The sequence below is a fragment of the Wolbachia endosymbiont (group B) of Limnophora tigrina genome (assembly GCF_964263235.1).
GTDB lineage: Bacteria > Pseudomonadota > Alphaproteobacteria > Rickettsiales > Anaplasmataceae > Wolbachia.
Map to the genome: position 1 here is coordinate 921,150 of NZ_OZ181655.1, position 57,671 is coordinate 978,820.

Below are 57,671 nucleotides of genomic sequence, written 5' to 3' on the forward strand. Positions count from 1 at the left end.
ACAAGCCTCGCCAGCCCTCTTATCATGGTACTGAAGGTATTCAGTTATCTTCATCTGTGCAGATTAAACAGCAAAAAAAACAACGTAGTTGGCGTCTTATTTTTAATTTTTTGCACTATGTGCACCTTATGTCTTCACAACATTTCTAGGTTTTTACCTATATAAGCTGAAACGCGCTTATAAGTCGTTTAAGACAGTATAGTACGCCAATTTGCAGGATTAGAGAGTGACAACTAGCTAACACGGGGTTTCTTTTGCCTTTTTTTCTGCTTGGTAAATTTCTTAAACATTTGAACTAAGGTGAGTTGCACTTAAAAGCAGCTAAATTGCAGTGTTTAAGACTTTAAAAAACGCCAATACTGAAAATAGACAATGACTAGGGTTTCTTTGCCTTTTTTTTTCATTTGGTAAATTTCTTAATGTTTGTAGCTAAAGCAATTTAAGAGACCGAAAATGGTGTCATTCCAGCGCTCCTTTTTTTGTCATCCGAGTAGCCTCCTATGATGTCATTCCAGTGCTCCTTTCTCGTCATCCCAGTGCCCAGACACTGGGATCTAGCTAAGTTAGTGAGTGTAAAAGTAGCCAACCTTACGTTAAAACACAACGTTCTTGATGAGATTGCATAAAAACTGGATTCCTTACATCATAGAGGCACTGCCATTATAGAGTGAAATGAGATCCCAGTGTCTGGGCACTGGGATGACAAAAAAGGGGCACTGGGATGACACCTTGACGATTTGAAGAATCGTCATTCCGCTATGTGTTAGCGGCTAAGAGATACCGCGGCGGTATGACGGTTAAGTAGGGTATCATTCCAGTGCTTGACACAGTTGTCTAAGTGAGGAAAGTCACCAGTGATTATATTATCGCTATATTTCTCACTTACCCAACAAACTTAGATTTTATGCTAAACTGTGCTGCCACTAACTTTGCAACCGGTACTCTATAGGGTGAGCATGAAACATAATCCACCCCTGACTTGATGAGAAACTCTATAGATTTTGGATCTGCTCCATGCTCTCCACATATACCTAGTTTTATTTCTTTTCGGGTTTTTTTGCCTCTTTCAATGGCTATCTTGATTAACTCCCCTACCCCTTCGATGTCCAGCACTTCAAATGGATCATTGTCAAATATATTGCTTTCCTTATAAGAATCGAGGAAATTAACTGAATCATCTCTTGAAAGTCCCATGGTTGTTTGCGTTAAATCATTAGTGCCAAAACTAAAAAACTCTGCATGTTTTGCTAACTTATCAGCAATCAGTGCTGCTCTTGGTAGTTCTATCATCGTTCCAATTGAATAAGCCTTGTCTGATGTCATTCCAGCGCGTGACGCTGGAATCTGCGTCTGGATCCCAGCTGAGATGACAGAGGATTCTTTCTTTGCTAGCTCGCATATCAGAATAAATTCTTTCTCATTCATTATAAAAGGGATCATGATCTCAGGCTTGATTTCTACACTTTTTTCCTTTTTTAGCTCATTTGCAGCACTAAGTATTGCCCTAATCTGCATGCTATATATTTCAGGATGAGAAATGGCAAGTCTACAACCTCGATGGCCAAGCATTGGGTTCTTTTCTGACAACTGTGCTATTTTATTTTTTACTGATTCAACTGACTTATTGAGCGATTTAGCAATTTTTTCTATAGTAGACTGATTATCGGGTAAAAATTCATGCAAAGGCGGATCAAGCAACCGTATAGTGACTTTCCTGCCCTCCATAATAGAAAATATTTCTTTGAAATCAGACTTTTGCATTTCTTCCAGTTTAATGAGCGCATTTGCCCTTTCATTTTCATCGTCAGCTATTATCAACTTTTGAATGAATTCGATTCTATCACTAGCGAAAAACATATGTTCTGTGCGACATAAGCCTATACCTTCTGCACCGAATTCTTTTGCAATTTTTGCATCTTTTGGAGTATCAGCGTTCGCTCTCACTTTGACCGTTTTGATTTCATCTATCCAGTTGATTATCGTTTTGAATTCTTGCGATAATTCAGGTGAAATTGTAGGAAGAATGCCAAGCATAACCTCCCCTGTTCCTCCGTTGATGGTAATTGGTTCACCTTTATTTACTTTTATATCCCCCACAGAAAAGAAAGTTCCATCTTTATCGATATAAAGTCCACTTACACTGCAAATGCATGGCTTACCCATTCCACGGGTTACAACAGCAGCATGCGAGGTCATCCCTCCCCGTGCTGTTACTATGCCACTTGCAGCATTCATTCCATTAATATCTTCAGGACTCGTTTCTGACCTTACTAAAATCACTTTTTTACCCTGCTCTGCAGCTTTTTCAGCATCACTTGCACTAAACACTACATATCCAGAAGCAACCCCTGGAGAAGCCGGCAGTCCCTTCCCTATTACTTTTTGGTCACTCTTAACGTCAAGAACTGGATGCAATAAATTGTCAAAAGTTTTTGGATCAATTCTCAATATTCCTTCTTCTTTTGTAATCGTTCCTTCGTTTACCATATCAACTATTATGCGAATAGCAGCTTCAGCCGTGCGCTTGCCAGACCTAGTCTGCAAAATCCATAACTTACCGTCCTGCACAGTAAATTCGATATCCTGCATGTCTTTATAATGCCTTTCAAGTTTTTCACATACCACACATAATTCTCGGTAGACACTTGGCAGCAACTTCTCCATGGTGTTTTCTTGCTCTCCGTCAATTGGCATAGGAGTATAAACACCAGAAACCACATCCTCACCCTGAGCATTAACCAAAAACTCACCAAAAAGCTTTTTTTCTCCAGTTGAAGGATTTCGTGTAAATATCACACCAGTTGCAGAATTATCATTTAAATTACCGAAAACCATTGCTTGCACGTTGACCGCTGTTCCAAGGTTTTCAGGAATGTTATGTATTCTTCTATAGGAAACAGCCCTATCATTTTTCCAAGAGGTAAATACTGCATTAACTGAGTTTAACAATTGCTCTTCAACGTTCTGCGGAAAATGTTTTCCTGTTTTTTCATGTACTATCCTTTTGAAATTGTTAACAATTCTCTTTAAAACATCAACATCAAGATCAGCTAAGCTTTTTGCTCCACTCTTTTGCTGTTCATTATCAACAACATCTTGAAATAGGTGATGGTCAAGCTGTAGTACAACATTGGAGTACATCATGATGAAACGGCAGTAGCTATCATAGGCAAAACGTTCTCCACTTTTTTTTGCAAGCCCAATAACTGTTTCATCATTTAAACCAACATTTAAAATAGTATCAAGCATGCCCGGCATTGAACTAACACTACCAGAGCGTATTGAAACTAATAAGGGGTTATTTAAATCCCCGAATTTACAACCGATGTCATTTTCGAGCATCGCCATGTAGTTTTTAATCTCGTTACGTAGGTCGTTAGACAATTCATTATCCTGACAGTAGGCCTGACAAACAGAGGTGGAAATTGTGAAACCAGGTGGAACAGGAATGCCAACATTGCACATTTCTGCCAAATTTGCTCCCTTTCCTCCCAGCAGATTTTTCATTTCTGCATTGCCTTCGCATTTACCCTGGCCAAAGTAATGTATTAACTTTTCCCCCATCATTTTCTCCGGATTTTCACTGATAAACACATTGTACATATAGTTCCAATAAACCTGTGAGGACTTGAAACCTTAGGATAATAAATTTTACAAAATTTGGCAACAACGTTCCTTCTGGCAACATCAGTAAAGTTAACAAAAAAGATGACAAATTATTATCAATAAGAATATATAATATAAAGATATATTTAAAAATTTTTTTATGGCTCTTTCTAAGTTTTTCAACTCTAAGAATAATGGTGTGCTGCAGTAACAAATAAAGTAATGTTTGTTTTATTGAAGATGAAGGAAGGCCCTTCGAAATCGGGTTTCAGGAGCAGCCACCTTAAGTGGCTCTATTTAAGAGATAGGGTTAATTTTTCTATGAGCAGCTACAATTTAAAGACCTTGCTTCATCAATGTAATGGAACAAAACCTTTTTAGTGAGTTCAAAATCCTCTAAGGTATCTCCTTCGCATCTTGCTGTAATGCAGTTTTGTGTATTTGATACTCTAAGAAGCCACCAACCTTTATTATCGTTATCGGTTACCTTAACACCATCAAGATCTGAAAATACAATATTTTGCTGCTCTAGTGTTTTCTTTATTGATTCAATTATTTGAAATTTTTTCTCATCTTTAACTACAATCTTCACTTCATGAGTGATATATAACTTTGGTAAATCCTTAATCACCTGAGATAGGCTTTGGTTTTTCTTAAGCAAAATGTCAACGGCTTTAACAGCAGAATACATCCCATCATCAAAACCTAGCTCAGAAAAGAAGAAGTGCCCGCTTAACTCACCAGCAAACTTTGCCTCTTCCTCTACCATCTTTTTCTTAACTAGTGAGTGCCCAGTAGCGCAGGTAATAACTTGCCCTCCTAACTTACTAACAAAATCATGCACCTTCATACTCATTTTTACGTTGGCAATAACTTTGCTTTCTGGATATTCCTCCAGCACTTCACGTGCAAAAATCATAAATAAATGGTCATTGGAAACAACGTTGCCTTTATCATCAATTAAGCGCACCCTATCGCTATCGCCATCTAGCGCAATGCCAAGATCACATTCATATTTCTTCACAATGTCAATTAATTGAGCGAGGTTTTTTTCCTCTATGGGATCTGGATCATGTAGTGGAAATGCCCCATCTATAGAGTTATTGGTTACGATATGCGTATGACCAGGTAAGATCTTTTCAATATACCTTATGATTCCACTTGCTGGGCTATTTCCACAATCCCAGGCTATTTTTAATTTCTGTGTATTATTGTTCTTCACTGCACTTTTTAATATGCGAATGTACTCACTATATATATTTATGTTAATTAAGCTTCCAATTCTTGTACTGTTTTTAATTGGACTGTTTATAATTTCCTTCATTTCTTGATCTGAGAAGACTTTTTTATTACTAAAAAATTTAAAGCCATTGTATTCGCTTGGGTTATGAGAAGCGGTTATTACAATACCAAGATCCGCCTGCGTGATTTGCGTTGCAGCGTAGAGCATAGGTGAAGAGCATAATCCAACACGTATAACATTTGCTCCAGATAAAGTTAAGCCCCTAATTAATTCTCTTTCTATACTTGGCGAATCTATTCTACTATCGTAGCCAACACAAACATTAGCTAAGGTTTGGCCAAACTTTCTGCCTATCTCATATCCATCATTGATCTGCAAATCTTTGCCTATTATACCTCTAATGTCGTATTTTCTTATAATGGTATTGTCCATACTGCACTTCTTAAGGAGTAACTACTATACAATATAGTGGATAAGTGCTCAAGTTTATTTATTCAACAATTAGTTGATTTTTTAAAAAAATCTATTAATATTATAGTATAATTTTTAAAAATGTAAAATTATGCCACAGAAAAACGAAAATGTATTTATAGCTGAGAGTCAAAGTCTCAACGTAGATGAACAACAGACAAAGGATATTTTAGATGTGATTGAGTCTTGCACCAGCTTGCGGGAGACTATAAAACAATTGGAGAAAAAAAACTTAATCTGGTATTTCATTGGTCCTTTACGCAAAGATGAGGAGGTTAGGAAGCAGATAAGCTCAAAATGGGAAAAAGATCTCCAAGAATTTGAGCAATCAGTGGATACAGCATATGCAATACTTAGATCATCTCTACCGGATCAAAATTTTTTAGTGTATCCAGCAAAGGATAATGCCCTTAATATCAGATTTGAAAGTGAAGAAAAATCAATAGAAGTCGGTAATATTTTAAAGGCCAGCAGTGAAGGTAAGGTTTATAACATATCTTTAGGGAAAGATAGTCAAATAACTGCAACCAAAAAAGGCAGCGAAAGGCACTATGATTTTACTGGCTCAACCTCATGTGAAATGACCATTAACTGGCAGGCTAACGATTCTAAAGGCAATAGCATAAGTTGTAGCATGACTGTGGAAGTAGATTCCAGTGGCATAAAAAGGGTAGTTAATGAACCAAAATTTGGAGGAATAACGAGCTCAGAAGAGGTATCAAAGTTAGTTGAACAAAACAAAGAAGTTTTTATCAATGGAAAAACTCTATATCAAGCTTTTACTGACATGGGTAAGAGCGTGGACGATCAGCAAGTACCAGCAGAGGAAATATTTACAAAAGATCCACAACAGTCACCTACACCAAGCAGCAGTGGGTATTCCTCTCCTGGTTCGCGTAGAAGTTCTCTTTCTGTTGAGAGCGAGGTTGGTGATGAAGAGTTTGAAATCACTAATGGATACATTGACGACGACTACGATAAACAAAAAATGCACAAAGATTATGAGAGAAAGTATGAACAAGAAGGATTAAAAGAAGTAGATAAGACTATAAATGAAATTAACAAACTTGCAGAGCAGCGTGACTTCTTGAGAGATGAAGTTAATGAACAACGGCAAGTTATATCTGAAAAAAATCAAAGAATAAAGGAACAAGGTACTTTAATTGAGTCGCTTATGAGTAAAGAGCAATTAAAGAATCAAGAGTTAGTTAAGGAATTAAATCAACTGTACAAAGAAAAAGAAGATTTAGAAATGGCAATTCAGCAATCTGGTATAGGTGTAAAAGACAAGATTTAATGTGACAGACAAGAATTAACTGACAGAAGAATTGAGGTAGGGAGTGTTAAATAAACTGTGTCAAACCGCATTTTTAGTTCAACTCAATTTTCAATCTGCCAGGAAAGAAAACATCAAGTTGAGAGATAGTTAATGCCCAATCATGTACAGGCATCGTCCACTTTTCCTCTGCCTTCTTTATAGCACAATATACCTGCTTATACAAGGCATTTATGCTGGTAAATGAGCCTTTGGTCTTAGTGAATTTCCTAATTTGCCTATGTAGCCCCTCTATGGGATTGGTGGTGTAGATTATCCTCCTAACTGGACCAGAATACTTAAAATAACCAGACAAGTTTTCCCAATTATTCTGCCAAGATTTTATAACCATAGGGTACTTTGTGCCCCATTTTTCATCCAATTCCAACAGATAATTCTCGGTAATTTCCTTGCTTGAAGCTTGATATACCTTCTTTAAATCGCTCAAAAAACTCTTCGCATCTTTACTGGCCACATACTTCAGTGAGTTGCGTATCTGATGCACTATACACATCTGCACTTCCGCATTAGGAAAGACACTGTTTATAGCTGCAGGAAAGCTTTTCAGCCCATCAACGCAGGCAATAAGGATATCTTCTACTCCTCTTTCTTTGAGGTCATTTAGCACTCCCAACCAGAAGTTAGCTCCTTCACTTTCAGCCAAATAAAAACCTAATACTTCTTTTTTGCCATTTTGATCTATGCCTAATATGTTATACATGCATTTACTTACGCAATGCCCGTCCTCTTTGACTTTAAAAAACATGCCATCCATGAAAACTATCGGATATACAGACTGCAGCGGGCGACTACGCCATTCGTTGATTACTGGTAGCAATTTGTCAGTAATACTTGATATCTCTGCCGCCGATATTTTGTGATCATAAATTTCCTCAACATGTGACACTATATCTCTATAGCCCATACCACTGGCAAATGTGCTCAAAATCTTCGTTTCAAGCTCTGGATGTAAGTTTGTTTGCCTTTTTTTGACTATTTGTGGTTCGAAACTTCCTTCCCTATCTCTTGGCGTCAAAAGCTCAAATGACCCTGCGCTTGTACGTAAAGTCTTTGCATTCCTCCCATTTCTTCGATTATTCTCTTCGCTTTCAGCCGACAAGTGGTTTTCTATTTCACCTTCCAGGCTTACCTCCAGCAACTTTTTTATAAACGGTGTTAATGCTCCATCTCTTCCTGTCAACGGTCTTCCTTCTCGTATAGACGACAGGATATTTGTTTCTAATTCTTTATAATCTACCAAACCGGTAGTTCTGTTTACTACTTTCTGACTCATTGTCAAACCTCCATTTTTTTATATCAATTTATTACTTTTTTTTCGGTTTGACACAGTTTATTTAACACTCCCTTGAGGTAGTCAAAACTAATATCAGGCTCTTGTTTAATGCTACTAATGTTTTTCTGAAAAGCAATATATTTACTATCAAAAAACGTTTGCATAGGTGTTTTGCCATAGCAATACTTACCCGAGTGAGGCCTTGTCTCATTATAAGAACGCAACCAATAATCAACATCAATCTGTAGATCTTCCAAAGAATTGTAGATTTTCTTTCTAAAGATAATATTGTAACACTCATCTTGCATGGTTCTATGAAATCTTTCACATATGCCATTGGTTTGTGGAGAGTTGGCTTTGGTTCTAGAATGATCGATATTTTCGATTCCCAAATATAACTGATAAGCGTGATTTTCTGGCTTGCCACAATACTCTGTACCCCTATCAGTTAGAATGTGTAATAATGGAATTTTCTGCTCATCAAAAAATGGAATAACTCTATCGTTGAGGAGGTCTGCAGCTGTAATAGCTGTTCTGTCCGTGTAAAGTTTAACCATTGCAACTCTCGAATAAGTATCAACAAAAGTCTGCTGATAAATTAGCCCTATACCTTTGATATTGCCCACATAATAGGTATCTTGAGAACCCAAATAACCTGGATGTTGTGTCTCAATTTCACCATGAGCTTCCCTTTGTTCTTTAACTTTTTCTAAAGCTGTAAGTTGTTCTTCAGTTAAAATGATTCCTTCTTAAGCTACTTTTGTCTCTAGCGCTTTAAGTCTCTTTTTGAGAGTTTCAAGGTCATTTCTTAGCCATACAGACCTTACTCCTCCCTGAGAAATTATTATACCTCTTTTTCTCAGTTCATTTGCAGCTCTTTCTTGCCCATATGCTGGAAATTCTGTTGCTATACCAATCACTGCTCTTTCTATATCGTCGGAAACTCTGTTCGCTAATAGCGGTTTTTTCTTACTTATTTCATGTAATGCTTCCTCTCCTCCATTTTCATATAACTCCTTAAACCGATAAAATGTATCTCTTGAGTATCCCATCACTTTGCATGCTTGAGATACATTTCCTAGTTGTTTTGCTAGCTCTAATAACCCTAGCTTTGGTTTTAGTATTTTTGTTTGTATTGTACTCATTTCTAACACTCCTTTCTTTTATTATTTTATAACTTACTTATTTTAAGTGTCAGATCAAGTCCTATTTAATACACATATAGTGTTTCGATTTCAAGAACTTGCCCTGGCGGAAATGCAGAAAAAAAATGTTCAACATTATATCAGGAGTCCAGTATTACGTAATTGGCGTCTTATTTTTAATTTTTTGCACTATGCGCATCTTACGTCTTCACAACATTTCTGGGTTTTTACCTATATAAGCTGAAACGCGCTTATAAAGCGTTTAAGACAGTATAGCACGCCAATTTGCAGGATTAGAGAGTGACAACTAGCTAATACGGGATATCTTTTGCCTTTTTTTCTGCTTAGTAAATTTCTTAAACATTCAAACTAAGGTGAGTTGCATTTAAAAGCAGCTAAATTGCAGTGTTTAAGACTTAAAAAACGCCAATGTTCTAAAATAGATATTAGCTGGGGTTTCTTTTGCCTTTTTTTTTATTTGGTAAATTTCTTAATGTTTGTAGCTAAAGTAACTTAGGTTCACCGACAATCGTCATCCCGCTACTTGTTAGCGGGATCTATGCTAAGATACCGCGCACAACTGTACGAACGTTGTAGTTTGGGCCACCAGTGGGGTGTCATCCCAGTGCCCTGACTACTTGGATCCAGCTTCTATGCAACTTAATTAAAAACATTTGTTTTAGCGTAAGACAACTACCTTTAGCTCATCAGCCCAGTATAAGCAAAATTTCTGGATTCCAGACTGGAATGACGTCATCTGTTGTGCAATTTACCTTCAAAAATGAATGTTCGTACAGCTGTGGAGTGAATCGCGGTATGACGTGTTAGCTATACCTTTTTTCTACTTAGCTTGGGTTATACAAGAAGTCTAATGAAGTGAAAGTAAATTTATTTACCAAAATAGAGTTGCCTTGGTCTACAGATCTTAGTTTCTTTATCATTTACCATTTCATACCACTGAGTAACCCAACCAGTGGTTCTTGCAAGTGCAAAAATAGGCGTGAACATATTTGAGGGAATATCGATAGCATTCATTATTATACCTGAGTAAAAATCAACATTTGGATATAACTTACGCACGATAAAATATTCATCCTTTAAAGCTATTTCTTCAAGTTTTTTTGCAATTTTGAGCAATTCATTATTTTGTTCTAGTTTACTTAGAACCTCATGACAAGCGTCTTTCAATATCCGCGCGCGCGGATCATAATTTTTATAAACACGATGTCCAAATCCCATCAATTTAAATGGATCTTTATCATCTTTAGCTTTTTCGATGAATTTATCTATATCTTCACTTTGCTCTATCTCTTTTAGCATATTTATAACTGCTTCATTAGCTCCACCATGTGCTGGTCCCCAAAGTGTAGCAACTCCTGCAGAGAGGCTTGCAAACAGATTAGAACCAGCCGATCCCACCAATCTGACAGCCGCCGTAGAAGCATTCTGTTCATGATCAGCATGGAGAGTAAATATTTTATCCAGAGCTTTTGCAAAAAGGGCGCTTTTATCATTATCAACAGCATCGCCAAATATCATCTTTAAGAAATTTTCACTGTAACTTAATTCATTGTTAGCATTTATGAATTCCTGATTGTTGATATGCCTATAAATCATTGCAACAATTGCAGGAACTTGTGCTATTGCAGAAATTCCAAAATCTAAATCTTCACCGTTGACATTGTTGCCATGTGTTTCATGGTAAGATGCTGACAAATTTGCAAAACATGCAACTAAAATCGACATAGGGTGAGCAGTCTTTGGAAATGCTTTGATTACATTTGTAACTTGCTCTGATACTTTGGATGATTCTTGTATTTTGAGAAGAAATTTTTTGTGTTGCTCTGAACTGGGTAGTTCACCATAGAGTAATAAATAAATCACAGCAGTAAAACTATTATTCTCTGCCAAATCAGCTATATCATGTCCCCTATATTTAAGAACTCCTTCATCTCCATCAATAAATGTAATCGAAGAAGAACATGAAGCTGTGGAAACAAACCCCGGATCATAAGTGAATAATCCTGTCGTCTTATATAAATCCTTGATATTTAACACGTCAGGACCTATTGTTCCACTTAATATGGGTAGCTCAATTTTTAATCCATTACTTAGTTCTAATAGCACTTTTTTATCCATCACTTAAGCTACTTAAATTTTATAAAGAATATACAAACTGAAGAGTATATATTAATACAGTTAACTTTACATTAACCGTATTAAGCGGTCATCAATGCTTTTACTTGTGCATTTAAGCGACTTATTTTACGCGCAGCAGTATTCCTATGAATAACACCTTTATTCACACACTTGTGTAAATTAGATTCAGCATTCCGAAATGCCAGAACAACATTTTCTTTGTCGCCAGACTTGATGATATCAACCAATTTTCTAATAGCGGTGCGAGTTTTACTTTTCCGCATCTTATTTATTAAAGTGCGCTTTGCTATTACCTTTATCATTTTTTTAGCACTCTTATGATTTGCCATATATTAATACCTAAAATACTGTACTTTTTTTTTAATTATAAAGTTTTTTTGTTAATTTGCAATATCAGTTTTTTCTATGGTTAATCTACTGCTTCTCTCTTCAATAATTTTTTCTAAACTTTGCAAGAATTCATTTTTGTTTAACCCAGGATATATTGGGGGCAATATTTCTATTACTGCCTTTCCGGGATTCTTTCTCAGAGAAAGTATGCTTTTTGGCCAAAACAAACCAGTGTTTAAAGCAACCGGTAACACAGGAACAGATAATACGCTATATAAAGCAGCAATACCTGGTTGATATTTTATATTTTGGTTTATAGTCGTTCTTGTACCTTCAGGAAATATTATTATGCTTCTATTTTCTTTTATACGCATTTTTGCTAGTTTAATTATATGGCGTATAGAACTGATACCATCTGAACGGTTAATAAAAATCATTTTCAGCGCTATAAGATGTAAACCAATGAATGGAATCCATTTCAATTCACGTTTTAAAATAAAAACCGCTTTTCTAAATAGTAGTATAAAAATAAATGTTTCAAATGGAGATTGGTGTTTAGATGCAATGATAAAAGGCTGCTTAGGAATGTTTTCCATTCCCCTCACTTCATATTTAATGCCACATAATAAACGCAGCATGAATAATACAACTCTCACCGAACAGACGAGGAAAATGGTTATTACATACTCAGGAAAGAAAATTACAGGGAGAGCAATTAAAGTATAGAATACTTCCCATAATATAAGGAAGAAATTAAACAATAAACTTGAAATCACAAACTCACATAAACTTATTTGAATTTAACTTTACTGCAAATTAAAAGCAATAAGTTTAATTATTGATCATCTGAGTAATAGGATGCGAATCAGCTAATTTGTCCTTTAACTTTTCGTTAGCAATATGAGTATATATTTGTGTTGTAGAAAGGTTAGTATGGCCAAGAACTTTCTGTATCAACACAATATTTGCTCCGCTATCCAGTAGATGGGTAGCAAAAGAATGCCTAATCACGTGTGGAGAGATCTTATTTTCATCAATATTGCATTTTCTTGCTAACTCCTTCATTAATTGACCGACCCTCTGCCTTGTAATTGGTTTATTAGGTTTATCACCTGGGAATAGCCAATCGGATTCCTTTTCGTTAGGGATCAGATTGTCACGAACTGATAAATAATTTCTAAGGCTCTGCAATGCTTGTTCATTAAAAAGAATTTGCCTCTCTCTACCACTTTTTCCTTTTATTATTATATAGCATTCTTTGTTATTACTGTTTATTAAATGTGACACTTCACATAACTTCATATCAATTAGTTCAGAAACACGCATTCCAGAAGAGTAAAGGATATCTAAAATCGCACATAGCCTTTTACTGCCTATCTCTTTATTCGATTCGCTTGCTGATTTTCTCACTGTGTCCATTAGCAAAAATATTTCTTCGACACTTAAATACTTAGGCAAAGGACGAGAAACTTTTGGATTCTTTAATTCAGCATCATTAGCCGGTGCTGGATTAAAATCTATTACTCCGTCATTAAATAGACACTTATAGAAATTTTTCATAGCGGATATTTTTCTTGCTATAGAGCTACTTTTATATTTTTTTTGTGTACATAGATATTTTACATAATCTTTAATATTGGTTTTGTTTACGCCAACCAAGGTAGTGCCGCTTTCTAATAAAAATTCTTCAAACTGGTGTAAATCCGAACGATAACTTTCCAGAGTATTTTTTGTAGCGGACCTCTCTGAAGCCAAAGCATCTATGTAATATGTTATGTAAAGATTTTCTTTTTTATTTTGCGACTGTTTATTTTTCATTATCAGCTCCTATATTTACTTCTTTGGCTATAATTTGATTGGAAGTGTTTCCTATGTGTCTTATGAGAAAATATGAGACAAATAAGGCATTTATCAATAGAGTGAACATCACAAACCTTTGCTTGAACCTTTTTTTTAAATTTAATCTTACTCTTATCATAGTTAAATTATAACGTCAAATCTATAAAAAACACCTTATAAAGTGAGCTCTACTATAAATATAGAATACTTCTTAGCTGTATTAAATAGTACTTGATCTGACACTTAAAATAAGTAAGTTATAAAATAATAAAAGAAAGGAGTGTTAGAAATGAGTACAATACAAACAAAAATACTAAAACCAAAGCTAGGGTTATTAGAGCTAGCAAAACAACTAGGAAATGTATCTCAAGCATGCAAAGTGATGGGATACTCAAGAGATACATTTTATCGGTTTAAGGAGTTATATGAAAATGGAGGAGAGGAAGCATTACATGAAATAAGTAAGAAAAAACCGCTATTAGCGAACAGAGTTTCCGACGATATAGAAAGAGCAGTGATTGGTATAGCAACAGAATTTCCAGCATATGGGCAAGAAAGAGCTGCAAATGAACTGAGAAAAAGAGGTATAATAATTTCTCAGGGAGGAGTAAGGTCTGTATGGCTAAGAAATGACCTTGAAACTCTCAAAAAGAGACTTAAAGCGCTAGAGACAAAAGTAGCTTAAGAAGGAATCATTTTAACTGAAGAACAACTTACAGCTTTAGAAAAAGTTAAAGAACAAAGGGAAGCTCATGGTGAAATTGAGACACAACATCCAGGTTATTTGGGTTCTCAAGATACCTATTATGTGGGCAATATCAAAGGTATAGGGCTAATTTATCAGCAGACTTTTGTTGATACTTATTCGAGAGTTGCAATGGTTAAACTTTACACGGACAGAACAGCTATTACAGCTGCAGACCTCCTCAACGATAGAGTTATTCCATTTTTTGATGAGCAGAAAATTCCATTATTACGCATTCTAACTGATAGGGGTACAGAGTATTGTGGCAAGCCAGAAAATCACGCTTATCAGTTATATTTGGGAATCGAAAATATCGATCATTCTAGAACCAAAGCCAACTCTCCACAAACCAATGGCATATGTGAAAGATTTCATAGAACCATGCAAGATGAGTGTTACAATATTATCTTTAGAAAGAAAATCTACAATTCTTTGGAAGATCTACAGATTGATGTTGATTATTGGTTGCGTTCTTATAATGAGACAAGGCCTCACTCGGGTAAGTATTGCTATGGCAAAACACCTATGCAAACGTTTTTTGATAGTAAATATATTGCTTTTCAGAAAAACATTAGTAGCATTAAACAAGAGCCTGATATTAGTTTTGACTACCTCAATTCTTCTGTCAATTAATTCTTGTCTGTCAGATTAAATCTTGTCTTTTACATCTTAGCTGTATCTATCTATATTTATTATAACATAACATTTATTATAATTCTAACATGGACAGATAGAGATTTCAATTACGTTAGTGTTATGGGTGTTAATAAATTTTTAATATATACCTTTACAAAAGAAGAAATCAAATGGCATCTTTTTTAAATAAAGTGCTAATAAAAGGAACGGTCACATTTGACCCTATAGATTCATTATCTATCTTCTCTATAATTTTATCAATGCTATAGAAAGAACGTTCTATTCTTGCTAAAATATAATTAATCACTTTTAAATCAATTTTTAACTGTTTATCTGAAAATCGTTTTATTAGCATGATTCTTAATAATTCTTCGCTTGCAGGCAAAATTTTTACGCTGATAGTTGATAATATTCGAGAACTTAAATCTCTTAGTTTGAAGTTAAGTTTTTTTGGTGAAATTGAAGAAGTGATTAGCAGCTTCTTATCATTTTCTTTCATGTAATTGTAACAATGTAATAACATTCCTTCATCTTTAATGTTTTGTACGTCTTCTAAAATAAAAGCATCGCTATACCTAATCTCGCTTACAAAGTTATTCACATTGATAAAAATTGCATCGTTTATTGACTGCCAAATATGAGCAAGATGAGTTTTACCAGAGCTTTTAGGTCCAAAAAGAATGAGACATTTCCAAGATAAATCCTCAATTACTGAATTATATATGTGCTTATTTTCATCTAAGATGATGTAATTTTGCCGACTATAATCAGCTTGATTGTTGTTAAATAAATTTAATTGCACATTAAACCTCTTACGTAACCTCTTTCTGGTAGTAATTTTTGCGCAGAAATTTACTTACGCTCCTCAAATATCTCAGGTATTCTGGGCTCATTTCTCCTCTTACCATAAATTGATTATGCAAAAGGTCTGTTAGCCGTTTTTATAAAGCTCACTTTTAAAATATTTATTGATTGCATATTCTACTGATACATTGAACATTGCTATTATTGGAATAAAAAGTAATATACCTGTAAATCCAAAATATGAAGCACATATAGTAATTCCCAGAATAATTACAGCTGGATGTATATGAACTTTTTTTCCTATTAATAAAGGAACTAATATGTTTGAGTCTATTAATTGTCCAATACCAAATAATAGCAAAACAGCAGCGCTTTCAAACCATCCACTAAATTGGGTGATAGCGCTCAAAAACCCAATAATGGTATATAATAATGGCCCTATGTAAGGTATGAATGTTAACATTCCTGATAAAATTCCAATAACAATAGAGTGTTTCAATCCGATCATGCTCAGACTCACAGAGTAAAAGACCATCATGACAATACATACATTTACCTGGCCCTTTAGATAATTGGATATAATGAAATCCACTTTGGAAAAATAATCTGCAACTTTTCCTCTGTAAGGAACAGGGATTAGTTTACTAGCTTTTTCTATAATTAAAGGCCAATCACGTAATATGTAGAAAAACACTACAGGAGTGATCACCATTAATGATACCATGTAAATCAAGCTAAAGCTTGAACTTAACACTTGGATTATAAAGTTACTAGCAATACCAAGAGCATTTATGAAATAAGATACATAGTCGCTGTAATTTTCTGCTAGATTTTTAGATAAGTGATCAAATAAGCTATCCTCGATTTTTATATTAAGAAATTCTAATACAGAGGGGATTACTTTAAGTTTTAATGAAGGCACTTTACTCACTAAGAAATTTAATATTGAAGTAATTTGAACATATATAATAGGTAAAACAAATGTTATAACTAGTATAAAAGCTATTAATAAAACAAGTATTATAAAAATTACAGAACATGAACGCGGTATTCTATACTTTTCAAACTTGACTACTAGCGGATTAAACAAATATGCAATAACAATAGACATTAAACATGGAAAAATCATAGGACGCATCAGGAATAACATCCCTATTATAAAAAGCAGTATAAAACAAATAGTTATATGACGTTTTTGCATGGGTTTAGCATAGCTAATTTACTGAAAAATATGCAATTTATTTTTCCTATGTTGAAAGTATTTTACGATTTGATGCTATCTATTCATTACTTCATCAATATCAATTTTCTTAAGTGCCACTTCAGTTAATCCTTCACCAAGTTCTTGACTGGATAAAACTCCGTTATGTGGGTCATATTCAAATCCTTTCAAATTAACAGTCTTGATCAAATCCCTACGCAACAACCCATCATTTTCTATTGCATGTGCCAATTGTGCAGGCTGTGGTATTAATTTGTCTTTAGCATGATTTATAATTGTTATTGGCGTGTTTAATTTTCCCTCATCTCGCAACTTTCGTATATCGTTCACTAGATCAAAATCTAGATCTAAAGCCTTTAGCAATTTTTTTAAGAGAAATGGAGGCAATATACTTAAAATTTTTGTTTGAGGGATTGGAAAATGCCTTATTGCTGTATGAAAAGAGCTGAAAGTGCTAGTAAAAACAACATCTCTGAGTTTAATGTTTTTATCTGCAAAATGCTTCAAAACTGCTGACGCAATTGCTCCTCCAAAGGAATGGCCGACAAGTACAATGTTTTCCAATTTTATACCTTCATTTATTAATTGATTGATTTGTTCTATTGAAGATTTAGACAAGTTTTGATTTCTATTGGCAAATGGAATAATAAAAAGTGATACAGATAAAAAAATACAAGTTAAAGCTGCTAAGCTTGCTAAACCAACTGCTCCAGTTGTTATTGGATTCATAAGTAATATTGCAATGGGCGCTAATACGGATGCTCCAAGGAATAAAAAGCTAGCTGCGGCATAAATTATGTAGTTCTGAAATGCATTCGGATATTTATGTGCGTGAGGGACAGCTTTTATCCTGTTTTCTATACATAAAGACTGTGAGAATTGTTGAGCGTTTTTATAATTGTCTCCTATTCCATGGAAAAATATAAGGTGTATCTCATCTTTTTTATTATACTGAGTAATATGCATTATTTCCCTCTTAATAGTGTATTATACTTAGTAAGATAATATACTATTTTTAAAGTTTTTTCAACCTTTCTAACCTTATTAAAACTTTAGATAGCCTGCTATCATACACTTACGCTAAAAGTAATAAATATGTGCGCTAACAAATTTGAGAAATACAAGATAGCAGCATTAATAGTTGCAGCAGGAGTAGGCAGTAGATGCAATTCTACGATTCCTAAGCAATATATAAAACTGGCAGGTAAATCTGTTTTATTTCATACAATTAGAAAATTTCTGGCTAACCAATATATAGATTACATAAGAGTAGCAATTAATAGAAACCATGAAAATTTCTATGAGAAAGCTATATCACTAATTACAGACACTAAATTACTAAGTCCAATATACGGAGGAGAAAGTAGGCAAAGTTCAGTTAAACTAGGGCTTGAAAGCTTACAAAAAATTAACCCAGATTTTGTAGTTATACACGATGCTTGTAGGCCTTTTGTGTCAAATGTTTTGATAGATAACTTAGCTCAGTCTATGATTAATGACCAACATGCAGGAGTAGTTCCAGCAATAGAAGTCGAAGATACTATGTCATTGGTGAATGATGATTTCATTGAATCCACGATTTCAAGAGGAAAACTTAGAGCCATACAAACTCCTCAAATTTTTAATTTCAAAGAATTATTATCATGCCATCAATCAGTCAAAGAATTTACTGATGATTCATCGTTAATGGTAGAGCACAAAAAACATGTTACGATTATTAAAGGTGAAAAAAGCAATTTTAAGTTAACCACAAAGGAGGATATCAATATGGCAAAGCTTCTCTTTGAAGAGCCAAAATTCCTTGTAGGAGCTGGTTATGACATACACAAGTTCGTTAAAGCTCAAGATAAGGTTAAGAGCTCTATAAAAGTTTGCGGTGTAGAAATTGAGCACAATATGGCAATAGAAGCACATTCAGATGGTGATGTTGCAATACATGCAATCGTTGATGCAATACTCGGAGCACTAGGGTGTGGCGACATAGGAGAGCACTTTCCTCCTGTTTCCTCTGAATGGAAAGATTGCAATTCATCTCACTTTCTTGATTTTGCTGCTAAAAAAGCAAAGGAAAAAGGGTACAGTATATCTAATTTAGATATTACTATAGTTTGTGAGGAGCCTAAAATATCGCCTTACAAAGTAGAAATGAGGAAATTCATATCAAAAGTATTAGAAATTAATGATGAATTCGTAAATGTCAAAGCAACCACTGCAGAAAAATTAGGTTCTCTTGGAAGAAACGAAGGAATAGCAGCATATGCTTCTGTGTTATTGCATAACCACATAACGAACTCTTGACAGAGCATTGGGAATAGAAACGAAAAACTTGCTTGACACCCTTCGCCAGCCCCCTTATCATAAAACTGAAGGTATTCAGTTATCTTCATCTGTGCAGATTAAACAGCAAGAAAACAACGTAGTTGGCGTCTTATTTTTAATTTTTTGCACTATGTGCACCTTATGTCTTCACAACATTTCTGGGTTTTTACCTATATAAGCTGAAACGCGCTTATAAGTCGTTTAAGACAGTATAGTACGCCAATTTGCAGGATTAGAGAGTGACAACTAGCTAACACGGGATTTCTTTTGCCTTTTTTTCTGCTTAGTAAATTTCTTAAACATTTGAACTAAGGTGAGTTGCACTTAAAAGCAGCTAAATTGCAGTGTTTAAGACTTAAAAAAACGCCAATACTGAAAATAGACAATGACTAGGGCTTCTTTTGCCTTTTTTCTTCATTTGGTAAATTTCTTAATGTTTGTAGCTAAACGACAACCGTCATTCTGCTACTTGTTAGCGTTAGAGATACCGCGAATGAATCGCGGTATGACGTAGGATTGCTGTCATCCCGCTGCTTGTTAGCGGATGAGATACCGCGGCGGTATGACGGTTCGTGGCGGATGACGGTTCGTGGTAGTATGACGATAACCTCGTCATCCTGCTACGTGTTAGCGGCTAAGAGATACCGCGGCGGTATGACGGTTAAGTATCCCAGTGCTTGACGCTGGGATCTGATGCAGTTATTCTAGGCTAAGGTAATCCGCATAGCAAATGGTGTCATGCAAGTAGCTGACACTGGAATCTAGAATTTTTTTTAACTAGATCTTATGGTCAAGCCATAGGATGACAGAGAAGGTAAGCCTTATTTAAGTTAGCTATATATACTCATCGTTTATGGCTGAAAGGAACACATTTTTAGAATAATGAAAACAATCAGCACTTTAATTCAAGAAGGATCGGAGTTATTATTGTCACATAAAGTTGAATCACCACATTTAGATTGTGAAATCATCATGCAGCACGTACTTGGAGTGGAAAGATCATTCATAATTATGAACCATGCTGATCAAGTGCCGATGGAGAAAGAACTTTTATTTTGGAAATTAACAAAAAAAAGAGCGGAAAGATATCCAATATCGCAAATAATAGGTAATCGTGAATTCTGGAGTAAAAATTTTATAGTTAACCAGCATGTTTTGGATCCAAGACCAGATAGTGAAACACTAATCTCAACGGTGTTAAAATATTACCCAAATAAAAAGCAGAGACTAAAAATTGCAGATTTTGGTACAGGCACAGGTTGTTTATTGATATCCGTACTTAGTGAGTATAAATATGCTGTTGGCGTCGGTTTTGAAAAAAGCTTGGAAGCATACAAAATTGCCTATCAGAACACAAAGAAACATGATTTTCTCAGCAGAGCCAAAATATTTCCAAGCTCATGGACAGAGTGCAGAGGTTCATTTGATCTGATAATTAGCAATCCTCCATATATTAAAAGAAGCAAATTAAAAGACTTACAAGCCGAAGTGCAAAAGGAACCAAGAATTGCTCTTGATGGTGGTATTGATGGTCTGAGTTGTTATTTGAGTATTTTTTCAATATTAAGGAGGTGTCTTAAAAAAAATGGGTTTGCGATATTGGAGATAGGTGAAGATCAAAATGATATTGACAAAATAATACCCTCATACGAATTAGCTTTTCAAGAATACGTATATGATTTGGCAGGAATGAAGAGGTGCATTGTTATGCAAAAAACATAGCTAATGTTTTCTTGTATTATCTCCTTCATCCCATATTATCCTATGTCATCCCAGTACCCTCTACCTAGTCATCCAAGTAGCGTGACTACTTGGATCTATATTTACTATGGTCAAGCCATAGGATGACAGGAACGGTTTTGGTTAGCCATGCATTTCTTAAAAGGGTTAGGCTTTGCTGGCAAAGTGGAAAGTAAGGCCAGCCTCTATGCCGTGTGTGTGAAAAAAGCAGTTCTGTATGGTAGTAGATACTGGATTACCACCTGCTTGTTCAACCATTTTACCTTTTAGCTTACCTTTGCCATTATCAAATGTGGAATCCCACTTTAAGGTGTCTAGTTTGTACTCACTGCTACCAATAGCACCAAAACCTCTATATCCAATATGCATATTTACATCTTCGTTTATGCGATAATCAAGGCCAGCTTTTAATTGAACTGCGGGTCTTATTGACGATTTTTCAAACATTGTCATTCTTGTTGCACCGACTCCAACCCCAACATAAGGAGAAAAAGAGAAATGGTCACTTTTCCAATGATGATAAACGTTTGCCATTATAGATGCATTTTCAACCTGGTCATGATTGACTATTGCCCCATACTTCCCGCTATCCTTTGTGTAGGATATTGTCATCTGGCCGTTTGTTAAACCAATATTATCCACTTTTATGGAAGAATACATTCCTTCTAATTCAGCTCTGTAGCTGTTGTTACCCAATTCTCCTGTGTAACCAAATGCTACATTTGCAGCAAAAGGTGGGTTATAATCTCCTTTATACTTACTTAGTAATTGACCTTCTGTGCTCTGAGCACTCCTGTCATTTATAGATACCTTATTGTCAGCTGTAGCAGCAGTATCTCCAATTTTTGCTTTCAACTCACCCATGCCATTTAAAAATTGACCGTAATACCCACTACCAAAGTAAAACCCTTCTGTTTCACTTGCAAAAGATTGTTGTGACAACAGCAAAGCAAGTGCTGTAACCGCTAATGTTTTTTTACTAATCATTACTACTTCCCTAGTTAAAATAGCTAATCTAATACTAATTAATTAAAAATGGTTTAATGTGAAAAACCTAATTACTTGCATAACTTGCACTTTCCTGAGATAAAAATAGGCAAAATCAACCTTTATTTTTGATCATTTTTTAATTTATCGTCAATATCCTCATCTTCAAATTCATCCTCCTCGTCTTCGTCATCAAACCCATCATCGCTCCTCTCGTCATCAAACCCATCATCATCATCTTCAAACTTATCGTCAATATCTTCATCATCAATATCTTCGTCTGCAAATTCATCTGATTCATCATACACTGCATCTTCGGTTTTAGTTTCAGCAGGATAATCAACTGAATTATGCCCCTCAAGAGCATTATTCCCCTCGTTATTAACCTTATCTTTGCTCGCAGTGGCAGAAAGAACTTTGTTTGGATCATATGGTTCTTGTGTAGGCACACGAGTTTGCTTGAGCAGTCTTTTTGTGAAGGTGCTATCACTATAGTACAAAATTTTCTTTGATTTAATTGGGTAAGCTGACTCTATTAAAATTATCTGATCGTCGCGTGGCAACATAATAACTTCTTGAGGCAATAGCAATGCCCTCTGTGTTTCAGAGATATGTAACGACCTTGAAGCAGGATTTAAATCTAAAAATTTAGGCTTATTCAACGATTCTTGTTGTACAGTTTTGTTTCCTATAAGTTGCGATATTAAATTAGCTGTTTCAATATTATTGGCTGCAAAAGTTATTCTGTAAGTCGAGTTTGACAAAAAGGAGTTCATTCCTGCTTCTTCGTATATTCCTTTGAGCTGCTCAGTATCTTGAACAATTAAGAATAACCTAACTCGATAACCACGAAAATATGCAATACCTGTTTGAAATTGCTCCATTTTTCCAAGTGTAGGAAACTCATCCATTAAAAACAATACGCCATAAGGCTCGTCATCCGATGGCAATTTTCTACATAAAAACTCAGTTGCCTGTTGGTAAAAAACCTGCATTAAAGGCCTGAGCCTAGTCAAGTTGTCAGGAGTTAAACCAACATAAACTGTAGTTTTCTTCTTTTTAAAATCTAAAATATTAAAATCACTTGACGCAGTTGCAGTATCAATCAATGGGTTTGCCCACAATTCAAGCGATGAGTTCATGGTTGAGACAACACCCGATCTTTCTTTATCAGCTTTTTGTAAAAAAGCTGCAATATTCATATATGCTACAGGGTGTAGTATTTTACCCATTGTATCAAGAGCAACAGCAAGATTATAAACTACGTCATCACTACGCATCGTACGCACAACTTCACCAAAAGATTTAACTTTCTCTGGTGCAGCAAGTAAGTATAACACCACTCCAACAAATAAGCTTCTTGCTTCATTTTGCCAAAAGTCTTGTTCAGGCATGATGAGGTTAGCTATTTTTTGCACATCGTCAACCATCTGCCCAGGTTTTTTACTAATCCATTGTAATGGATTGTAACAGTGACTTATTCCATCTGGCTGCGCTGGATTCCATACGTATACTTTTTGTCCTTGTCGTTCTCGCCAACCACTTGTTATTTCATAGTTTTCTAATTTTATGTCGTGTACAATTACCGAGTCAGTCCAAAATAATAAATTAGGAATTACAAAGCCAACACCCTTACCAGCACCTGTAGGTGCAAATAACAATGCATGCTGAAACCCATCAGCAATAAAGTATCCTCTTTTATCTTTACCAAGCAATAATCCCTTTTTGCTTCTTAATCCTGCTTTTCGTATGTCTTTCTCTGATGCCCACTTTGAGTCTCCATGAAGTGATTCTTTCTTTTTAAATGGTCGCCACTCGATTATCCTTTCTCTTAAATTCCATAAAATAATCATTAAAACAACAATAGGCATTGTAGAAGATGCAATTAATTTAATTTTAAGCTCAGGGCTATATAGCTCTGGATGATGCCAACACCATTGTATATGGTCAAAAATTGTTGGCCAGAGAGCTTGAGGGAAAGGTGTCAAACTAGGATTAATTGCCTTAAAATCCACAGCATCCGGACCGTCAACCAATAGAAAGAACAATATACCAGATAGATAGAAGCAAAACTCAAGTACGCTAAAAGCTACTACACCTCCTATGAGAATATTACGTAGGTGATTTCCATTACTCATAAACTACTCTTTTTTAACTTATGTATAAATTTAAGCATTTTCGCTCGCAGATCTAGTAAATAATATCTCAGAAATGCTTCTTTTGCCCCCACCGGTTCTTTTTAGCTGAATAACAATATCAATCACATTTCTAATGTATGGTATAATTTGGTCTGGAGGAATGCCAAGATTTGCCTGCATAACCATCAATTTTATTTGCTCAAGAGCCATTGTTGGACTATCCGCATGAAGGGTTGATATTGATCCAGGGTGACCAGTATTTATCGCCCTAAGAAAACTAAAAGCTTCCGCTCCACGGAGCTCACCAACTATTATTCTTTCTGGCCTTAAACGTAAGCATGCCTCTATCAAATCTTGAGTGGTTACTTTTGCTCTGCCCTGCCCTCCTTTAGAGGCAATTAGATGGACTTTATTGGGATGTTCGTTCAAAACGATTTCCCTTGCATCCTCAACAGTAATAATTCTTTCTTCAGTTGGAATAGCACGCAAAGTAGCATTAGTAAAAGTAGTCTTACCAGTGGAAGTTCCACCGCTAATTATAATATTTTTCTTACTTATTACAGCACATTCTAAAAACTCTTTTATTTTTTTTTGCCTTAACAGTAAATCCAAATGACGGTCAACTGGATTATCAGTTGCTTCTGTGAAAGTTTCAGAAAAAGCCCCCATTTTTTCGTAATCATCGAGTGCTAATTGCATGCTAGAAGGCTTACGAATCGACATGACTACTTTATCAGGTTCACATGCTGGTGGAAATACTATCTGTATACGATAACCATTTGGTAATGTTGCCGAAAGTAACGGTGCTTCTTCGCTAAGTTTTTGTTCTGTAGCTTGAGCAATCAGTCTGCCAAGAGATTTCAAATGGTTAAGATCGAATACTTCTAATTTTTCGCACCTTATTTCACCGCGATTTTCAATCCATACTTCCTTTGGCTTATTTATTGATATTTCATTTACGCCTTCTTCTTGAAATATACCCTGTAATGGCTCCAAATATGTATCAAGTGCAGCATAATTCATTTCATTGATTTAATATTGCCTGTGAAGGAAATACTATATCCTGGTTAACAAATACTTTCAATGCGGTGCCTTGATCGACATAAATAGTTGGTTTTTTATCTGTATATCTGCCCACTATATCTCGCATGTCTTTAGAAAAATCATTGATTGATTTCCCGATTGCTTCATCATAAACAGACTTACTTTTCCTTTGAAATTGTTGTAGTAGTTGATTTATGTCTTCTAGGCTTATATTTACCTTGTCTTCCCCAATTTCTAGTGCTTTTGCTATTTCCGCTTTCATTGTTTTTAGCAACTCTTGCTCGTTTTTAGCATTCCGAATTTTTCCAATAGCTCCAAGACCCAATTTCCACTTGTCACTAGATATGCTTGCCGCTGCTGTAATAAAATCTTTGAGTGAATAAAAATCTATTTCAGTTGCAGTGATGGATTTCACTGCATCCATGGCAGTTAGCGTATCAATGAGATTAGAAGCCTTTTGCCCTATAACAGCCGCACTAATTGAAACACCAGCAAGTGTCACTGAAGAGAATAATGCACTTACTATTTTATTATCAACTATTCCTGCTATCCCTGCTCTACCAAGCTCGTCAGTACTAAGTGATGAGATAGCAATATCTATTCCATGAGGAAGAATGACCCTACTCCAGTTTATATTTACACGAGCTCTTGCGACATTCGAGTCAAATGAATAACTGCCTATCAATCTTGAGCCTTTAGGTATTAAAACTGTATCACCAGTTTCTGCATAAACATCTCTACTCACCATAGCACGCAGCATTCCTTGCAGATCAGAGTTTATTGCAGTTTCAAGAACAGCATCAATAATTTTACCTTGAGTAACCATTAAACCAAGCTTTCCTACTCTGGTAGCTTTGCTCGATTGTGCTGAAGTGTCAGATAAAATAGCATCAGCAGCCTTATTCTCTCCACCATCACTTGAAATTGTTAACATTTGTGCACTACGTCTGTCTCTAGGATAACCGCCACCCCCTATTGTAGGAAACGAGGTAGGTAAATTGCCCATAACATTACTAGAAGGAAAATTTTGCTTTGGCAAAATAGGTATATTTGACACAGGAGTTTCTTTTGGTTTCTCTTCTTCTTTTCTAATTTGTTTTATTTCTGGTATGATTGGTGGTGTAGGAAGAAGAGGTAAGGGTGGTAAGGGATCAGTTATTATTCTTTCAGGAACCATTACATTATCTGGAACTTGTTCCAACTTTCCCTTCAATTCTTGAACATTTTGCTTTGTTTCCTCTTTTTTAATAACTTCTGAACCCTCTTTATGAGAAGGACTAAAATAGAGATAATACACTCCACCAACCAGAAGCACTAAAATAATGACCATCAATGCCCTATGACCTTGATTAGAGCCAACTGTTACTACCTTGTTCTCTATTTCTGATTCATCTTCTGAATTGTTACGCCTTTCTTTATTCATATTGCATATACCACAGCTAAAGTGACCTATTTATAATTTCAACTTCACCATCTTCATAACGCATAAATAGCTTTTTATGTACTCCTTTTATTATAACATAATCATCAAATAACAGCCTTTTACAAGGTTTATCCTCCTCTTCTACAAAAATCTGAGGTATTTTATTATTATTTCTAAATTTTAAATAGGTTAAATAACCATCATCAAATAGCTCAATCGGAACTATATCCGCATTACCACCTTCATCAATATATGTATAATTGTACTTCGTATCATTTTCTTGTATTATTTTTTCTGGCTTGTCTGTAGTATATTGCATTTGAGTAGGTAAAGAAACCTCATCTAAATCAACATCAAATTCACCTTCTTCTTGAGGATAATAAAAACGTACTACGTAAGATATATCCTTTTCAGCAGAATAATCGTGACCCACTTTCTTAGCATCAGTATCTGGGTATTTATCGTAGTTTGGCCTTGAGATTAAATCAAAAATGTAATTTCTTTTTTTAGTTGTTGTAATAATCATGTTAGTGCGACTACTAACTTCAAATGGCATGATAAGCAATTTATTGTCATAAGGATTAATTTTCCAACTTGATGCATCACCAACAGCGATATTTTTAACTTTTTCTCCTTCCGCAAATTCAATATAAGAATAGTAACCCTGACTAAAAACCACCGTAAATACTTCATTAGGGCTATACACAAAAGTCTTTATTCTACTATCTACAGAAATAGGCTCATTATAATTAATGGATGCGTTTAAATTGCCACTTACAAGTAAAGCTAAAACTAATAATATCCTATACATATTCATCATCTACTCTATATGAAATAACTTGAAATCCTAATGGGTTAATATATCTTTGCTGATCATCCATTTCAAGCGATGCATATCTATATGACATAATAACTATCTTATTTTTTCTTGTGGAACTTCCATCTTTCCGTATAAATTCCACAAAAAACCTCACCTGAAGAGCATCGTTACCCAATTTTTGAATTGAGCGAATTTTAAATTCACTTTTGGTATATGAGTACAAATTAAAAAGATCATCCATATTCTGTGATCCTACATAATTTCTAAATTCATTATACACATTAGGTGAGGAAAACAACCTCACCTTTGTATAATAGTTATAATTATAATGATATGGATCAAAAACCTCCCTTGCTTTTATATACTCTGAAATAAAATAATCGTTTAGCGCTTCATTTGCAGAATATTGTTTTACTGTGACAGGATCAACCAATTGCACTATTCCTGATTTCTTGTCAATTTCTATAACAAATGGCTCAATAGTGCTACTTGTGCTAATTTTAAATATGACTAATATGCTGATAGAGATCGTTGCTAATAATATTAATGCAAATAAAAGTAGAATATTCCTTTGAGCAATAACTGTGCTGTAGCGGTTTGAATTCCAATCTATATCCTTATCTAAGGATTCAGTATTTTTTTCTCGCTTAAAAAATCTTAGCATTTTAGTATTCCTAAAAATCTTAACTTATGTTAATAAACATAGCAAATTAACAAAGTAGTTACAACAAAAAAGCTAAAAAACTCTTAATCTATGGCCTAGCTTACCAAACTTTGTCTCCATATATGAATCGTTATATTTATTACGTTCCACAATAAGTGGTAGACACTTTGTAACTCCTATACCACTACTTTCCAATTCTGACAATTTCCTATCATTGTTTGTAAGTAATTGGATTTTGTTAATGTTCAATTTCTTAAGCATTTTAGCTGCAACAGCAAAACTCCTTTCATCATCTTCAAAACCTAATATTCTGTTTGCATCAACAGTATCAAGATTATGTCCTCTTTGCACACTGTACGCTCTTAACTTATTAGTTAAACCAATGCCTCTTCCATCTTGCATCAAATACAATATAATACCACTTCCAGAGTCAGCTATCATTTGAATTGCTTGATGTAACTGACTTCTGCAATCGCATGATAAGCTATCCAACAAGTCACCCGTATAGCACGAAGAATGAATTCTTACTAATGGTTCGCCATCTTTATCTGGATTGCCAATGATAATTGCATGATGTTCTCTTCCACCACTTTCTGTTCTATAAGATATGATATTTACTTCTTGAGTCTGTTTTAAAAATAATGATGTTTTGCACACTTCATATACATCCTGATTTTCTTGAAAATTATTTATGAATGACGTGTCCAGTGCAATAACGTCATTTTTCTCGCACCAATTTCGCATTTCATGGTTATTCTCAAAAGTCATATCAGTCACTAACGCGTATGGCAATAATTCTGAGAACTTAAGCAAGGCAATAGCACATTCATCTATTGTCTTTGAGCATTGCAACTCTCTTATGCAATCTTCCTTTGAACAGTTTATTAAAGGGAGCAGTTCATCAAAATTATTCACCAACAGACGTTTGCTGTTATGTTCTTTATTCTGAGATATGTATTTTACCTTACTTGAAGTTAAAGTAACATATACATTACTTGATATAAGCTTGTATTGATTAAATAAATCTCTTTCTAAAGCCTCAGCAGCAGCAAACAATAGGTAATTACTTTCATCATATATTACAATTGGCCGACCGCGCCTGATTTCGCTGATAGCTCTTTCTACCTTATTGCTACTCTGATTTCCTATAAACATTTTTACCCATATTAAGCAGCTATGAAAAAACTGGTGCGGCCGAGAAGACTTGAACTTCCAAGGCCTTATGAGCCACAGCGACCTCAACGCTGCGTGTCTACCAATTCCACCACGGCCGCACTATATTCTAGTTCTTATATAATTATTTTAAATTATTTAATCATTTTAGAATTTTTCATCTAGAGTGTCAATCTGATACTAGAATAATTTAGAAATTACTTGTATAATTTGATTATGAATTTTGTGATTATAAATTTTAATCATTTAAGACAACCTTACTACTAATTTTTAACTTAGGTTTTTATACAAATGAATGTAGCTAATATCTTTATTTTTTTAGCTCTATCTCTTATAACCAGCTTTCATTCTGTCCATGCACAAATATTATACACATGGTCTCAAGTTATTCCAGAAAATAAATTAAGCATACGTGCAATTACAGACAATGACATGTGTCCCATTGTTTATGTCGATGGCGAGGAAATAGAAATGCTGAATCGCAGCTCAATTAACAATGGTGATCATAACGAAACAGTTTGTGAACTGACAGTACAAACAAGTGCCAAAAACATTAGTATTGAGGATCTACGAGTTCCTATATTACCAGAAAAGGTTAATAAAATTGCTTTTATTGGTGACACGGGTTGTAGAATAAATATGTTATTTCAGCAGGAATGTAATTCGGTAGATAGCTGGCCTTTAAAAAAAAATTTAGATTCAATCGCCCTTCATAAACCAGATTTAATTATCCATGTTGGTGATTATCATTATAGACAAACAAAATGTAGAAATACAAAAAAGTGTGGCGATATTTATGGATATAATAAAGAAGTTTGGTACGCTGATTGGTTTGAGCCTGCAAAGGATATTTTATCACAATCCCCTTTCCTTTTTGTTCGTGGAAACCATGAGAGTTGTGATAGAGCTTATGAAGGATGGTTCAGGTATCTAGATTCATACCCCTTTTCGTCTGAAAAATGTGGAAACTTCGTTTCTAGTTGGTCCTTAGATGCTGGACCGATGAAATTTTTTATCTTCGACTCTTCATCCGGTGAGGATATTTTTACAACCCAAAGCACAATTGATGCTTTTGAGAGGCAATTTGATAAATTGATACAAAATAGTTCTGACAAGCCCATGTGGTTTTTAACTCATAAACCGCTTTGGAGATCTCCAAAAAAAGAATTTTTGACATTAAAAAGCCATGGTAATCTTACACAAATTGAAGCTTTTGGAGATAAATTTCCAAGCAATGTCACTACCATAGTTTCTGGCCACATTCATATAGCCCAGATTTTATTAATGGATAATGTTCCAGACCAGATTATAGTTGGAAACGGTGGTGCATTATTACACGCTCAAGATCAAGAGCCTGTTTATCAAAATGTAGAATTTGACTATTCAAATGGTAGAAACTACTTAGCACACGAGGTTAGAAACTTTTTCGGTTTTGGCTTTGCAATACTAAACTTAGATGATCACAAATTTACCTTCTATAATCAACACAATAAGGAAATGTATTCTGCGAAGCTAACAGAAGATTTTAAACTTAAACGTATTAAAACTATAGTCGATTCATTTTAGGACTTGTTATTAGCTATTTTAACAACGCTACTTAAACATTTTTTTTAATCGATTGATTTCATCAGCAAATTTTGAGTCGGTCTTTATAAAATTTTCTACTTGTTTTACTGCATGTATAACGGTAGCATGGTCTCTGCCACCAAAGTTTCTCCCAATATCTGGTAGGCTTTTTTGCGTAAATTTTTTGGCAAAATACATAGCTATTTGTCTTGGCCTTGCAAGACTGCGAAGTCTTCTATTGGATTGCATATCTGCAACCTTTATATTAAAAAATTCAGCTACTTTTTTTTGTATTTCTTCTATTGTGATTGACCTATGATTTGACCTAAGAAGATCGATTAGGGTTTCACTAGCTGATTCTACCGTCATACTTCTTCCAATTAATGAGGTATGGGTAACCTTATTTAATGCTCCTTCTAATTCTCTTATATTAGATTTTATGTTCCTTGCTAAAAACTCTAGGACATCTTTCGGAACATACATATTCATCTGCTCCACTTTTGCCTGCAATATACCAAGCCTTAATTCAAAAGTTGTTTCATTAATATCTGCCACCAACCCCCAACCGAGTCGTGATCTTATTCTTTCTTCCACTCCATCAAGATCACTAGGAGACCTATCAGCTGATATAACCAATTGCTTATTTTGGTCTATCAATGCATTGAAAGTGTGAAAAAATTCTTCTTGTGTACTATCTTTACCACTGATAAATTGCACATCATCTACCATCAATACATCTACTGATCTAAATTGCTCTTTAAATAACATAATATCTTTGCTTCGCAGCGCTGTAATATATTGGTACATGAATTTCTCTGCTGATAAATATACTACTTTTCTTTTTTCTGATGGGGAATTGACTATGTGCCAAGCTATAGCATGCATTAGATGTGTTTTACCAAGTCCCACTCCACCATATAGAAACAAAGGATTGCTGCCTAATATTGGATCTATAGATTCTGCCACACGCTTTGCCGCCGTAAATGCTAATTCATTTGGCTTTCCCACTACAAAATTATCAAAGGTGAACCTTGGATCCAGCGGCGAACCAAGATTATGATTACTTTCCTCTCTGTTTTTTAGTATAACATTAAAATTTGAATTCCTTTCCTCAATTACTTGAATATCAATAGAACGTATGCTTTTATCTTCGCTTTGCCATAATGATAATATTTTTTTCATGTAATGAACTGTAATCCACTCTTTTATAAACCTTGTTGACACGGATAAAAGAACTTCCCCATTTCTGCTACTGACAAATTTTAGCGAACTCAGCCAGCTGTTATATGTTGCTTCTCCATAAAGATTATAAAGACAATTTTGGATTTTTTCCCAAGTAACATTGTGATCCGTTACTGTAATAATCTGATCAAAAAACATAGTAGAAGCCTTAGGGCTAGTTAAGTTCATATACCACACCAAGAAAAAAGCAACAATTAGAAAAATATGAGCTAATCAATAGCTTACTGCAAAATGAAAAGCTAATACTACTTAATACATACTAAAAATTATGGTGATTTTTTGATGGGTTGTAAAGGGTATAAAAACACTAAAATTGATCATTTCTATTTCAAAAAAATGAAAAATTTGTAAATGTCGCTTGTATCGAGGATTAGAAGCATGCTATTAAAAATAGTAATACATTATGTATAAATAAGATGTTAAATTTACTGGCAAATAAGTAAAGTATTCATATAAATATAGCTAACCTAATATAGATTTACTGAAGCAAATTTATGATTATATTAAATAATTTGAGTTGTCATGCTGTATTCGGTATTGAACTAGAGTTTTACATTGAAGGAATAGAAAAAGAATATTTATTTCTGAGTAGCATCAAAAATAAAATAGCATCTCTTGAATTTTCTTGCGAGAAGGAGAATTCTACACATCAATATGAGATAAAAAGTGGTTGTTATACGAACTCCGACAATTTAATTAAGCATTTTGAATTAGCAAAACAATCACTTACTGAAACAGCACAAAAACTAGGTGGGAATGTTTCTTTTAAAGCAAAGCCCTATTTGGATAGAGCAGGCAGTGCATTAAATGTGCATGTTAATTTAGTGAATTCAAATAACGATAACTTCTTTTATATCAATGAGCAAAAGTACAGTGACTATCTGATTCACAGTATTGGTGGATTATGTGCAATGATGAAAAACCATATGTTGTTCTTTGCTCCAAATGATGATTCATATTTAAGATTTCAGTACCCGGATATTCATACTCCAACTACAATTAGTTGGGGAGTAAATAACAGAACTGCTGCGATAAGAATTCCCTATTTTAGCAACGATTCCAAAAGATGCCGTCTAGAGCACCGTGTTCCTGGAGCAGACTGTAACCTTGAAAAAGTACTCACAGCAATAATTGAAGGTATAGTTTTTGGTATAGAGAACAAAATTGCTCCGCCAAATAGAGTGTATGGCATTGCATCTGATTCTCAATATAAGATGAAGAGCTTAATACAACAACTACATGTTAAACCCTAACCCGTTAAACCCCTTTGCTGGCCGTTCTAGCACTTCCCTCACATCATTATTTACCCCATGCTGTAATAGCCACTCTGCAGGAGATAGTTTTCTCTCAGGTTTAGATTCTATACTAATATTTGCACTTGGTCTTTCAGGAAGTGGATTACCAAGCACATCCATGTGTTTAGGTAAAGGTTCCATAACAACATTTGTAGCACTAGAAACGGAATGACTATCTTTAGTATCAGCGCTTTTAGAAAGTGAATTACCTTTGAAATCCATATGTTCAGGTAGTCCATTTTTCATTTTTTCTTCTGCTCTTTTCCTTATTATTTCTTCTTCTAGCTCAGTTTCAGTTCCTTTTGGTTCTTTTACGGTATCTTTTTCTTCACCTTCATCAACACTGCTATACCCTTCATCTTCTGAAGCACCAATAATTTCAGCAGGCTGTTCTTTTTTAGTTCTTATTTTATGAATCAGCAAAAGTAATAAGTAAGTAACTGCAGCAGCAGAAACGATAATGGCTATCTTTGCGGCAATGTGAATTGCTGTTAAAAATATTAAAGCTGATAAAGCCCCAGCTAGTCCAGACACAATAACTTTATTTTTGCCTTTTGTTATATTTAGAATTGCCACCATAATAACCTCTCAAATACTGTTCTAGAATTATTATACAGAAATTTTCTTATACTTGCAATTTTGCGAAAATTTTAATTATTTGCGTAAAGTTTTAAAGCTATACAAGGATTAATTAATATGCAACGTATCTCGACTATAATATTGTACAAACGCACATATTTAGTTAACATTCAACATGCAGAGCTTACTCATAGAGCGAAATAGGACGGTGGTATTATTACTTATAGTAATTTTTATCTTCGGTTCATACGTTTATGTAAAAATGCCAAGGGAAAGTAACCCTGACATACAAATCCCTATAATCAGCGTGTTCGTTGGACTTCCTGGGATTTCTGCTCAAGATAGTGAAAAGCTATTAGTGCTTCCTATAGAAAATGAACTAAGATCCATCGAAGGTGTAAAAGAATTGAGAGCTTTTGCAACTAATGATGGTGCTCACATGATACTCGAATTTGGAACAGAGTATAATAATAAAGAAGTGCTCGATAATGTCCGTTCAAAGCTTTCAAACATAAAAGCGAAGTTACCTGTTGAAGCGGAATCTCCAATAATCAATGAAATAAATTTGAGTCTATTTCCCATATTAAATGTTGGCTTAATTGGTAATCTGCCAGAAAGGGCTTTCACTGAAATAGCACGCAAGCTAAAGAAAGAAATAGAATCTCTGCCAAATGTTCTCAAAGTTGAAGTGGCAGGTGTGCGTAAAGAAACAGTGGAAGTTATAATTGAGCCCACAGTTCTAACAAAATATAACATTCAATCAAACGAAATATTCCAAGCTATATCAAGCAATAATAGACTAGTGGGAGCTGGGTCACTGGAAAATGATACCGGTAAATATTCGATTAAAATATCAGGGTTATTAAAAGATATAGAAGATATTATGAATATTCCTATTAGATCTCAAGGCGATGCAGTTTTGAGAATCAAAGATATAGCAAAAGTATACCCTAGGTTTGAGGATCACCAAGGGTTTGCTCGCATTAATGGATTACCTAGTGTCGTGCTAGAAATTTCAAAACGTAACGGAAAAAACATAATAGACACAGTAAATCAAGTAAAATACTTAATGGATAAGGCAAAAGATCAATTACCTGAAAATTTAAAAGTGGTGTACTTAAATGACCAGTCAAAAAACGTCCGCGATGTGCTTGATGACTTGGAAAACGGCATAATATTCGCTGTGTTGTTAATATTGATCATAATGATGCTTTCTATGGGAACAAGGATTGCTATTCTTGTGGCACTCTCGATACCCGGTTCCTTTCTCATTGGGATAATAGCTCTTTACTTTATGGGCATAACCTTAAATATCGTTGTGCTCTTCAGTTTAATCATGGCTGTTGGCATGCTGGTTGATGATGCAATTGTGATCAGCGAATATGCCGATAGAAAGATGATCTGCGGAATGGACAAAGTAGAAGCCTTTCACACTTCAGTTCGTGATATGTTTTATCCGGTTCTATCATCGACGTTAACTAAATTAGCAGTGTTTTTTCCTCTATTATTCTGGCCTGATACTGTTGGTAAATTCATGCAGTACATACCAATTACAATAATTCTAACTTTGACTGGATCGCTCATTATGGCTTTGGTTTTTATACCAACACTTGGTGCAATATTTGGCAAGCCTTCGATAACTTCAAAAAAAGAAATAAAAAAAATGAGTGCTATAGAAAGTGGTGAGATAAAAAATGCTGGGCCTATAATAAGAGCTTACATACGCATGCTAGAGAAGGTTTTAGATCATCCTAAAAAATTCATATGTGCTACTGTATTCGTCCTGTTTTCATTTAGTGTGCTGTACTTTACCTTTGGTCCTGGAGTGAAGTTTTTTCCGAAAGTGGATTCAGATAATATTTTAATCAGTGTTAAAGCAAAAGAAAGCTTATCAGCTAAAGAACGAGATCTGATACTCAAAGAAGTGGAAGAACGCATTTTGAGCGTTGAAAAAGAAATTCATGTTTCTTATGCTAGATCAGGAGCATTTTCAGACAACGTTATCGCCAGAATTCAACTAGAACTTATGGATTGGCGCTTCAGGCGCAAAGCTAAGCACATATTAAACGATATAAGAAGCAGTGTGCAAGACATGAAAGGAATAATAATTAATGTTCAAGAGGAAAAGTTAGGACCGTCGGCTGACAAGCCAATACAAATTAACCTCAGCGGAAGTGCATCCAATCTGAATTTAGCAGCAGAGAAAATTCTAAAAATTATGGACCAACCTTCATCCGGGTTTATAAATATTCGAGATAGCAGATCAGCACCTGAAATAGAGTGGAATATGAGTGTTGATAAGAGTAAAGCTACAAGTTCTGGAGTAAGTGTTGCAACCATTGGTGATTTTATAAAGATGGTTACAAATGGAGTGTTGATTGGAAAATATAGACCAAATAACACGGATGAAGAAATCGATATTGTACTCCGTTTCCCCAGAAGGGACCGCAACATGAAGACTATAGATAATCTTTTTATCAATACAGTTAATGGCCCGTATCCTATGAGCAACATAGTAAAATATGCTCCAGAAAAAAAGGTAACCAAACTAAATAGGATTGATGGATTACGTACAGTGACAATTTCTGCTGATGTAGATACTGGCTATCTTGTTAATGAAAGAGTAAAGTTCATTCAGAATTCTATTGTCCAGGATTGGGACAAGGGAGTAAAAATTGATTTTAAAGGCGACAAAGAAGATCAACAAAAATCAGGAGTATTTTTGTTAAAGGCTTTTATATTAGCGATTACATTAATGATATTGGTATTAGTGACACAATTTAATAATGTATACTATACATTTATCGTAATGACAGCAGTGTTTTTGTCCACAACATGTGTGTTTTTTGTTTTTTTTCTTATCCAACAAGTTTTCGTAACCGTTATGTGTGGAGTGGGGATAATTGCTTTAGCAGGAATTATAGTAAATAATAACATACTATTGCTTGATGCCTTTCATCACCAAATTAAGGTATACAAAAATGACATCAAGCGATGTGTAATAAATGCTGCAATTTCTCGCATTAGGCCAATCTTGCTTACCGTTGCAACCACAGTTCTTGGTTTAATACCAATGATTACCAGGTTAAATATCAATTTTTTTACGTTACAAATCACATATGATGCTCCATCAAGCCAGTGGTGGGTTGACATTTCAACAACCATAGCAAGTGGAATATTGGCTGCAACGGTCTTAACTTTATTCTTTACTCCGGCGTTGCTTGTCATACAAAGACATGAAAAAACTTGACTTAAATTAGCAATCATTTAACATTTAAGATAGCGTTCTTTGCCCGTTGAAGCTATAATTATAACTAATTACATTGGATTTATTTATTATGATTGCTAATCGTAAAAGCAGTGTTAAGCAGAAAAGTAACAAGAATAACATAGTTGGAAGCCTTGATGTAATAAAAACAGCAGGAGAACTTTCACTTCAAAAAGGTTTAGATTTTAATGTTGTAATAAAGGCACTGGAAAGTGCTATAGAAGCAGTGGCTTATCAAAAATATGGCAGCAAAAGTAAAATCGTAGTTAATATAGATAGAAATACAGGCAAAGTTACTTCATACAGGAAACTAAAAGTTATTGATGATGAATCAGATGAAGAAGAGAATACCGAGTATGAATCAATTACGCTTACACAAGCTAAATTAATAAAAGGAGATGCAAAAGTTGGCGATACTGTTAGTGAATTGCTCTCTCTTAACACTGATCTTGCTTCAGCAAGAATTGCACAGCAAAAGATTGCTCAAATAATTAAAGATGAAGAATCAAAAAAGCAATATGAGGAATTTAAAGACAAGGTGGGAGAAATAAGATATGGTATTGTTAAACAAGTAGAATATTCAGATCTTATTATAGACATAAATGGCACTAGGGCATACCTTCCTTTGCGAAATTTAACCGGTGGTGAATCATTTCGCGAAGGTGATAAGGTTAAAGCTTACATACAGACTGTTAAGCGCTCTGATGATGAACGTCAAATTATTCTTTCTAGAACTCATGAAGGCTTTTTGGAGGGACTATTAAATCAAGAAATACCAGAAATCGCTGACGGATTAGTAACAATTAAAGGTATAGCTAGAGATGCTGGCTCAAGATCTAAGGTTGCTGTTTTCTCTCCTGACAAGCACATTGATCCAGTAGGTGCTTGTGTTGGAGTTAAGGGAGATAGGATAAAAACTATTATACACGAATTAAATGGTGAAAAAATTGACGTTATAAATTACTCTTCAGATTTGGGTCAATTTGTTATTAAAGCCATTACTCCTGCGGAAGTATCGAAGGTTATTATTGATGAAAATGAAAATTGCATAGAGTTAATAGTTGCTGAAGATCAATTGAGTTTAGCTATAGGAAAAAAGGGTCAGAATGTAAGATTAGCTTCAGAGCTTGTTGGATGGAAAATTGAGATATCAAGCACTCAGCAAGAATCAGAAAGGCGAAGTAAAGAACTTAGTCAATGTTCAGCTTTATTTGCTGAAGCTTTAAACTTAGAAGAGATTATGGGTCAGCTATTGGTAACAGAAGGTTTTTCAAGCGTAGAAGATATATCCAACGCTTCAATTAAAGAGCTTGCTTCAATAGAGGGCTTTAATGAGGATATTGCAAACGAACTTCATAACAGAGCAAACAAGCACCTGAAAGCAGAAAATGATAGAAAAATAGAAGAGCTAAAAAGTCTAGGTATGGAAGATGATGTAATCAATTTAACTTTATCAATAGACAATAAAATTGCTCTTAGTAAACATGATATTAAGACTTTAGAGGACATAGCAGATTTATCAAGTTATGAGTTTTGCAGCATACTCTCTTCCTCAGCTGATAGTAAAGAAAATCTAAAAGATACAGTAGACTCAATAATCATAGAAGCACGTAAAAAGCTTGGATTAATATAATAAAATAATATGAATAATGAAGATATCAGTAATAAAAAATTAACGCTCCAAGGCTTAAGCAAGCTTAAATTAGACCTCAATTTAAACTCTTCAGCTAGCCCAAGTACTGGAGCTACAGTAGTAAAAAAAAGAAGAAAAAAATCTCATGATGCAGAAGAACATAATTTATTTGACGAGAGTAAATTAGGTTCTTTAACAGAGAAAGAACAAATTTTCCGCATTAATGCTGTGCAGAATGCTGCTTTGCTGAAAGAAAGAAATCAGAGAGAAGAAAAAGAGAAAACAGCAAAAGAAGACAGCAATAAAGAGATTGACGAGAAAAATGAAGCGGACACTTTATCTAAAGAAATAAATAAGAAAGTTTTAAGTAATACTCACTTAGTTGAACTAAGAGAAGATAATATTGACTATGAGGGCGACGATAAAAAGTCTTCTAAAGTCAACAAAGATATATATTCTAAGCATTCTAAACTGGTAATTGCACAGGCAATAGATGAAAAAACTGAACAACCCCCTGTATTTAAGCAAAGATTTGGTATAAGAAGTAGAAAGTCAAAGTTTACTAAGGGTAAAAATATATCAAGAGAAGTTATTATACCAGACAAAATAACTATCAGGGAGTTATCTGTTCGTATGGCAGAAGATAGCAAGAGTGTGCTAAAAATGTTCAAAGAAGAAGTCGGTGAGAGTTATAGAGTAGATGATCTGGTGGATCCAGATATAGCATCTGAAATAGTGGAAAAATTTAATCATACGGCTAAACGAGTGAGCGATACCAACAGAGAAAAGGATTTATTTTTTATAGAAGGCAGAGAAAGCCTGCCTAAAAAACCTAAACCACCAATCGTCACTTTTATGGGACACGTCGATCATGGTAAAACCTCATTGCTCGATGCATTTCGTGAATCTAATGTTGCAGAAAGAGAGTCAGGTGGCATAACTCAACACATAGGTGCTTATCAAATAACGACAAAAGATAAGCAAAAAATTACTTTTATTGATACACCAGGACATGAAGCGTTCACTGCGATGCGTGCACGTGGTGCCAATATTACTAATATAGTCGTAATAGTAGTTGCAGCTGACGATGGAATCATGAAACAAACAGTTGAAGCAATAAATCATGCAAAAGCAGCAAATGTTTCTATTATAGTTGCTATTAATAAAATTGATAAATCTGAACCTGGTGATGTAGAAAAAATAATTAATAGTTTGCCTCAATATGATCTCATCTCTGAAGAGCTTGGTGGTGATATTATGATTGTGCCAGTATCAGCAAAAAAGAAAACTAATTTAGATAAACTAGAAGAGGCGATTTTGTTAATCGCTGAATTAATGAAGCTAGAAGCAATAGAAGATTGTCGAGCACTTGGATGGGTAATAGAATCCAAAATAGATAAAGCGAAAGGAATATCAGCTACATTGATAGTTGAGGAAGGAACGTTAAAGGTTGGTGATATATTGGTAGTTGGTACAACATACAGCAAAGTACGTAGTATGGTTAATCACCTTGGTCAAAGAGAAAAAGCAGCACTACCCTCCGCTCCAATTGAAATTACTGGTCTAAATGGTGTGCCAAATGCTGGAGATAAATTTGTTGTTGTAAATTCTGAAAAGCAGGCGCGTGAAATTGTTGAATACAGGCTAGAGTTGATCAAGAAAAAGAAAGAAGATTCAGACGACAATAATTTAGATATATTCAGTCGTAATAACAGTGAAACAGAAGAACTATCTGTAGTTTTAAAGTGCGATGTAACTGGTTCTATTGAAGCAATATCAAGTTCAATTGATAAACTCGGTAAAGACCAAGTGAAATTAAATATCCTACACAAAGCAGTAGGAGGGATAACAGATTCAGATGTGCTGCTTGCAGAAGCATCAAGTGCAGTAATTTTAGCTTTTAATGTAAAAGTGGACTCAAAAATAAGGGACTTGGCAAAACAAAAAGGTGTAGAAATACATACTTATAACATAATATACGAGCTCATTGACGACATGAGAATGTATTTAACTAAAATGTTAAAGCCTGTTACACGAGAGGTTCGTGTTGGTTCTGCATCTGTGAGGCAAATATTTAACGTATCTAAAGCTGGTAATATCATTGGATGTTACGTAAGTGATGGAGTCATAAGAAAAGATTCTTTAATTAAGGTAGTGCGTGGTGGCAAATTGGTGCATGAAGGAAAGTTAAAAGCACTACGTAGATTTAAAGATGATGTTAAAGAAGTAGGTGTAAACTTTGAATGCGGAGTATCACTAGAGGGTAATATCGATATTAAAGTTGGAGATATTTTGGAAGCTTATCAATTAGTGCAAGAAGAAAGGGTGTTATAGTAGATGGATATGAAAAAGGAAATTAGAAACCTAAAAATAGCATCGGTATTGCATAGAGCAATATCAAGAGTCCTAATGGAAGGTAAGGTGTTCAATAAAAATGTAGCGGTATCTGACGTAAAATTAAGTAAAGATTTGAAAAAAGCAGATGTATATATTGTGTTATCTTCATTGAATATCCAAGTAGCTGACTACTCAGATTCAGAAAAAAGTACATGGATTTCAGCACCACGCACTGGAGATCCTTCTGAGGATAATTGTGATATTAACACTGTTGTTAATGAAATGAACCAATCTGCATGGTCAATACGTAAATCTATATTGTGTTATGTTGATTTGCGATTTATACCTGAGTTAATTTTCAAGCCTGATTTAGCGTTCGGTAATTTTGTTAATGTAAGCAAAATATTACATAATCACACTTAATTAATGTATTTCAACCGTTACTTTTCATTAATGAGACTGCACAGTTTAACAGGTTTGTGGCTTGTGCTATTTCCCAGTTTGAGCGGTATTCTTTTAGCCTCAACTTCTCTATCGTATCAGGCTCTTTTTCTCCTTGTTTTATTTACTATAGGTGCATTTTTAATGAGACCTGCAGGGTGCATAATCAATGACATTTTCGATAGGGAAATAGATGCGCACGTTGAACGAACAAAATATAGGCCACTTGCAAGTGGTGCATTAAACATAAAGCAGGCTTTGGTTTTACTCTCACTGCTACTATCTATCGCCTTGGTAATTTTATTGTTAACTAATAAAACCACACTCATACTTGGAATAATCTCAATGTGTATGATAGCTACTTACCCTTTATTAAAGCGGTATGTTTGGTGGCCACAATTGTTCTTAGGGTTTACCTTCAATATGGGATCGCTCATGGGCTCAGCAGCAATAATAAACCAGATCAGTATAGAATCCTTGCTGTTTTATATAGGATGCGTCTTTTGGACACTTAGCTATGACACCATATACGCTCATCAAGATAAAAAAGATGATGAAAAACTCGGAATGAAATCTACCGCATTATATTTTGGTAATACAACAAAATCTTGGTTGAAAAGATTTTATTTAATATCTCTTATGGCGTGGCTATACGCTGGTATCTTATCATCATTAAATAACATCTTTTATATTGCTCTACTTGCTGTAGGGTTCATGTTTCACCGCCAATACAAAAATTTCAATCCTGACGATTCCAGTCAATGCATGTCCATATTTAAAAATAATTCCTACGTAGGATTGCTGCTCTTTTTCGGCATTCTTTTAGATAGAATTCTATCACTTAGGTCTTAAGAGTTTTGGCTCTAATGAAGTCAATAAACTCAGGTAGCTCGCAGAAACGAAAAAACCTACTTGACAAACTCCGCCAGCCCCCTTATCATGAAACTGAAGGTGTTCAGTTATCTTCATCTGTGCAGATTAAACAGCAAGAAAACAACGTAGTTGGCGTCTTATTTTTAATTTTTTGCACTATGTGCACCTTATGTCTTCACAACATTTCTGGGTTTTTACCTATATAAGCTGAAACGCGCTTATAAGTCGTTTAAGACAGTATAGTACGGCAATTTGCAGGATTAGAGAGTGAACACTAATTACCACGGGGTTTCTTTTGCCTTTTTTTCTGCCTAGTAAATTTCTTAAACATTTTAGCTAAGGTTAGTTGCACTTAAAAGCAGCTAAATTGCAGTGTTTAAGACTTAAAAAACGCCAAATACTGAAAATAGACAATGACCAGGGCTTCTTTTGCCTTTTTTTTCGTTTGGTAAATTTCTTAATATTTATAGCAACATGAACAAACATTTGAGAGTAACTTCCGCTAGTAGGGTGTCATCCCAGTGCGTGACACTGGGATCTAGCCTTTATTATTTGGTTGAAATTAAGTCTTCTGGATCCCAGTGTCACGCACTGGGATGACAGGAGAAGGAGGCTACTTGCATGACACCATTCTTTTTTCTGGATCCAAGTAGTCAAGCTACTCGGATGACAAGAAAGGAGCACTGCCATTATAGAGTAAAATGAGATCCCAGTGTCAAGCACTGGGATGACATCATAGGGGCTACTTTCATGACATCATTCTTTTTCTTTGATCCAAGTAGTCAAGCTACTCGGATGACACCTTGACAATCGTCATCCCGCTACTTGTTAGCGGGATCTAGAGATACCGCGGCGGTATGAGGTAGGGAAACCTTTCTTGGGTTAGCTAAAGCAGTTTGCAAACCATTCAGAAAAGGGAAGACAAAACTATAGGCGCCAGATGGTTTTTAGCTAAAGTCAAAATTTTCTGCCATAACATGAGCCCATCACTAAGCAGCAGGAGACCTTACATGACCTCCAAAAAATGCTTTTACTCTTTCAAGATAAGTAGGTGGCGTTGGAGAAATGCTTACCTCATCTATTGTAAGATATATTGCCGAATCTACAATGTCATCTGTTATTGATTCCCTTAGTCCTTGTTTTATCTGCCCTCTGTGAATATGTTCCCCATAATCTTTATGAAATTTCACGTAGAGTTCTTTAAACACAAATTCTTTTATAGCATTTCTTGTATAAGAAATGTCGTCCTTTGCCTCATCGTTCATGACACCCCAATCTAATTTAGAATCTGATGAGTATAATTTATCAAAATTTTCCTCAAAATTTTCCTTTAAGACTTTTATCTTATGGTAATGCTTACCCATATATCCTTCAAAAAATCTTTTAGTAGCATTACAAACTAGCCCCCTTATTAGGTGTAAAAGACAAGATTTAATGTGACAGACAAGAATTAACTGACAGAAGAATTGAGGTAGTCAAAACTAATATCAGGCTCTTGTTTAATGCTACTAATGTTTTTCTGAAAAGCAATATATTTACTATCAAAAAACGTTTGCATAGGTGTTTTGCCATAGCAATACTTACCCGAGTGAGGCCTTGTCTCATTATAAGAACGCAACCAATAATCAACATCAATCTGTAGATCTTCCAAAGAATTGTAGATTTTCTTTCTAAAGATAATATTGTAACACTCATCTTGCATGGTTCTATGAAATCTTTCACATATGCCATTGGTTTGTGGAGAGTTGGCTTTGGTTCTAGAATGATCGATATTTTCGATTCCCAAATATAACTGATAAGCGTGATTTTCTGGCTTGCCACAATACTCTGTACCCCTATCAGTTAGAATGCGTAATAATGGAATTTTCTGCTCATCAAAAAATGGAATAACTCTATCGTTGAGGAGGTCTGCAGCTGTAATAGCTGTTCTGTCCGTGTAAAGTTTAACCATTGCAACTCTCGAATAAGTATCAACAAAAGTCTGCTGATAAATTAGCCCTATACCTTTGATATTGCCCACATAATAGGTATCTTGAGAACCCAAATAACCTGGATGTTGTGTCTCAATTTCACCATGAGCTTCCCTTTGTTCTTTAACTTTTTCTAAAGCTGTAAGTTGTTCTTCAGTTAAAATGATTCCTTCTTAAGCTACTTTTGTCTCTAGCGCTTTAAGTCTCTTTTTGAGAGTTTCAAGGTCATTTCTTAGCCATACAGACCTTACTCCTCCCTGAGAAATTATTATACCTCTTTTTCTCAGTTCATTTGCAGCTCTTTCTTGCCCATATGCTGGAAATTCTGTTGCTATACCAATCACTGCTCTTTCTATATCGTCGGAAACTCTGTTCGCTAATAGCGGTTTTTTCTTACTTATTTCATGTAATGCTTCCTCTCCTCCATTTTCATATAACTCCTTAAACCGATAAAATGTATCTCTTGAGTATCCCATCACTTTGCATGCTTGAGATACATTTCCTAGTTGTTTTGCTAGCTCTAATAACCCTAGCTTTGGTTTTAGTATTTTTGTTTGTATTGTACTCATTTCTAACACTCCTTTCTTTTATTATTTTATAACTTACTTATTTTAAGTGTCAGATCAAGTCCTATTTAATACAGCTAAACAGTATATCAGTAGAAAGTAGTAGTCGATCAAGAAGTAGCTCATCGTCTTCAGCAAGCTCTTGACTGACTGAAGCGGAGTCTAAGACTGAAAGAAGCTTATCTTGGGATAGCGATGATGTGCCGGAATATCACCTTTAGCTATTTGTCTGAATGTTTTTAATATGTAGACTGTTAGGAAATTGTCTTTTGCTTTTGTGATTTTCATGTTAAAGTATAATTCCTGGGTGAAATAAGTAGCTGCTGTTGTGTGATAAACATAGCAGAGGAAAGTCCGGGCTCCAAGGAAAAATAGTGACGGGTAACGCCCGCCGGAGGCAACTCCAGTTATAGGGCTACAGAAAATTACCGCCTAAAATATTTTAGGTAAGGGTGAAAAGGTGTGGTAAGAGCACACCATGGCAATGGCAACATTGGTAGTCGAGTAACCAACACTAGGAGCAAGATTAAATAGAAGTAGATTTTATGTTTTTCTCATATCTACTCGGGTAAATCGCATGAGGTAAATGGTAACATTTACTCCAGATAAATAGCTACATAAACAGAACTCGGCTTATATTTCACCTAGGCGTCACATGATACGTGCGATATAAGCCATGCTATATTTAAGTGTAGGCATTTCATGCGTTGTCCTTCACTTGTTCTGCTTGATAGCCATCACTACTTTCGCCTACATTAACATTAGAATATTCTTCATCATCAATATACTCTTTCAGAACATACCCTCTGCCCCAAACGGTTTCTATGTGGCTTTTTCCATCATTTGCACTTTCAAGTTTCTTACGTAATTTGCACATAAAAACATCAACTATCTTGTTATCTGAAGGTTCATCCAAGCCATTGTAAAGATGATTTAAGAACATTTCTTTTGTTAGTACTGTTCCTTTACGCAGTGCTAGCAATTCTATCATAGAATACTCTTTATTAGTAAGGTGAACCGTTTTACCTTTCACCTCAACAATCCTGTGATCAAAATTGATATTTATATTACCAATCTTTATCACCGATTCAGGATGGCCTTTAGTACGACGCACTATGGCCTTAATTCGAGCTAATAACTCGCTTTTATGAAATGGCTTGGTTAAGTAATCATCGGCACCATACCCAAGCCCTTTAGCTTTGTGATTGACAGCGGATATACATGAAAGTATTAAGACAGGAACTCTGATTTTTGCACTTCTTAGTCTTAACAATATATCATATCCGTCAATATCACCAGGCAAGTGTATATCTAAAATAACTAGGTCATAGTAATCTCCGTTTGAGGAAACCATATTATTGTTATAATCTTGTGCAGAAGTAACAACGTCACAGAAGTGTCCATCAGAAGTTAAGGCATTAACCACAGTCTTTGCACTTACTTGATCATCTTCGATTAATAATATACGCATATTTTACACCCCATAAATAATTTATAATTTTAGTAATATATATAACTAAGGAAAGTAATAAATCAAATTTTTATTAACAAATGATCAAAATTACACTTATTAATTAATAGTAAATATATTGTTCCAAAGTTATATAAATAGATCTAAAATATAATAGATATACCATGGTAGTAATAACATTTTTAGTAAATATTGAATTAAAGTTACTATTATTAAAAGAATACTTCGGTTAATAAATATTTAACTATTCTATATGTCTGTGTTATATTTTTAATTTACTTATCCTACTGTTTTAAAGTATAAGTAATACTTTCAGGAATATTGTGTGGCAATATCAATTTTAGGTGCTGGTGCATGGGGTACAGCAATCGCAATTTCATTAGGTAGTAAGAAAGATGTGATTTTGTGGACTCGCAATGAAACTACATTTGAATCAATCAACGGGAAAAGAGAAAGTGACAAGCTACCCGGTTGTCGAATTTCTGATAATGTGTCAGTAAAATTGGCTATTGAAGACACAATTAATGCTTCAGTAACAATCCTCGCTGTTCCCACTCAATCTCTGAGGGAGGTATGTCAGCAATTGTATAATTGTAATCTGAAAAAAGATGTAGCAATAATTTTAGCTTGTAAGGGAATAGAAAAGTCTACATTAAAATTACCTAGTGAAATAGTAAATGAAGTTTTACCTAACAATCCTATTGCTATTTTTTCAGGCCCTAGTTTTGCTATAGAAGTTGCAAAAAAATTGCCCTATTCAATGGTTCTTGCGTGCCAAAATAACACATTAGGTTCAAAGCTAGTATCGGAGCTGCAACAAGAAAATGTTAAGTTGGAGTTTAGTAACGACATTATAGGAGTACAGATTTGTGCAGCATTAAAAAATGTTTTTGCTATAGCATGTGGAATTATTTTTGGTAGAAAACTCGGGTTTAATGCTCATGCAGCGTTGATTACAAAAAGTATGAATGAAATTAAAACTTTGTACTTAGCAAAAATTGGTAACAACAATATCAATATGGATACTTTGCTCGGGCCTTCATGTTTAGGTGATTTAGTAATGACATGCACATCCTTGAATTCAAGAAACCTATCTTTTGGGTTTAAAATAGGTAATAGTAACAATGGATTTGATGTTCAGCAGATTTTGTCAGAAGGCAAGTCAATGATTGAAGGTTTTAGCACTGCTGAGTCCACATTTAATTTAGCAGGAAAGCTAAAGATAAAAATGCCTATATGTGAAGCGGTCTATAGATTATTGTATGAAAGCGCCTCTATAGAGGATACTATTTCTGTTCTTATAAATTAGTTTTGTACCTTGGTATATTGTGAAATTTTTATATAAATTGATATCAACATGGTGGCTGTCTGGCACAGTAAAAAAAATGCCAGGTACCGTAGGCAGCTTAGCTTCTTATCCAATTGTTCCTGTAATACTGAGTAACAGAATTTTAGGTGCAGCAATTATTTTTTTTTGTTCTTGATTGGATTATGGTCTATAGGCAATTATATAAAACATTACAAGACTTCATGTGATCCAAAAGAGGTAGTAATTGACGAAGTAGTGGGTCAATTGCTGACGATACTTTTAGTTTCAATATTGTTAAGCCAAGAGATGAATTGCTCTTTATTGTTGTTGTGCTTTTTTTCTTTTAGGTTTTTTGATATAATAAAAACGTGGCCTATAAATTTGATCGATGAAAATACCAAAGGTCCTTTAGGTGTTATGCTAGATGACGTTGTAGCTGCAATTTTGGCCTGTGTTCTTATAGGAACTTTTTATTGTTTATTGTTGGCGTATGCAGGATAAAAAAATTTATTATTCAAGCTTAATTGCTCAAAATTTAAAGGACTATATACTTTACGCAGCGAATTTATCTGAGTGGGAAGTACACGATAAATTTGATAACACCATATTTACAATAAATGGTACCAGGGAATCATTATTTAATTTTGTGTTCTGTGGAGATCAATGTACCGAGCTTTCTATACAAAAAACTCTAGATTATCTCAGAACAAGAGATATAGAAGCAACATGGGTAATAAATTCACATATGAAAATAAGAGATATTTTAGAAAAGTATGAAATAAAACACGTTAGCACACCAAAAAAAGCTTTACTTAATATGAAAAATTACTTTTTACCTGCTGATGTTATTCCAAGCTTGAGGTTAAATGCTGTAAATAGTAGCGACCTCTTAGAACAGTTAGATTTACACACTTCTAAAATTTTTTATCATAGCGTTGGAATTGTCAGCACATTTTTTCGTGGATTATCAAATTATGATGATAAGAACTCAAGATTAAGATTTTTTCTTGTAACACTAAATAATGAAATTATTGGGACATGCGGTCTTTATGTTCAAGACAGCGTAGCTGGTTTTTATAGTGATGGAGTTTTACCAATTTACAGGAATCGTGGAATAGGGACCCAAATGGTTTTAGAAAGAATAAAGATAGCTAAGCAGCTTGAATGCAAATATATAGTAGCACATTGTATGAAGCCTTCTGTAAACCTTTATAAGAGATTGGGCTTTCAGATGTTAGGCAATCTTTACTTATATACCTCTTCAGCATAATTCCCTTACTGAGCGGTTACAAATTTTTACATTTGTTTTAAAAGTGCTATGTTTTTTTTGTATGAAGTGGTTTTAATATTGATTCTAATATTATTCTTTCTCTCTTATTCTAAATTAAAAATTAGCAATAAAATTAAGAACTTACAACATCAAAATGTTATCATAAATAATTTGATTGATACTGTAAATGATGGGTTTTATATTTGGGATGCAAAAAAACGTATAGAAAAGTTCTCTCCCAACTTACTAATTTTGCTTAATACTGTTTTTTACTCATTTAATGAGTTTGTGAATTTTTTTGAGCAATCAGAAAGCTTAATTAAAAATTTTGCTGAGGCAAAGGAAATAAATAAATCTTTTACTCTAGATTTAAAGTCAAAAGACAGTGAGGTTTATTGCATATGTTATGGCAGAAGCATAATAGATGATTCTAACAATGTGATTGGTGTGCTGTTATGGATCAGAAATATCTCAGACTATAAGATAAAAGCTAACGGACTTGAGTTAGAAAATAGTAAGCTTACACAAGAAGTGGAAAGCTATAAAAACGTTTTCAACTCTTTACCATTTCCAATACTAAAATATAACAAGAATAGAAAGGTGGAATTTTATAACTTGTTTTATGATAAATATGTAGATAGCTCTAAGAAATTTGCTGTTACCGGTAGCGCTTATAGCACAAAACCAGGAAGACATATCATAACTTACAAGAACGAACCTAAGGTTTTCGATTTTGTAAAAATTCCAATACAAGGTTCTGGTAGCATAGTAATGTATGGAAAAGATGTTAGTGGTGCAGAAAAATTACATACTGAATTAAACAGTTATTTAGCTGCACAAAAAAATTTGCTTGAGAGTTTACCGATTGCTATAGCAATATATAGTAAGGATCAAAAGCTAAAATTTTATAATAATGCTTTCATAAAAATCTTTCAATTTGACCCAAAATTTTTGGCATCTTACCCAACTTATCATGAAGTTGTGTTTTACCTCTTCGAATCTAAAAAGTTTTTAGAAAAAGAGAGTTTTCAAACTATTAGTAACAAAAGACATGAATTGTTCAAAAAATTATTTGAATCGTATGATGATACGATGCATCTCACAAATGGAAAAGCGTTCAGAGTATCAACAATGCCCTACACTTTGGAAGGTGTGCTGTTTTCTTACGAAGAGTGCAAAAAATGACACTTAAACTCCTTCTCTCTCTACCATGAGCTGTTTTACTTTCGCTATTGCTCTTGCTGGATTAAGCCCTTTAGGACAAGTTTTTGTGCAATTCATTATTGTATGGCAACGATACAGCTTAAATAGGTCATTTAAGGCATCAAGCCTTTCACCTGTCTTATTATCACGGCTGTCAGCAATCCATCTGTAAGCTTGTAATAGTATTGCTGGTCCTAAAAATTTATCACTATTCCACCAGTAGCTTGGGCAACCAGTCGAACAGCAAGCACATAATATACAGTCGGACAAGCCATCCAATTTTTTTCTATCTTCAGGAGATTGAGAGTATTCTTTATTTGGTAGGACAGGCTTATCTGCTTGTAACCAAGGTTTAATTGATTTGTATTGCTCATAAAATTGGCTCAAGTCCGAGACTAGGTCCTTTATCACATACATGTGAGGTAATGGATATATTTTTACATCACCTTTTATATCGTGTATAGATCTAGTACATGCAAGAGTATTGGTTCCGTCAATATTCATGGCACAAGATCCACATATGCCTTCTCTACAAGAACGTCTGAAAGTTAAAGTCGAATCTATTTCATCCTTTATTTTTATTAATGCATCAAGTACCATAGGGCCACAACTATCCATATCAATAAAAAATGTGTCTATTCTAGGGTTTTTCTCGTCATCAGCAGACCAACGGTAAATTTGAAATCTTCTGATGTTTTTTGCTCTAGCAGGAATAGGATAAATTTTGCCCTTTTGATTAATTTTAGAATTCTTTGGCAAAGAAAACTGAACCATATCACTTACCTTTTATTGTTTATAGCTAAAACCCCTTTATTTTTTAGATAACATATTTTAGTATCATCTACTATATTTTTATTAAATTCCTTTTTAAATTATGCATATATTGTAGCCAAGCGAAGCTAAAATCTCTCTTTCTAGATTTTTCATTATAATTTCTTCATCTTTCTTTTGGTGATCATAACTAAGTAAATGCAGTAATCCATGCACTAACATGTGTGCAATATGAGCAAGAATGGGTATACAATACTCATGCGATTCCCTTTCTATTGTGCCTATTGAAATTGCTATGTCTCCTAAATCGCACTCATTAGACAATTGTTCACACGGAAATGATAGTACGTTAGTTGGCTTATCCATTTCTCTAAATTTTAAATTAAGTTGATGTAGCAAGTCATCATCAGCCAGAGCTATTGATATATTTGGTTTGTAGTGATCTATTTTTAATTCTTTTAGAGAAGTATTGATAATATTTAATACAAAGCCCTCTGGATCCTCTATAGTGCTGTGCCACCTCTCATCAAGAATATTTACTTCTAACATAATTAACAGTTTGTATGAGTTATATAGTTTGATGCCATTCCAGTGCTTGGCGTACAACTGTACAAACGTTGTGAGTTGAGAGAAATCTCAACTAGAAATGGTGTCATCCCAGTGCTTTGACACTGGGATCCAGAAAATTTAATTGTAAACGAACACACCAGATAGCTGTATAATAGAAACTGGATTCCAGTGTCAAGCACTGGAATGACATCACTTACTATGTAACACTGTATCGTATTGCAACATTTGTACAGTTGTGTGCGTGACCAGAAAAGGAGAACTATAGATTCCAGTGTCAAGCACTGGGATGACAGGGTATTACACATCACTCATGCTTATTATTTCATTCCATTCAATTTCCGAAACTGGGGCAATTGATAAACGTGGTTGTTTTAATATAGTCATATTTTTCAAAAGTGGGTTTTGTTTTATATTATTTAACGTTACTTGGTTATTTAAAGGTTTCAAAAACTTTACATTCACTAATCCGAACTTGGGATCATTAACATGATAATACTCTTTAAATACTTCAACGATTCCAAGTATTGCTTTCTCTTTACCTGTATGATAAAAAAACGCAAGATCGCTTACTTTCATAATTTTCATGTAATTTTGAGCTTGATAATTGCGCACGCCATCCCACTCAACTACCTGCTCCTTTTCCATTTTTTGCCATGAATATTCACTTGGCTCTGACTTGAGTAGCCAAAGTTGCATTATTTTTTTCTTCTTAAATAAGCCGGTATATCATAAACATTGCTGCCCCATTTAGCTCCTTCGCTTACCTGTTCAGTTGGTTTTGTTTCCAGTGTTTTGTCTTGCGTACTTTCACTGTGACTATAGGGCCACTTAAATTTCTCTTTCTCTGAGTCTTCGCTCTGACTTATAGGTGAAGTTTCTGATTTATTATTGCGACCATCAATGCCAGTTGCAAGAACAGAAACTCTAACTCTTCCCTCCATCGTTTGATCAAAAGTAGCACCAAATATTATATTTGCATTTTCATCTACTTCTTCACGCACTCTATTGGCTGCAGCATCAACTTCAAACAGAGTCATATCTCCGCCACCAGTAATGTTAATTAATATTCCTTGCGCACCTTTCATTGATACATTGTCAAGCAATGGATTGGATATTGCAGCTTCCGCAGCACTAATTGCTCTATCTTCTCCTTCTGCCTCTCCGGTGCCGATCATCGCTTTGCCCATCTCGCTCATTACTGTTTCTATATCAGCGAAGTCAAGATTAATAAGCCCTGGCATGACCATCAAGTCAGTTACTCCTCTGATGCCAATATGCAGAACATTATCAGCAAGTTTAAATGCATCAGAAAATGTAGTTTTTTCATTTGCAATTCTAAATAAATTCTGATTTGGAATGACAATAAGTGTATCCACGTATTTTTGCAGTTCTTCAAGTCCAAGCTCTGCAATGCGCATGCGGCGCACACCTTCAAAACCGAACGGTTTAGTTACAACTCCAACAGTCAATATCTTTTTTTCTTTTGGCGCTCTATCCTTAACTGCAGCTCTTGCTTCTCTGGCTGCTTTTGCAATTACCGGTGCTGCACCGGTTCCAGTACCACCGCCCATTCCTGCTGTGATGAAAAGCATATGACTATCTTTTATATGCTCCATAATTTCATCGATTGATTCCTCTGCTGCACCTTTGCCAACATCAGGCAAAGCACCAGCACCAAGACCCTTAGTTAAATTAATGCCAAGCTGAATTTTTTTATCACATAACGACTTTTCTAGTGCTTGAGCGTCGGTATTTGCGACAACAAAATTCACTCCTTGCAAATTAGATTGGATCATGTTATTCACAGCATTTCCACCAGCACCACCCACTCCCACAACGGTAATCCTTGGGTGTAATATAGGTAACTCCGGCAGACTAAGATCAATAGACATTTAAATTACTCAAATTTAGCGAATTCACTTGATAGTAAGTTACCGCTTTTTTAATAATATGCAAATACTTTTCACTTCTATAGGCTACAAATAGTAAATATGGTTTACTTATTCTTAATAATACTCAAGTACCATGAAACAACAGGCAAAAATTTTGCACCTATAGAGAGCATAACTCCACTGGTGCAAAAAAATAGAAATATTTATGAAAAAAGGGATAGAAACTACCCTCTTGTTGTGTAGGCTATACTTTCTGTGCTTTTTGTTCCCAACCGACTGCTACAGCAATCTTGTCTAAAACTGTTTTTGGATTCTCTACATTGAGCTTGGTAGTACCATTCTCTGTGTTTAATAACTCCTGCACTCCACCAATTTGACCCGCCTTACTACTGTTCATATACATATACACAGGTGCAGCTATTAAAGCTGCCACCACAGCAACAACTATCAAACTAGCAACTAGTGGATGAGCAACTAAAAATGCAGATACTGCAGTAATAGCAGGACTAACGAGTGTTGCAGCTTTTGTTCCAACTGTACCAACGAAAGCCGCATAAGCTGGGCTCAAAAAGTAAGCAGCTGTAAGCGAAGTTACTACTGCGATTGCTGCAAAAGTAGCGGCTGTTTTGTATGGGTTTTCTTTTACAAAATTCCAGCTTTGCACAGGAACTTCTTTAACTGCTGACCAAAGCCCTTCATCTCTATATTTATTTTTTATTGTTTCAATTTTTGGCATAACTCTACTCCTTTAAATAGAATATTAATAAAATTTCATTAGAGGAGTATATAGTAAAAAAAATTGCCTGTCAAGTGAACTAATTTGTTAATATATCCTTATTCTGTAATTCAGTGCTTCAGCAATGTGTGCTCTTTTTACTTCTTCACTTTTTGCAAGATCTGCAATGGTTCTTGCAACTTTTAATACGCGTGTGTAGCCTCGATTGGAAATGTAATTTTCTTTCAGTACGTATTTTAGCAATTCTAACCCTGCCTGATCTGGTTCAATAAATTTATTAAATGCTTCACCGCTTACTTCTGCGTTACAACGAACATTCAATTTACTATAACGCTCAGTTTGAATTTTTCTCGCTGCTATCACCCTTCCTCTTATAACCTCGGTACTTTCTCCCTCCACAGAGATTTCAGGAGAAAGTATGCTGACGTTTGGCATTTCAATGCATATGTCTATTCTATCAAGCAATGGTCCTGATATTTTGTTTTTGTAATCTGCGCCACACTTTGGAGCTTTGTTGCACGATCTACTTGCATCACCTAAATAACCGCACCTGCAGGGATTCATTGCAGCTATAAGTTGAAAATTTGCTGGATAGGTTATGTGAGCATTTGCCCTCGCCACCGTAACTTTTCTATCTTCAAGTGGTTGGCGCAGAGAATCAAGCACAAGTCTTGGAAATTCAGGTAGTTCATCAAGAAATAACACGCCATTATGAGCCATAGTGATTTCTCCAGGTTTTGCATTCTTTCCTCCTCCTATCATTGCTGGCATAGAGCATGAATGATGAGGTTCACGAAAGGGACGAGTTACTTTGAATATTTCATTACCAGTTTTTGTTATGCTGGAAATAGTATTAACATCAATCATCTCCTGTTCGGTCAAATCAGGCAGCAATCCTATAAAGCGCTTAGCAAGCATTGACTTTCCAGTACCAGGAGGGCCAACAAGAAGCATATTATGCCCACCTGCTGCTGCAATTTCAGCTGCTCTTTTTGCAACAACTTGACCTTTGATATCCTTCATATCGGGAACCAATCTTTTTTCTTTGGGTGCATCACTATAATTAAAAATTACTGGCTGAATTAATTGCTCACCCTTAAAGTGTCTGATAATATCAGTTAATTTCTCTATAGCTAGAATTGAAACATTCTTTACCCATGAAGCCTCTACTCCATTTCCCCTTGGGCAAATTACTCCTTTATTTGCCTTTTTTGCATTAATTGCTGTTGGCAGAACTCCTGAGATTGGTATTACTCTGCTGTCTAGTGCAAGCTCACCCATAATGATATAAGACTGAACTTTTTCAACTGGTATCACATTCATTACAACAAGTAGTCCAATAGCAATAGCCAAGTCATAATGACTGCCTTCTTTCAGCAAATCCGCAGGGGAGAGATTAACTGTGATTCTTTTTGGAGGTAGTAGTAGATTGATTGAATTTAACGCTGCTCTGATGCGCTCTTTAGATTCCGCAACAGTTTTATCCGGCAAGCCAACAATATTAAAAGCTGGAATACCATTTGCCATGTGGATTTGCGCATTGACACTTACTGTGCTAATTCCCTGAAGCGCAACGGTATTTATATTTGCAATCATAATATATTATATAAAATTGTTAATATAATATATTAAAGAAGTGATGAAGTAAAGGCTACAGCAATTAAAGATGGCTTAACTTAGCAAAAAAGTGCATAGTATCCTATCACTTTGCTGATTATAAAATGTTTATAAGGATAATAACTTTTCTTTTGCTATACTCAAGCGCGGTTTTCTGTGGTGATTGTAATTTTAATTTACCATACTGTGGGCTCAGTTGTAATCTGGATCTATCATATAGAAATTTAAGTAATATAAAAAAATTGTTGAATAACGACGATAAGTTTGTTGCGCTTACGTTTGATGATGGGCCTTCCAACAATAGAGTAAACGATATTATTAATGTTCTGGAAAGCTATGAAGCAAAAGCAACGTTTTTTGTGCTTGGTGAACGTATAAATAAAAAAACGTCTGAAATAGTAAAGAAAATTCATGAATCAGGTCATGAGTTAGGCAATCACTCTTGGTCGCATAGGAAGTTGACATCACTTTCAAGTGAGGAACAATTGCGAGAATTGAAAAAGACAAATACAGCAATTAAAAATGCAATCAAACAAGATGTAAAATGGTTTCGCCCGCCATATGGATGTCATGACGATAATCTGATTGAAAATACTAATAAATTGGATATGTATTCGATATTATGGACAGTTGATTCGCTAGATTGGCAAGGTGATAAACCAGAAGCTTTAGTTGAAAGAGTTTTAAGTAATGTACATAATGGGGCAGTTATACTGTTTCATGATCACAATAACAGATCAAACACAATTGAAGCTTTACCTCATATTATTAAAATACTAAAAAAATCGGGTTACAAGTTTGTTACCTTAAGTGAGTGGGAGGAAAGGGTTTGTAATACGGTAAAAGCCAGAAGTGTAACAATAAAAGAGGGGGAAAAAGTGCGTTTTGAAGGAATGTTATGTGGACAAAAAACAAAGTCTTTAACCGCAGAGCATTCATATTAGGTGGTATTCAGCTTACCATTTCCGCTATTTTTAGCTATAGGTTATATAATTTACAAATAAGAAACAGACAAAAGTACGAAGCACTATCTAATAGTAATAGAATAAGAGTCGCTACTATTATGCCTCAGCGGGGCAAAATTTTAGATAGGAATAGCACTGAACTTGCGGTAAACAAAATTTCGTATGTTGTTCTGTTTGATGGTTCTGGTAAGGAGGTTGATTTGCAAACATTATCAGAAGTCGAGTCTAAAATAGCAAGATCGTCAGAAACAAAAGTAACTGCTCTTTATAAACGTTATTACCCGTTTGGTTCAATGTGTTCTCATGTACTTGGATATACAAAAAAACAGCAAGGCATAAACGAAGTAGGAATCAGCGGTATTGAATATACATATGATCATATATTGAAAGGCAAGCCAGGAAAATCTGAGCAGGAAATAAATTCTAAAAAACGCGTCATAAAAGAATTATCAAGCATACCACAACAAGACGGACAAGATGTACAGCTGACAATTGATATTAATCTGCAAGAGAAAATCGCAGAGGTATTTAAAGATCACCAGGGCTCCGCAGTGGTAATTGATGTAAATAATGGAGAAATTTTAGCATTATATAATTCACCTTCTTATGATAATAATCTTTTTGCTAGCAAGCTATCAAATGAGACTTGGGAAAGCTTGAATACTCCTTCATTATCACTTGTGAATCGTGCGTTATCATATCAAATTCCACCTGGTTCAATATTTAAAATAATAGTTGCGCTTGCGGGTTTAAAAGACGGGATAATAACACCAGAAGAAAAATTCTCGTGTAAGGGCTATATGAAAATAGGTGAGCGGAAATTTCGTTGCCTGAAAAGCAAAGTCCATGGATATGTATCTTTAAATGAGGCAATGGCTCTCTCATGCAACACTTACTTTTATAATATAGGGAAAAAAATAAGTGTAGACTCTCTGGTGGAAATGGCCAGAAAATTTGGTATTGGAAGTGGGCCACTGAT

45 protein-coding genes, 1 tRNA gene, 1 other RNA gene and 4 pseudogenes (1 of these 51 only partly in view) are annotated in these 57,671 nt (G+C 34.7%); 19 read left to right on the forward strand and 32 right to left on the reverse strand.

Features of this window, described 5'->3' with window-relative positions; all coding sequences use genetic code 11:
- Positions 1–439: 439 nt before the first annotated feature.
- The 3 genes from ACE38O_RS04565 to ACE38O_RS04575 form a co-directional block, all read right to left on the reverse strand.
- Entirely contained in the window at positions 440–604 is a 165-nt protein-coding gene (locus ACE38O_RS04565; RefSeq protein WP_374698400.1) for a hypothetical protein, read from the reverse strand.
- Positions 605–882: 278 nt separating this feature from the next.
- Positions 883–3,564, reverse strand: a complete 2,682-nt coding sequence (ppdK, locus tag ACE38O_RS04570) for a pyruvate, phosphate dikinase (protein WP_374699087.1) — start codon at positions 3,562–3,564, stop codon at positions 883–885.
- A gap of 361 nt (positions 3,565–3,925) precedes the next feature.
- Positions 3,926–5,281 (reverse strand): phosphomannomutase/phosphoglucomutase, encoded by a 1,356-nt coding sequence (locus ACE38O_RS04575; protein ID WP_374698401.1) that lies wholly within the window; start codon positions 5,279–5,281, stop codon positions 3,926–3,928.
- 130 nt (positions 5,282–5,411) lie between these two features.
- Here ACE38O_RS04575 and ACE38O_RS04580 point away from each other — a divergent pair, with 130 nt between their 5' ends.
- Entirely contained in the window at positions 5,412–6,617 is a 1,206-nt protein-coding gene (locus ACE38O_RS04580) for a hypothetical protein (RefSeq protein ID WP_374698402.1), read from the forward strand.
- Between the two features lie 73 nt (positions 6,618–6,690).
- Here ACE38O_RS04580 and ACE38O_RS04585 read toward each other — a convergent pair whose 3' ends face one another.
- From ACE38O_RS04585 to ACE38O_RS04610, 6 genes and pseudogenes are all read right to left on the reverse strand, one after another.
- Entirely contained in the window at positions 6,691–7,929 is a 1,239-nt protein-coding gene (locus ACE38O_RS04585; RefSeq protein ID WP_374698228.1) for an IS256-like element ISWpi15 family transposase, read from the reverse strand.
- Between the two features lie 23 nt (positions 7,930–7,952).
- Positions 7,953–9,074, reverse strand: a pseudogene (locus ACE38O_RS04590) (IS481 family transposase).
- Positions 9,075–9,962: 888 nt separating this feature from the next.
- A complete protein-coding gene (locus ACE38O_RS04595; protein ID WP_374698403.1) occupies positions 9,963–11,213 on the reverse strand; it encodes a citrate synthase in 1,251 nt (416 codons plus the stop codon).
- An 80-nt stretch (positions 11,214–11,293) separates the two neighbouring features.
- Entirely contained in the window at positions 11,294–11,563 is a 270-nt protein-coding gene (rpsT, locus tag ACE38O_RS04600; protein ID WP_374698404.1) for a 30S ribosomal protein S20, read from the reverse strand.
- A 51-nt stretch (positions 11,564–11,614) separates the two neighbouring features.
- On the reverse strand, positions 11,615–12,340 hold the full coding sequence (locus ACE38O_RS04605) for a lysophospholipid acyltransferase family protein (protein WP_319604560.1): 726 nt from the start codon (positions 12,338–12,340) through the stop codon (positions 11,615–11,617).
- A gap of 55 nt (positions 12,341–12,395) precedes the next feature.
- Positions 12,396–13,382, reverse strand: coding sequence for a site-specific tyrosine recombinase (locus ACE38O_RS04610; protein WP_374698405.1), 987 nt, complete (start codon positions 13,380–13,382; stop codon positions 12,396–12,398).
- Between the two features lie 310 nt (positions 13,383–13,692).
- Here ACE38O_RS04610 and ACE38O_RS04615 point away from each other — a divergent pair.
- A pseudogene (locus tag ACE38O_RS04615) lies at positions 13,693–14,781 on the forward strand (IS481 family transposase).
- A 169-nt stretch (positions 14,782–14,950) separates the two neighbouring features.
- Here the strand turns inward: ACE38O_RS04615 and ACE38O_RS04620 are convergent.
- The 3 genes from ACE38O_RS04620 to ACE38O_RS04630 all read right to left on the reverse strand — a co-directional run bounded on the left by ACE38O_RS04620 (position 14,951) and on the right by ACE38O_RS04630 (position 17,776).
- Positions 14,951–15,586, reverse strand: coding sequence for a DnaA ATPase domain-containing protein (locus ACE38O_RS04620; RefSeq protein WP_374698406.1), 636 nt, complete (start codon positions 15,584–15,586; stop codon positions 14,951–14,953).
- A gap of 129 nt (positions 15,587–15,715) precedes the next feature.
- Entirely contained in the window at positions 15,716–16,789 is a 1,074-nt protein-coding gene (locus tag ACE38O_RS04625) for an AI-2E family transporter (RefSeq protein WP_374698407.1), read from the reverse strand.
- A gap of 75 nt (positions 16,790–16,864) precedes the next feature.
- Entirely contained in the window at positions 16,865–17,776 is a 912-nt protein-coding gene (locus tag ACE38O_RS04630; RefSeq protein ID WP_374698408.1) for an alpha/beta hydrolase, read from the reverse strand.
- Positions 17,777–17,905: 129 nt separating this feature from the next.
- On the opposite strand from ACE38O_RS04630, the gene ispD reads away from it, so the two are divergent.
- On the forward strand, positions 17,906–19,108 hold the full coding sequence (ispD, locus tag ACE38O_RS04635; protein WP_374698409.1) for a 2-C-methyl-D-erythritol 4-phosphate cytidylyltransferase: 1,203 nt from the start codon (positions 17,906–17,908) through the stop codon (positions 19,106–19,108).
- A 903-nt stretch (positions 19,109–20,011) separates the two neighbouring features.
- Positions 20,012–20,851 (forward strand): peptide chain release factor N(5)-glutamine methyltransferase, encoded by an 840-nt coding sequence (prmC, locus tag ACE38O_RS04640; RefSeq protein WP_374698410.1) that lies wholly within the window; start codon positions 20,012–20,014, stop codon positions 20,849–20,851.
- A 165-nt stretch (positions 20,852–21,016) separates the two neighbouring features.
- Here the strand turns inward: prmC and ACE38O_RS04645 are convergent, their stop codons facing one another.
- The 8 genes from ACE38O_RS04645 to ACE38O_RS04680 all read right to left on the reverse strand — a co-directional run bounded on the left by ACE38O_RS04645 (position 21,017) and on the right by ACE38O_RS04680 (position 29,219).
- On the reverse strand, positions 21,017–21,856 hold the full coding sequence (locus ACE38O_RS04645) for a P44/Msp2 family outer membrane protein (protein WP_374698411.1): 840 nt from the start codon (positions 21,854–21,856) through the stop codon (positions 21,017–21,019).
- A gap of 122 nt (positions 21,857–21,978) precedes the next feature.
- Positions 21,979–23,994, reverse strand: a complete 2,016-nt coding sequence (locus ACE38O_RS04650) for a type IV secretory system conjugative DNA transfer family protein (RefSeq protein WP_374698412.1) — start codon at positions 23,992–23,994, stop codon at positions 21,979–21,981.
- Positions 23,995–24,024: 30 nt separating this feature from the next.
- Complete coding sequence (virB11, locus tag ACE38O_RS04655; RefSeq protein WP_374698413.1) at positions 24,025–25,017, reverse strand: P-type DNA transfer ATPase VirB11; 993 nt, start codon at positions 25,015–25,017, stop codon at positions 24,025–24,027.
- 1 nt (position 25,018) lies between these two features.
- On the reverse strand, positions 25,019–26,461 hold the full coding sequence (locus ACE38O_RS04660; protein ID WP_374698414.1) for a TrbI/VirB10 family protein: 1,443 nt from the start codon (positions 26,459–26,461) through the stop codon (positions 25,019–25,021).
- Between the two features lie 16 nt (positions 26,462–26,477).
- Entirely contained in the window at positions 26,478–27,278 is an 801-nt protein-coding gene (gene virB9 / locus ACE38O_RS04665; protein WP_250295789.1) for a P-type conjugative transfer protein VirB9, read from the reverse strand.
- Positions 27,265–27,945: a virB8 family protein gene (locus ACE38O_RS04670; protein WP_374698415.1), complete on the reverse strand. Its 681-nt coding sequence runs from the start codon at positions 27,943–27,945 to the stop codon at positions 27,265–27,267. Before ACE38O_RS04670 ends, virB9 begins: the two co-directional genes overlap by 14 nt.
- Positions 27,946–28,017: 72 nt before the next feature.
- Positions 28,018–29,100 (reverse strand): GTP cyclohydrolase II, encoded by a 1,083-nt coding sequence (locus ACE38O_RS04675; RefSeq protein ID WP_374698416.1) that lies wholly within the window; start codon positions 29,098–29,100, stop codon positions 28,018–28,020.
- A 31-nt stretch (positions 29,101–29,131) separates the two neighbouring features.
- Positions 29,132–29,219 (reverse strand) — tRNA-Leu (locus ACE38O_RS04680).
- Positions 29,220–29,409: 190 nt separating this feature from the next.
- Between ACE38O_RS04680 and ACE38O_RS04685 the strand changes: the two genes are divergently transcribed.
- Positions 29,410–30,684, forward strand: a complete 1,275-nt coding sequence (locus tag ACE38O_RS04685; RefSeq protein WP_374698417.1) for a metallophosphoesterase — start codon at positions 29,410–29,412, stop codon at positions 30,682–30,684.
- Positions 30,685–30,711: 27 nt separating this feature from the next.
- Here the strand turns inward: ACE38O_RS04685 and dnaA are convergent, their stop codons facing one another.
- The gene (gene dnaA, locus ACE38O_RS04690; protein WP_374698418.1) at positions 30,712–32,094 is read right to left on the reverse strand and encodes a chromosomal replication initiator protein DnaA; all 1,383 of its coding nucleotides are present in this window, start codon (positions 32,092–32,094) and stop codon (positions 30,712–30,714) included.
- Between the two features lie 326 nt (positions 32,095–32,420).
- On the opposite strand from dnaA, the gene ACE38O_RS04695 reads away from it, so the two are divergent.
- Positions 32,421–33,179 carry a glutamine synthetase gene (locus tag ACE38O_RS04695; RefSeq protein ID WP_374698419.1) on the forward strand — a complete coding sequence of 253 codons (759 nt, stop codon included), beginning with the start codon at positions 32,421–32,423 and terminating at the stop codon, positions 33,177–33,179.
- Here ACE38O_RS04695 and ACE38O_RS04700 read toward each other — a convergent pair.
- Complete coding sequence (locus ACE38O_RS04700; protein WP_374698420.1) at positions 33,162–33,800, reverse strand: hypothetical protein; 639 nt, start codon at positions 33,798–33,800, stop codon at positions 33,162–33,164. The two genes, ACE38O_RS04695 and ACE38O_RS04700, sit on opposite strands and share 18 nt — an antisense overlap.
- Before the next feature lie 175 nt (positions 33,801–33,975).
- Here ACE38O_RS04700 and ACE38O_RS04705 point away from each other — a divergent pair, with 175 nt between their 5' ends.
- From ACE38O_RS04705 to ACE38O_RS04730, 6 genes are all read left to right on the forward strand, one after another.
- Complete coding sequence (locus ACE38O_RS04705) at positions 33,976–37,050, forward strand: efflux RND transporter permease subunit (protein ID WP_374698421.1); 3,075 nt, start codon at positions 33,976–33,978, stop codon at positions 37,048–37,050.
- Positions 37,051–37,138: 88 nt separating this feature from the next.
- Positions 37,139–38,701: a transcription termination factor NusA gene (nusA, locus tag ACE38O_RS04710; RefSeq protein WP_374698422.1), complete on the forward strand. Its 1,563-nt coding sequence runs from the start codon at positions 37,139–37,141 to the stop codon at positions 38,699–38,701.
- Positions 38,702–38,710: 9 nt separating this feature from the next.
- Positions 38,711–41,035, forward strand: a complete 2,325-nt coding sequence (infB, locus tag ACE38O_RS04715) for a translation initiation factor IF-2 (RefSeq protein WP_374698423.1) — start codon at positions 38,711–38,713, stop codon at positions 41,033–41,035.
- Positions 41,036–41,044: 9 nt separating this feature from the next.
- The gene (locus ACE38O_RS04720; RefSeq protein WP_374699088.1) at positions 41,045–41,461 is read left to right on the forward strand and encodes a ribosome-binding factor A; all 417 of its coding nucleotides are present in this window, start codon (positions 41,045–41,047) and stop codon (positions 41,459–41,461) included.
- 3 nt (positions 41,462–41,464) lie between these two features.
- Positions 41,465–42,331, forward strand: a complete 867-nt coding sequence (gene ubiA / locus ACE38O_RS04725; RefSeq protein ID WP_374698424.1) for a 4-hydroxybenzoate octaprenyltransferase — start codon at positions 41,465–41,467, stop codon at positions 42,329–42,331.
- Positions 42,332–42,826: 495 nt separating this feature from the next.
- Positions 42,827–42,952, forward strand: coding sequence for a hypothetical protein (locus tag ACE38O_RS04730; RefSeq protein WP_374698425.1), 126 nt, complete (start codon positions 42,827–42,829; stop codon positions 42,950–42,952).
- Between the two features lie 389 nt (positions 42,953–43,341).
- Here the strand turns inward: ACE38O_RS04730 and ACE38O_RS04735 are convergent, their stop codons facing one another.
- Both ACE38O_RS04735 and ACE38O_RS04740 read right to left on the reverse strand, forming a co-directional pair.
- The gene (locus tag ACE38O_RS04735; RefSeq protein WP_374698426.1) at positions 43,342–43,716 is read right to left on the reverse strand and encodes a hypothetical protein; all 375 of its coding nucleotides are present in this window, start codon (positions 43,714–43,716) and stop codon (positions 43,342–43,344) included.
- An 86-nt stretch (positions 43,717–43,802) separates the two neighbouring features.
- Positions 43,803–44,891: pseudogene (locus ACE38O_RS04740) on the reverse strand (IS481 family transposase).
- Between the two features lie 300 nt (positions 44,892–45,191).
- On the opposite strand from ACE38O_RS04740, the gene rnpB reads away from it, so the two are divergent.
- Positions 45,192–45,540: RNase P RNA component class A (gene rnpB, locus ACE38O_RS04745), an RNA gene on the forward strand.
- Positions 45,541–45,588: 48 nt separating this feature from the next.
- On the opposite strand, the gene ACE38O_RS04750 is transcribed toward rnpB, so the two are convergent.
- Positions 45,589–46,359, reverse strand: a complete 771-nt coding sequence (locus ACE38O_RS04750; RefSeq protein ID WP_374698427.1) for a response regulator transcription factor — start codon at positions 46,357–46,359, stop codon at positions 45,589–45,591.
- A gap of 325 nt (positions 46,360–46,684) precedes the next feature.
- Between ACE38O_RS04750 and ACE38O_RS04755 the strand changes: the two genes are divergently transcribed.
- The 4 genes and pseudogenes from ACE38O_RS04755 (at position 46,685) to ACE38O_RS04770 (ending at position 50,123) form a co-directional block, all read left to right on the forward strand.
- Positions 46,685–47,668 carry an NAD(P)H-dependent glycerol-3-phosphate dehydrogenase gene (locus ACE38O_RS04755; protein ID WP_374698428.1) on the forward strand — a complete coding sequence of 328 codons (984 nt, stop codon included), beginning with the start codon at positions 46,685–46,687 and terminating at the stop codon, positions 47,666–47,668.
- Between the two features lie 19 nt (positions 47,669–47,687).
- Positions 47,688–48,169: pseudogene (locus tag ACE38O_RS04760) on the forward strand (phosphatidylglycerophosphatase A).
- Entirely contained in the window at positions 48,159–48,938 is a 780-nt protein-coding gene (locus ACE38O_RS04765) for a GNAT family N-acetyltransferase (protein ID WP_374698429.1), read from the forward strand. Before ACE38O_RS04760 ends, ACE38O_RS04765 begins: the two are co-directional and overlap by 11 nt.
- A 48-nt stretch (positions 48,939–48,986) precedes the next feature.
- Positions 48,987–50,123 carry a PAS domain-containing protein gene (locus tag ACE38O_RS04770; RefSeq protein ID WP_374698430.1) on the forward strand — a complete coding sequence of 379 codons (1,137 nt, stop codon included), beginning with the start codon at positions 48,987–48,989 and terminating at the stop codon, positions 50,121–50,123.
- Positions 50,124–50,126: 3 nt separating this feature from the next.
- Here the strand turns inward: ACE38O_RS04770 and ACE38O_RS04775 are convergent, their stop codons facing one another.
- The 7 genes from ACE38O_RS04775 to ACE38O_RS04800 all read right to left on the reverse strand — a co-directional run bounded on the left by ACE38O_RS04775 (position 50,127) and on the right by ACE38O_RS04800 (position 55,706).
- A complete protein-coding gene (locus ACE38O_RS04775) occupies positions 50,127–50,915 on the reverse strand; it encodes a succinate dehydrogenase iron-sulfur subunit (protein WP_374698431.1) in 789 nt (262 codons plus the stop codon).
- Positions 50,916–51,008: 93 nt separating this feature from the next.
- A complete protein-coding gene (ybeY, locus tag ACE38O_RS04780) occupies positions 51,009–51,461 on the reverse strand; it encodes an rRNA maturation RNase YbeY (protein ID WP_374698432.1) in 453 nt (150 codons plus the stop codon).
- 2 nt (positions 51,462–51,463) lie between these two features.
- A complete protein-coding gene (locus tag ACE38O_RS06115) occupies positions 51,464–51,787 on the reverse strand; it encodes a hypothetical protein (RefSeq protein WP_410542003.1) in 324 nt (107 codons plus the stop codon).
- The gene (locus ACE38O_RS04785; protein ID WP_374698433.1) at positions 51,780–52,178 is read right to left on the reverse strand and encodes an EVE domain-containing protein; all 399 of its coding nucleotides are present in this window, start codon (positions 52,176–52,178) and stop codon (positions 51,780–51,782) included. The genes ACE38O_RS06115 and ACE38O_RS04785 overlap by 8 nt, the downstream gene beginning before the upstream one ends.
- On the reverse strand, positions 52,178–53,374 hold the full coding sequence (gene ftsZ, locus ACE38O_RS04790; protein ID WP_374698434.1) for a cell division protein FtsZ: 1,197 nt from the start codon (positions 53,372–53,374) through the stop codon (positions 52,178–52,180). Before ftsZ ends, ACE38O_RS04785 begins: the two co-directional genes overlap by 1 nt.
- A 244-nt stretch (positions 53,375–53,618) precedes the next feature.
- Positions 53,619–54,110: a hypothetical protein gene (locus ACE38O_RS04795; protein ID WP_374698435.1), complete on the reverse strand. Its 492-nt coding sequence runs from the start codon at positions 54,108–54,110 to the stop codon at positions 53,619–53,621.
- Between the two features lie 87 nt (positions 54,111–54,197).
- Entirely contained in the window at positions 54,198–55,706 is a 1,509-nt protein-coding gene (locus ACE38O_RS04800) for a YifB family Mg chelatase-like AAA ATPase (RefSeq protein ID WP_374698436.1), read from the reverse strand.
- A 125-nt stretch (positions 55,707–55,831) separates the two neighbouring features.
- On the opposite strand from ACE38O_RS04800, the gene ACE38O_RS04805 reads away from it, so the two are divergent.
- Positions 55,832–56,671 carry a polysaccharide deacetylase family protein gene (locus ACE38O_RS04805; protein ID WP_374698437.1) on the forward strand — a complete coding sequence of 280 codons (840 nt, stop codon included), beginning with the start codon at positions 55,832–55,834 and terminating at the stop codon, positions 56,669–56,671.
- A protein-coding gene (locus tag ACE38O_RS04810; RefSeq protein ID WP_374698438.1) for a penicillin-binding transpeptidase domain-containing protein crosses the window boundary here: on the forward strand, positions 56,626–57,671 show its 5' portion. Its footprint extends 502 nt past the window's final position; 1,046 of the gene's 1,548 nt are visible here — the first part of the coding sequence; the start codon lies at positions 56,626–56,628; the stop codon falls past the right edge of the window. The genes ACE38O_RS04805 and ACE38O_RS04810 overlap by 46 nt, the downstream gene beginning before the upstream one ends.

What these genes read in the sequence shown, in the direction of transcription:
- ppdK (WP_374699087.1), bottom strand. Translation starts at nt 3,564, where the DNA reads ATGGGGGAAAAGTTAATACATTACTTTGGCCAGGGTAAATGCGAAGGC.
- ACE38O_RS04575 (WP_374698401.1), bottom strand. Translation starts at nt 5,281, where the DNA reads ATGGACAATACCATTATAAGAAAATACGACATTAGAGGTATAATAGGC.
- ACE38O_RS04580 (WP_374698402.1), top strand. Translation starts at nt 5,412, where the DNA reads ATGCCACAGAAAAACGAAAATGTATTTATAGCTGAGAGTCAAAGTCTC.
- ACE38O_RS04585 (WP_374698228.1), bottom strand. Translation starts at nt 7,929, where the DNA reads ATGAGTCAGAAAGTAGTAAACAGAACTACCGGTTTGGTAGATTATAAA.
- ACE38O_RS04595 (WP_374698403.1), bottom strand. Translation starts at nt 11,213, where the DNA reads ATGGATAAAAAAGTGCTATTAGAACTAAGTAATGGATTAAAAATTGAG.
- rpsT (WP_374698404.1), bottom strand. Translation starts at nt 11,563, where the DNA reads ATGGCAAATCATAAGAGTGCTAAAAAAATGATAAAGGTAATAGCAAAG.
- ACE38O_RS04610 (WP_374698405.1), bottom strand. Translation starts at nt 13,382, where the DNA reads ATGAAAAATAAACAGTCGCAAAATAAAAAAGAAAATCTTTACATAACA.
- ACE38O_RS04625 (WP_374698407.1), bottom strand. Translation starts at nt 16,789, where the DNA reads ATGCAAAAACGTCATATAACTATTTGTTTTATACTGCTTTTTATAATA.
- ACE38O_RS04630 (WP_374698408.1), bottom strand. Translation starts at nt 17,776, where the DNA reads ATGCATATTACTCAGTATAATAAAAAAGATGAGATACACCTTATATTT.
- ispD (WP_374698409.1), top strand. Translation starts at nt 17,906, where the DNA reads ATGTGCGCTAACAAATTTGAGAAATACAAGATAGCAGCATTAATAGTT.
- prmC (WP_374698410.1), top strand. Translation starts at nt 20,012, where the DNA reads ATGAAAACAATCAGCACTTTAATTCAAGAAGGATCGGAGTTATTATTG.
- ACE38O_RS04645 (WP_374698411.1), bottom strand. Translation starts at nt 21,856, where the DNA reads ATGATTAGTAAAAAAACATTAGCGGTTACAGCACTTGCTTTGCTGTTG.
- ACE38O_RS04650 (WP_374698412.1), bottom strand. Translation starts at nt 23,994, where the DNA reads ATGAGTAATGGAAATCACCTACGTAATATTCTCATAGGAGGTGTAGTA.
- virB11 (WP_374698413.1), bottom strand. Translation starts at nt 25,017, where the DNA reads ATGAATTATGCTGCACTTGATACATATTTGGAGCCATTACAGGGTATA.
- ACE38O_RS04660 (WP_374698414.1), bottom strand. Translation starts at nt 26,461, where the DNA reads ATGAATAAAGAAAGGCGTAACAATTCAGAAGATGAATCAGAAATAGAG.
- virB9 (WP_250295789.1), bottom strand. Translation starts at nt 27,278, where the DNA reads ATGAATATGTATAGGATATTATTAGTTTTAGCTTTACTTGTAAGTGGC.
- ACE38O_RS04670 (WP_374698415.1), bottom strand. Translation starts at nt 27,945, where the DNA reads ATGCTAAGATTTTTTAAGCGAGAAAAAAATACTGAATCCTTAGATAAG.
- ACE38O_RS04675 (WP_374698416.1), bottom strand. Translation starts at nt 29,100, where the DNA reads ATGTTTATAGGAAATCAGAGTAGCAATAAGGTAGAAAGAGCTATCAGC.
- ACE38O_RS04685 (WP_374698417.1), top strand. Translation starts at nt 29,410, where the DNA reads ATGAATGTAGCTAATATCTTTATTTTTTTAGCTCTATCTCTTATAACC.
- dnaA (WP_374698418.1), bottom strand. Translation starts at nt 32,094, where the DNA reads ATGAACTTAACTAGCCCTAAGGCTTCTACTATGTTTTTTGATCAGATT.
- ACE38O_RS04695 (WP_374698419.1), top strand. Translation starts at nt 32,421, where the DNA reads ATGATTATATTAAATAATTTGAGTTGTCATGCTGTATTCGGTATTGAA.
- ACE38O_RS04700 (WP_374698420.1), bottom strand. Translation starts at nt 33,800, where the DNA reads ATGGTGGCAATTCTAAATATAACAAAAGGCAAAAATAAAGTTATTGTG.
- ACE38O_RS04705 (WP_374698421.1), top strand. Translation starts at nt 33,976, where the DNA reads ATGCAGAGCTTACTCATAGAGCGAAATAGGACGGTGGTATTATTACTT.
- nusA (WP_374698422.1), top strand. Translation starts at nt 37,139, where the DNA reads ATGATTGCTAATCGTAAAAGCAGTGTTAAGCAGAAAAGTAACAAGAAT.
- infB (WP_374698423.1), top strand. Translation starts at nt 38,711, where the DNA reads ATGAATAATGAAGATATCAGTAATAAAAAATTAACGCTCCAAGGCTTA.
- ACE38O_RS04720 (WP_374699088.1), top strand. Translation starts at nt 41,045, where the DNA reads ATGAAAAAGGAAATTAGAAACCTAAAAATAGCATCGGTATTGCATAGA.
- ubiA (WP_374698424.1), top strand. Translation starts at nt 41,465, where the DNA reads ATGTATTTCAACCGTTACTTTTCATTAATGAGACTGCACAGTTTAACA.
- ACE38O_RS04730 (WP_374698425.1), top strand. Translation starts at nt 42,827, where the DNA reads ATGAACAAACATTTGAGAGTAACTTCCGCTAGTAGGGTGTCATCCCAG.
- ACE38O_RS04735 (WP_374698426.1), bottom strand. Translation starts at nt 43,716, where the DNA reads ATGGGTAAGCATTACCATAAGATAAAAGTCTTAAAGGAAAATTTTGAG.
- ACE38O_RS04750 (WP_374698427.1), bottom strand. Translation starts at nt 46,359, where the DNA reads ATGCGTATATTATTAATCGAAGATGATCAAGTAAGTGCAAAGACTGTG.
- ACE38O_RS04765 (WP_374698429.1), top strand. Translation starts at nt 48,159, where the DNA reads ATGCAGGATAAAAAAATTTATTATTCAAGCTTAATTGCTCAAAATTTA.
- ACE38O_RS04770 (WP_374698430.1), top strand. Translation starts at nt 48,987, where the DNA reads ATGTTTTTTTTGTATGAAGTGGTTTTAATATTGATTCTAATATTATTC.
- ACE38O_RS04775 (WP_374698431.1), bottom strand. Translation starts at nt 50,915, where the DNA reads ATGGTTCAGTTTTCTTTGCCAAAGAATTCTAAAATTAATCAAAAGGGC.
- ybeY (WP_374698432.1), bottom strand. Translation starts at nt 51,461, where the DNA reads ATGTTAGAAGTAAATATTCTTGATGAGAGGTGGCACAGCACTATAGAG.
- ACE38O_RS06115 (WP_410542003.1), bottom strand. Translation starts at nt 51,787, where the DNA reads ATGTGTAATACCCTGTCATCCCAGTGCTTGACACTGGAATCTATAGTT.
- ACE38O_RS04785 (WP_374698433.1), bottom strand. Translation starts at nt 52,178, where the DNA reads ATGCAACTTTGGCTACTCAAGTCAGAGCCAAGTGAATATTCATGGCAA.
- ftsZ (WP_374698434.1), bottom strand. Translation starts at nt 53,374, where the DNA reads ATGTCTATTGATCTTAGTCTGCCGGAGTTACCTATATTACACCCAAGG.
- ACE38O_RS04795 (WP_374698435.1), bottom strand. Translation starts at nt 54,110, where the DNA reads ATGCCAAAAATTGAAACAATAAAAAATAAATATAGAGATGAAGGGCTT.
- ACE38O_RS04800 (WP_374698436.1), bottom strand. Translation starts at nt 55,706, where the DNA reads ATGATTGCAAATATAAATACCGTTGCGCTTCAGGGAATTAGCACAGTA.
- ACE38O_RS04805 (WP_374698437.1), top strand. Translation starts at nt 55,832, where the DNA reads ATGTTTATAAGGATAATAACTTTTCTTTTGCTATACTCAAGCGCGGTT.